At 46.7% G+C, this 57,671-nt stretch carries 49 protein-coding genes and 1 pseudogene (2 of these 50 cut by a window edge); 31 read left to right on the top strand and 19 right to left on the bottom strand.

Translation table 11 applies throughout. The features are described 5' to 3' along the window. The 5 genes from C1S74_RS23505 to C1S74_RS26560 all read right to left on the bottom strand — a co-directional run. A protein-coding gene (locus C1S74_RS23505) for a c-type cytochrome (protein WP_045402572.1) crosses the window boundary here: on the bottom strand, window positions 1-1,063 show its 5' portion. It extends 1,091 nt beyond the left edge of the window; 1,063 of the gene's 2,154 nt are visible here — the first part of the coding sequence; the start codon lies at window positions 1,061-1,063; the stop codon falls past the left edge of the window. Continuing rightward, window positions 1,060-1,671 (bottom strand): cbb3-type cytochrome c oxidase subunit II, encoded by a 612-nt coding sequence (locus C1S74_RS23500; RefSeq protein ID WP_045402569.1) that lies wholly within the window; start codon window positions 1,669-1,671, stop codon window positions 1,060-1,062. Before C1S74_RS23500 ends, C1S74_RS23505 begins: the two co-directional genes overlap by 4 nt. A 1-nt stretch (window position 1,672) precedes the next feature. Continuing rightward, window positions 1,673-3,082, bottom strand: a complete 1,410-nt coding sequence (ccoN, locus tag C1S74_RS23495; protein ID WP_045402566.1) for a cytochrome-c oxidase, cbb3-type subunit I — start codon at window positions 3,080-3,082, stop codon at window positions 1,673-1,675. A gap of 15 nt (window positions 3,083-3,097) precedes the next feature. Further along, window positions 3,098-3,460 (bottom strand): c-type cytochrome, encoded by a 363-nt coding sequence (locus tag C1S74_RS23490; protein ID WP_045402564.1) that lies wholly within the window; start codon window positions 3,458-3,460, stop codon window positions 3,098-3,100. Between the two features lie 386 nt (window positions 3,461-3,846). Continuing rightward, the gene (locus C1S74_RS26560; RefSeq protein ID WP_009704664.1) at window positions 3,847-4,017 is read right to left on the bottom strand and encodes a hypothetical protein; all 171 of its coding nucleotides are present in this window, start codon (window positions 4,015-4,017) and stop codon (window positions 3,847-3,849) included. A 345-nt stretch (window positions 4,018-4,362) separates the two neighbouring features. Between C1S74_RS26560 and C1S74_RS23485 the strand changes: the two genes are divergently transcribed. Both C1S74_RS23485 and C1S74_RS23480 read left to right on the top strand, forming a co-directional pair. Beyond that, the gene (locus C1S74_RS23485) at window positions 4,363-5,241 is read left to right on the top strand and encodes a DMT family transporter (protein WP_045402561.1); all 879 of its coding nucleotides are present in this window, start codon (window positions 4,363-4,365) and stop codon (window positions 5,239-5,241) included. A gap of 74 nt (window positions 5,242-5,315) precedes the next feature. Further along, window positions 5,316-5,867, top strand: a complete 552-nt coding sequence (locus C1S74_RS23480) for a DUF2301 domain-containing membrane protein (protein WP_045402558.1) — start codon at window positions 5,316-5,318, stop codon at window positions 5,865-5,867. Here C1S74_RS23480 and C1S74_RS23475 read toward each other — a convergent pair. The 5 genes from C1S74_RS23475 to C1S74_RS23455 all read right to left on the bottom strand — a co-directional run bounded on the left by C1S74_RS23475 (window position 5,864) and on the right by C1S74_RS23455 (window position 10,922). Then, on the bottom strand, window positions 5,864-6,760 hold the full coding sequence (locus C1S74_RS23475) for a hydroxymethylglutaryl-CoA lyase (RefSeq protein ID WP_045402556.1): 897 nt from the start codon (window positions 6,758-6,760) through the stop codon (window positions 5,864-5,866). The genes C1S74_RS23480 and C1S74_RS23475 overlap by 4 nt on opposite strands. After that, window positions 6,757-7,602 (bottom strand): enoyl-CoA hydratase-related protein, encoded by an 846-nt coding sequence (locus tag C1S74_RS23470; RefSeq protein WP_045402553.1) that lies wholly within the window; start codon window positions 7,600-7,602, stop codon window positions 6,757-6,759. The genes C1S74_RS23475 and C1S74_RS23470 overlap by 4 nt, the downstream gene beginning before the upstream one ends. Before the next feature lie 25 nt (window positions 7,603-7,627). Further along, the gene (locus C1S74_RS23465; RefSeq protein WP_045402551.1) at window positions 7,628-9,232 is read right to left on the bottom strand and encodes a carboxyl transferase domain-containing protein; all 1,605 of its coding nucleotides are present in this window, start codon (window positions 9,230-9,232) and stop codon (window positions 7,628-7,630) included. Window positions 9,233-9,253: 21 nt separating this feature from the next. Next, entirely contained in the window at window positions 9,254-10,423 is a 1,170-nt protein-coding gene (locus C1S74_RS23460) for an isovaleryl-CoA dehydrogenase (RefSeq protein ID WP_045402548.1), read from the bottom strand. Window positions 10,424-10,538: 115 nt separating this feature from the next. Beyond that, window positions 10,539-10,922, bottom strand: a complete 384-nt coding sequence (locus C1S74_RS23455) for a MerR family transcriptional regulator (protein ID WP_009704658.1) — start codon at window positions 10,920-10,922, stop codon at window positions 10,539-10,541. 290 nt (window positions 10,923-11,212) lie between these two features. On the opposite strand from C1S74_RS23455, the gene C1S74_RS23450 reads away from it, so the two are divergent. From C1S74_RS23450 to C1S74_RS23390, 13 genes are all read left to right on the top strand, one after another. Continuing rightward, the gene (locus C1S74_RS23450; RefSeq protein ID WP_045402545.1) at window positions 11,213-12,424 is read left to right on the top strand and encodes a thiolase family protein; all 1,212 of its coding nucleotides are present in this window, start codon (window positions 11,213-11,215) and stop codon (window positions 12,422-12,424) included. 36 nt (window positions 12,425-12,460) lie between these two features. Next, complete coding sequence (locus C1S74_RS23445; RefSeq protein WP_045402543.1) at window positions 12,461-13,954, top strand: CoA-acylating methylmalonate-semialdehyde dehydrogenase; 1,494 nt, start codon at window positions 12,461-12,463, stop codon at window positions 13,952-13,954. 17 nt (window positions 13,955-13,971) lie between these two features. Then, window positions 13,972-15,126 carry an acyl-CoA dehydrogenase family protein gene (locus C1S74_RS23440; protein WP_045402540.1) on the top strand — a complete coding sequence of 385 codons (1,155 nt, stop codon included), beginning with the start codon at window positions 13,972-13,974 and terminating at the stop codon, window positions 15,124-15,126. A gap of 69 nt (window positions 15,127-15,195) precedes the next feature. Then, on the top strand, window positions 15,196-15,984 hold the full coding sequence (locus tag C1S74_RS23435; RefSeq protein ID WP_045402537.1) for an enoyl-CoA hydratase: 789 nt from the start codon (window positions 15,196-15,198) through the stop codon (window positions 15,982-15,984). Window positions 15,985-15,992: 8 nt separating this feature from the next. Continuing rightward, on the top strand, window positions 15,993-17,117 hold the full coding sequence (locus C1S74_RS23430) for an enoyl-CoA hydratase/isomerase family protein (protein WP_045402534.1): 1,125 nt from the start codon (window positions 15,993-15,995) through the stop codon (window positions 17,115-17,117). 11 nt (window positions 17,118-17,128) lie between these two features. Then, on the top strand, window positions 17,129-18,034 hold the full coding sequence (gene mmsB / locus C1S74_RS23425) for a 3-hydroxyisobutyrate dehydrogenase (protein WP_045402533.1): 906 nt from the start codon (window positions 17,129-17,131) through the stop codon (window positions 18,032-18,034). Between the two features lie 59 nt (window positions 18,035-18,093). Further along, window positions 18,094-18,852 (top strand): SDR family oxidoreductase, encoded by a 759-nt coding sequence (locus C1S74_RS23420; RefSeq protein ID WP_045402530.1) that lies wholly within the window; start codon window positions 18,094-18,096, stop codon window positions 18,850-18,852. A gap of 629 nt (window positions 18,853-19,481) precedes the next feature. Further along, complete coding sequence (gene cyoA / locus C1S74_RS23415; protein ID WP_078609229.1) at window positions 19,482-20,363, top strand: ubiquinol oxidase subunit II; 882 nt, start codon at window positions 19,482-19,484, stop codon at window positions 20,361-20,363. 5 nt (window positions 20,364-20,368) lie between these two features. Continuing rightward, the gene (gene cyoB, locus C1S74_RS23410) at window positions 20,369-22,405 is read left to right on the top strand and encodes a cytochrome o ubiquinol oxidase subunit I (protein ID WP_045402527.1); all 2,037 of its coding nucleotides are present in this window, start codon (window positions 20,369-20,371) and stop codon (window positions 22,403-22,405) included. Next, the gene (gene cyoC, locus C1S74_RS23405) at window positions 22,395-22,994 is read left to right on the top strand and encodes a cytochrome o ubiquinol oxidase subunit III (RefSeq protein ID WP_042602952.1); all 600 of its coding nucleotides are present in this window, start codon (window positions 22,395-22,397) and stop codon (window positions 22,992-22,994) included. The genes cyoB and cyoC overlap by 11 nt, the downstream gene beginning before the upstream one ends. Then, a complete protein-coding gene (gene cyoD / locus C1S74_RS23400; RefSeq protein WP_005443825.1) occupies window positions 22,994-23,305 on the top strand; it encodes a cytochrome o ubiquinol oxidase subunit IV in 312 nt (103 codons plus the stop codon). Before cyoC ends, cyoD begins: the two co-directional genes overlap by 1 nt. Before the next feature lie 8 nt (window positions 23,306-23,313). Beyond that, window positions 23,314-24,186 carry a heme o synthase gene (gene cyoE, locus C1S74_RS23395; RefSeq protein WP_045402523.1) on the top strand — a complete coding sequence of 291 codons (873 nt, stop codon included), beginning with the start codon at window positions 23,314-23,316 and terminating at the stop codon, window positions 24,184-24,186. Window positions 24,187-24,719: 533 nt separating this feature from the next. After that, window positions 24,720-25,814 (top strand): NADH:flavin oxidoreductase, encoded by a 1,095-nt coding sequence (locus C1S74_RS23390; RefSeq protein WP_045402520.1) that lies wholly within the window; start codon window positions 24,720-24,722, stop codon window positions 25,812-25,814. A gap of 76 nt (window positions 25,815-25,890) precedes the next feature. Here C1S74_RS23390 and C1S74_RS23385 read toward each other — a convergent pair whose 3' ends face one another. Continuing rightward, window positions 25,891-26,787, bottom strand: a complete 897-nt coding sequence (locus tag C1S74_RS23385) for a LysR family transcriptional regulator (RefSeq protein ID WP_038877196.1) — start codon at window positions 26,785-26,787, stop codon at window positions 25,891-25,893. A 155-nt stretch (window positions 26,788-26,942) separates the two neighbouring features. Here C1S74_RS23385 and C1S74_RS23380 point away from each other — a divergent pair, with 155 nt between their 5' ends. From C1S74_RS23380 to C1S74_RS23340, 9 genes and pseudogenes are all read left to right on the top strand, one after another. Continuing rightward, window positions 26,943-27,341 (top strand): RidA family protein, encoded by a 399-nt coding sequence (locus C1S74_RS23380; RefSeq protein WP_009704646.1) that lies wholly within the window; start codon window positions 26,943-26,945, stop codon window positions 27,339-27,341. Window positions 27,342-27,439: 98 nt separating this feature from the next. Continuing rightward, window positions 27,440-28,900, top strand: coding sequence for an aldehyde dehydrogenase family protein (locus tag C1S74_RS23375; protein WP_045402516.1), 1,461 nt, complete (start codon window positions 27,440-27,442; stop codon window positions 28,898-28,900). Window positions 28,901-28,967: 67 nt separating this feature from the next. Further along, a complete protein-coding gene (locus C1S74_RS23370; RefSeq protein ID WP_045402513.1) occupies window positions 28,968-29,960 on the top strand; it encodes a membrane dipeptidase in 993 nt (330 codons plus the stop codon). Between the two features lie 143 nt (window positions 29,961-30,103). Further along, the gene (locus C1S74_RS23365; RefSeq protein WP_425275346.1) at window positions 30,104-31,672 is read left to right on the top strand and encodes a BCCT family transporter; all 1,569 of its coding nucleotides are present in this window, start codon (window positions 30,104-30,106) and stop codon (window positions 31,670-31,672) included. A 112-nt stretch (window positions 31,673-31,784) separates the two neighbouring features. Next, a complete protein-coding gene (locus tag C1S74_RS23360; protein WP_045402507.1) occupies window positions 31,785-33,524 on the top strand; it encodes a hypothetical protein in 1,740 nt (579 codons plus the stop codon). Beyond that, a pseudogene (locus C1S74_RS23355) lies at window positions 33,521-34,253 on the top strand (DUF3726 domain-containing protein). The gene C1S74_RS23360 and the pseudogene C1S74_RS23355 overlap by 4 nt, the downstream one beginning before the upstream one ends. A gap of 831 nt (window positions 34,254-35,084) precedes the next feature. Further along, window positions 35,085-37,427: a M4 family metallopeptidase gene (locus C1S74_RS23350; RefSeq protein ID WP_045402504.1), complete on the top strand. Its 2,343-nt coding sequence runs from the start codon at window positions 35,085-35,087 to the stop codon at window positions 37,425-37,427. Between the two features lie 72 nt (window positions 37,428-37,499). Further along, a complete protein-coding gene (locus C1S74_RS23345) occupies window positions 37,500-39,026 on the top strand; it encodes a M28 family metallopeptidase (protein ID WP_045402501.1) in 1,527 nt (508 codons plus the stop codon). 142 nt (window positions 39,027-39,168) lie between these two features. After that, window positions 39,169-39,561: a nuclear transport factor 2 family protein gene (locus tag C1S74_RS23340; RefSeq protein WP_005443841.1), complete on the top strand. Its 393-nt coding sequence runs from the start codon at window positions 39,169-39,171 to the stop codon at window positions 39,559-39,561. 77 nt (window positions 39,562-39,638) lie between these two features. Here C1S74_RS23340 and C1S74_RS23335 read toward each other — a convergent pair whose 3' ends face one another. Then, window positions 39,639-40,433 (bottom strand): glycine betaine ABC transporter substrate-binding protein, encoded by a 795-nt coding sequence (locus C1S74_RS23335; protein WP_045402498.1) that lies wholly within the window; start codon window positions 40,431-40,433, stop codon window positions 39,639-39,641. Window positions 40,434-40,602: 169 nt separating this feature from the next. Continuing rightward, entirely contained in the window at window positions 40,603-42,831 is a 2,229-nt protein-coding gene (locus tag C1S74_RS23330; protein WP_045402591.1) for a hypothetical protein, read from the bottom strand. A 530-nt stretch (window positions 42,832-43,361) separates the two neighbouring features. On the opposite strand from C1S74_RS23330, the gene artP reads away from it, so the two are divergent. From artP to artM, 4 genes are all read left to right on the top strand, one after another. Continuing rightward, entirely contained in the window at window positions 43,362-44,090 is a 729-nt protein-coding gene (gene artP / locus C1S74_RS23325; protein WP_103415413.1) for an arginine ABC transporter ATP-binding protein ArtP, read from the top strand. 89 nt (window positions 44,091-44,179) lie between these two features. Beyond that, window positions 44,180-44,911: an arginine ABC transporter substrate-binding protein gene (locus C1S74_RS23320; protein WP_045402494.1), complete on the top strand. Its 732-nt coding sequence runs from the start codon at window positions 44,180-44,182 to the stop codon at window positions 44,909-44,911. 1 nt (window position 44,912) lies between these two features. Continuing rightward, window positions 44,913-45,602 (top strand): arginine ABC transporter permease ArtQ, encoded by a 690-nt coding sequence (gene artQ / locus C1S74_RS23315; protein ID WP_038866518.1) that lies wholly within the window; start codon window positions 44,913-44,915, stop codon window positions 45,600-45,602. After that, window positions 45,599-46,267 (top strand): arginine ABC transporter permease ArtM, encoded by a 669-nt coding sequence (artM, locus tag C1S74_RS23310; protein WP_045402491.1) that lies wholly within the window; start codon window positions 45,599-45,601, stop codon window positions 46,265-46,267. Before artQ ends, artM begins: the two co-directional genes overlap by 4 nt. A 350-nt stretch (window positions 46,268-46,617) precedes the next feature. Here artM and C1S74_RS23305 read toward each other — a convergent pair whose 3' ends face one another. Beyond that, complete coding sequence (locus tag C1S74_RS23305; protein ID WP_045402488.1) at window positions 46,618-47,448, bottom strand: LysR family transcriptional regulator; 831 nt, start codon at window positions 47,446-47,448, stop codon at window positions 46,618-46,620. Window positions 47,449-47,566: 118 nt separating this feature from the next. On the opposite strand from C1S74_RS23305, the gene C1S74_RS23300 reads away from it, so the two are divergent. Then, entirely contained in the window at window positions 47,567-48,214 is a 648-nt protein-coding gene (locus C1S74_RS23300) for a glutathione S-transferase family protein (protein WP_045402485.1), read from the top strand. Window positions 48,215-48,259: 45 nt separating this feature from the next. On the opposite strand, the gene C1S74_RS23295 is transcribed toward C1S74_RS23300, so the two are convergent. The 3 genes from C1S74_RS23295 to C1S74_RS23285 all read right to left on the bottom strand — a co-directional run bounded on the left by C1S74_RS23295 (window position 48,260) and on the right by C1S74_RS23285 (window position 53,716). Then, entirely contained in the window at window positions 48,260-50,023 is a 1,764-nt protein-coding gene (locus tag C1S74_RS23295) for a DUF3859 domain-containing protein (RefSeq protein ID WP_045402483.1), read from the bottom strand. Window positions 50,024-50,345: 322 nt separating this feature from the next. Continuing rightward, entirely contained in the window at window positions 50,346-51,863 is a 1,518-nt protein-coding gene (locus C1S74_RS23290) for an arylsulfatase (protein ID WP_045402481.1), read from the bottom strand. A gap of 191 nt (window positions 51,864-52,054) precedes the next feature. Next, entirely contained in the window at window positions 52,055-53,716 is a 1,662-nt protein-coding gene (locus C1S74_RS23285; protein ID WP_082039097.1) for an electron transfer flavoprotein-ubiquinone oxidoreductase, read from the bottom strand. Between the two features lie 278 nt (window positions 53,717-53,994). Between C1S74_RS23285 and C1S74_RS23280 the strand changes: the two genes are divergently transcribed. Next, window positions 53,995-54,744: an electron transfer flavoprotein subunit beta/FixA family protein gene (locus C1S74_RS23280; RefSeq protein ID WP_045402477.1), complete on the top strand. Its 750-nt coding sequence runs from the start codon at window positions 53,995-53,997 to the stop codon at window positions 54,742-54,744. 11 nt (window positions 54,745-54,755) lie between these two features. Further along, complete coding sequence (locus C1S74_RS23275) at window positions 54,756-55,721, top strand: electron transfer flavoprotein subunit alpha/FixB family protein (RefSeq protein WP_045402476.1); 966 nt, start codon at window positions 54,756-54,758, stop codon at window positions 55,719-55,721. Between the two features lie 125 nt (window positions 55,722-55,846). Here the strand turns inward: C1S74_RS23275 and C1S74_RS23270 are convergent, their stop codons facing one another. Both C1S74_RS23270 and C1S74_RS23265 read right to left on the bottom strand, forming a co-directional pair. Continuing rightward, window positions 55,847-56,989 (bottom strand): dihydrolipoamide acetyltransferase family protein, encoded by a 1,143-nt coding sequence (locus tag C1S74_RS23270; RefSeq protein WP_045402474.1) that lies wholly within the window; start codon window positions 56,987-56,989, stop codon window positions 55,847-55,849. Continuing rightward, window positions 56,986-57,671, bottom strand: partial view of an alpha-ketoacid dehydrogenase subunit beta gene (locus C1S74_RS23265; protein WP_045402472.1) — the 3' portion only. 298 nt of this gene lie beyond the right edge of the window; 686 of the gene's 984 nt are visible here — the last part of the coding sequence; its start codon lies beyond the right edge, outside the window; it ends in the stop codon at window positions 56,986-56,988. The genes C1S74_RS23270 and C1S74_RS23265 overlap by 4 nt, the downstream gene beginning before the upstream one ends.

Raw genomic sequence — 57,671 nt, 5'->3', positions numbered from 1 at the left:
CAATCCCTTCACTGGCGTGAGGTGTAATATTGGTTGAATAGATGGTGCCAAATGGTGTGACAAACGGTAGGCCGCCGGCAAAAGGTTCGCCACCTTCTGCACTGTGACAAGCCACGCAATCCCCCGCGTGTGCCAGATATTCACCACGCTCGACAGATTGAGCGTTAAGCGCAGCAAGTTTCTGCTCTTCCTCTTCGCCAGCTTTGCGGATGTAGGCACCAATCGCGAGGATCTCGTGCTCTGAGAGTTGGTTTTCAAACGCAGGCATCAAGTTGTTCAAACCGTAATTGATGGTGTGTTGAATCTCTTCAATGCTACCGCCATGAAGCCATACACTGTCTGACAAATCTGGAACACCAGTTTGTTGATTGGCTGAGCCATCGCCGTGACAAGAAGAACAATATTGAGCGAACAGGTTTTTACCTAGTTCGATTTTCACCTCAGGTACATTGCTGTGGCGTTGATTGAGCGACGCAAGATAGTAAGAAATCTTGTCCACTTCGTCCTTTCTCATCACTTCAACCCAGCCGGGCATCGCACCGTTACGGCCTTTCGCGATGGAATGAATGATGGCCTCATCATCACCTCCGTATATCCATTCTTTGTCGATAAGGTTAGGGAAGTGTTTTTGACCTTGTGCATTATCTCTATGGCAGGCTGAACAATGGGTTTGAAACAACATACGACCGCTACGAACGATATCGGCATCTTGTGCTAGTGCAGCCAAAGAGGTGTCGGTTACTTGGCTAAATTGCTGGTCGAGTGTGGTTGATGGCGAGCTAAGTTTGTCGTCCGCTTGGTCATAATTCGCCAAGCCTTTCCATTCACCAAGCCCTGGATACAGAACCAAATAGCCTGCGGAGAGTAAAAACGCGACAGCGTAACTAACGAAGAGTAGCTTGGGTGGTGGCGCGTCCTTTTCATCAATCCCATCAAAAGAGGCGATAGTGTGGTCTTGGTCCGCTTTGTGGTTGCTACGCCAATACTTGACGATAACGCCCACCATCAGGACAAAGAAGATTATGGTACAGGCAACTGCCCACCAGTTCCAGAATGTGCTCATGGTGCCACCTCCTGTGCTGTATCTTGACCAAGGCTTTGAAGATAGTGGATCAGCGCTTCGCCTTTGGTTTTACCGCGAACTTGCAAGCGCGCGTCGGAAATTTCTTGGTCTGTGTATGGAACCCCTAATGTGCGTAGTGTTTCCATCTTGTCGCCAATTGCGTCGCCCGAGAGTGTTTGTTCGAACAACCAAGGGTAGGCCGGCATTATGGACGTTGGAATGACCTGACGAGGATCGATGAGATGCAATACATGCCATTGGTCAGAGTATTTTCGCCCAAGGTTGGTTAAGTCCGGACCTGTGCGTTTTGAACCCCATAGGTTAGGGAATTCATAAATGTCATCTGATTCCTTGTTTGCACGACCGTTGCGTTTGGTTTCAGGCTCTAGAGGACGAACCATCTGCGTATGACAGACATGACACCCTTCACTGATGTAGATATCGCGACCCGCAAGCTCAATGGCGGTCAAAGGCTTGGCTAAGCTGCCTTTGGCGATGTCGTCAGTGCGAAGAATATTCGGCACAACCCAAACCGCGAGTGAGAAGGAGGCCACAACCACCGTGGTTATGATCAAGATGACCACTGAGTGAGTAAAGTCTTTGCTCATCTTATGCCTCCTTTGCCACTAACACCGATGGAGAACGCACGGTTTTGTACAAGTTGAATGCCATCAGGAATAGGCCAAGTACAAAGAGTGCGCCCCCAAAGAACCGCAGGAACAACCATGGAGCTTTAAAGTTCATGGCTTCAATAAAGCTGTAAACCAGTTCTCCATTCTCATTCTGAGTTAGCCACATGTATCCTTCGCCAATGCCAGCAACCCAAAGAGCGATGGCGTAAATCGCAACACCAGAATGCGCGAGCCAGAAGTGCCACTTGATCAAGCGCTTTGACCACAACTCGGTTTTGTTCCATAAACGAGGGATGAAGTAGTAGAACACCGCAATGCCAGACATGCCTACCCAACCTAATGCGCCGGAATGAACGTGGCCGATGACCCATTCTGTGTTGTGCGCGAGCATATTGAACCAACGAATCGCCAGTAGAGGCCCTTCAAATGTCGCCAAGCAGTAGTAAAGAATGGCCGAGAAGAAGAATAGGCAAATGTAGTCAGACTTGAGCTTCTCTTTATTTTGTAGCAGCGTCATCGCACTGTTGAAAGCGCCTGCCCAAGATGGGAGCCAAAGAATGAGTGACATGATGATGCCGATGTTTTGCACCCAAATAGGTACCGATGAATAAACCAAGTGGTGGGTACCAGCCCAAGTGTAAAAACCAACCAAACCCCAGAAGTGGATGACAGATAAACGGTAAGAGTAAATAGGTCGGTCTGCGGCTTTTGGGATGAAGTAATAGTTCATACCAATCACACCAGCGGTCAGTAAGAAGCCCACCGCGTTGTGACCCCACCACCATTGCACAATGGCGTCTTGCGCTCCAGCGAAGACAGAATAGGACTTCATCAAAGAGACGGGCATGGCAAGGTTGTTCACGATGAAGATCATCGCAATGACTATGATAAAGGCGGCGAAGAACCAGTTAGCAACGAAGATATGGTCAACTTTCCGCTTTGCAATCGTGCCAAAGAACAACACGGCGTAAAGCACCCAGACTAAGACGATCAACAGGTCGATTGGCCATTCTAGCTCAGCGTACTCTTTTGATGTGGTGTAGCCAGCGGGCAAACTGATTAACGCTAAAAAGAGTACCAGTTGCCAACCCCAGAAAACCATCCAAGATAAGCTTTGGTTAAAGAGATTACAGCGTCCGGTGCGTTGAGCGATGTAGAGAGAGGTACCCATCAAAATGTTGACTACAAAGCCGTATATCACGCCGGAAGTGTGTAGTGGTCTGAGTCGACCGAATTGGAAGTATTGAGAATCGAAGTTAAGTACTGGCCAATACAACTGTGCCGCGAGGATCACACCAATGATCATCCCGACGATAGCCCAAACTAACGATGCCAACACAAAATACTTCACAACTTTGGTGTTGTATTGAGTTGCTGCTTGTTCCATAGGAACGCTCCTCGGTTAAGGTTGAGCTTCTTTGCCTAGCTGAGAGTAGTAGTGGGCAATGTCTTCAATGTCTTGATCAGAGAGGGCATCGGCCTGCTGTTGCATCAGCACCGCGAGACCACTGGTTCGCTCCCTTGCTTTGTAGTCCTTAAGGGAGGAAATCAGGTAGGTTTTGTTCTGTCCGCGTAAGTTTGGGTACGCATCAATGGTCGATATGCCATCTACACCATGACAAGTCATACAAACTTTCGCTTTTTCTTTGCCGACTTCGAATTGCTCATTACCTTCTGTAGCAAAGGTGAGGGGAGAGAAGCACACAGCGGCGACGAGAGCCGTCCTCAAAGCTGCGCTCATGTTTTGGGTGTTCTTTAATCTCATCACTGATTCCCTAGTAATTTGAATGCGTGTTTCACTAACTTGGGCGCTGATATTCCAGATTTTCACTGTTATTGGTGGCGTGAATGCACTGGCGTATTTTTTATAGTTGTAGGTTAAAGAGTAAGCAGGTACTGGCGATATCGCTACGTACGAGCCGATTTAGTTGTGAATTTAATTACTAATACGTGTGAGGCTTGTGGATTGGACAAAATCAATCTCAATAAAACTAAAGTGAAAAGAATCGTTTAGCGATACACATGTGAAAAGTGGTGAGTTTTATTGAATTAGAAGCGTTAAGCGGCGGTTTTGGAAAGAAGGCGTGAAATTGAAAACCGCTCATGATTTGAGGCAAGAGCGGTTGTGAAAGAGAGAGTTATAAAAACAAACTAACGTCCACGGTACATCATCATGTCGTAGATATGAGTGATGGAAATTGGGTCCGCCTCGATGCTGCCGATGCGTAATGAAGAGACAAGATTAAACAACGAACCAAGCACCATTGGTGCCAGAATAAGTAGGGCGATCAGAATGAAAAAGAGTACGGTTGAGTGTCTCATAAAGCACCTCCTGTCTTCTGTTCTACTGTGTTTCGATTTTAGCATTTTGAACACCAACAGGTGATGAGATTATTCCGTATATTATTTGAGCTAAAACCTGATTGTGAGCGTTTTCGTTAACCACATAAACCACAAAAATAATGAAGGGATTTCACAGCAATTTACTCGATGAGAAGCATGTCACAATGTATACTGTGAGCGTTTCGCAAACGTTAACATTCCCTCATTCTAATTACACATCCTGTCAGCATTTGCGATGCGAATATAACTAGCTACCACGCATTAAAATCAATGATAAATAAACCCCTGACGAATCCCTCGCAGGGTCTTTTTTTGTGAGTAATTATGCTTAACTCAGAACGCAAAGCTGCATTCGTGCTCGTCGCTACTACGATGATCGCGGCATTAGGGTGGATCTTCTCCAAAGAAACCATTCAAGGTCTTCCACCATTCGGATTTATCGGTCTGCGATTCACCATTGCTTCACTATGTTTGCTGCCTCTGTGTATCAAACCGCTTCGTGCTGCTAATAAGAAAGATATTGTTGCCGCGGCAGGCGTCGGTGTGCTTTTAGGTGGTGCACTGATGTGTTGGATCTACGCGATTTCAATTAGTGACACGTTAGGTGAGGGCGCATTCATCATGAGCCTGTCGATGCTGTTCGTACCCATTGTCGCTTGGATTATGTTTCGTCAAAGACCTCAACGAATTTTTTGGGTGTCACTACCGATCGCGATTCTTGGCCTAGGATGTTTGTCTTTGGCTGGTGGTTGGCAACAATCTAGCAGCCAGCTTTGGTTCTTGGGCGCGGCTTTGATGCTCGCTTTGCACTTCAACGTAAACAGCAAGTATTCGCAAAAATTGCCTGTGTTGTTGCTAACGTGTATTCAGCTGTTCGTCACGGGTTTGATTGGTTTGCTGATTTCATCGTTGGTGGAAAGGGTGCCAACAGAGGTAAGCACATCTATCTGGATTTGGTTTGCGTTGAGCACGCTTTTGGCAACCAGTCTACGTTACGTGATGCAAACCATGGGGCAAAAGTTTGTCCAAGCGGGTAACGCTGCACTGATTATGATCCTTGAACCCGTGTGGACTGTAATTCTGAGTGTGATTTGGTATGGCGAAGTGCTGACCTCTAATAAACTCGTCGGTTGTGCGCTTATCTTATTCTCTTTGGTGATCTACCGAACTGGCGGTAAACTCCGCTTTCCAAAACGGGCGTAATTCAGTTTATAGAGCCGGCGATTTCACCCTCGTTGGCTTTTTATTCCTTTTCATTTTTAGGCAGGATGCTTTCCATGGCAAACACAGAACATCAAGAGACGCTGGATTCACTCGATAAAATCAGCGTGTGCTTGTATCGCTTTGGTATTACCTTATTTGCAATGGCGCTGCTTGTTTTTTCGGTTCTTGTCTCTGGTGCAATTTCTAGTTCACCATTGGTTTACCAAACCTCAGTCATTGCGCTTTGTGTGGCCGGTGCGTTATCTGCCGCGAACGTACATGTTTACAGTAAACACGTACGAGCCGTGATCAGTTGGGCGTCTTGGATTGGCTTGGTATTGATGGTGAGTGACTTGGAGTTTCAGCGCACTTGGTTAGGGCTTGGCTTTATCTTTGTGACCTTTTCGGGCATTGCGCTTAAAGAGTCTTTTTGCTTTAAAGTGCCAGGCTTAAAGATGGTGCCCGCGTTTCTCGCTGTAGCAACGTTTGCATTATGGTTTAACCTTCCTATTCTTGCAGCCATCACTATGTTGTTGGCTGGATTAGTAATGGGCTTCCTGTCTTTTGCTAAATGGCGTATGCCGCTGCATTTCGATATCGGTATCAAAGCGAATTACGAGATCTAACGCTGCTTTAACGCCAGCGAGACTTTTGAGGTCGGCTGGCGGTTCAACTCTTCACTGATCATCCATCCGGCTTTTGCCAGCAACTCCAAATCTACTCCGGTCTCGATTCCTAAGCCTTGGCAAAGGTAGAGCACATCTTCGGTAGCAACATTACCTGAAGCGCCATGAGCATAAGGGCAGCCACCAAGCCCAGCCACACTACTATCGATGGTATTGATGCCCATCGTTAAGGCTTGGTAGATATTAGCCAACGCTTGTCCCCATGTGTCGTGAAAATGGACCGCGAGCTTGTGGGTTGGGACTTTTACTTGCACTGCTTCAAGCATTTTAGCGATACGTATAGGCGTGCCTGTACCTATGGTGTCTCCAAGTGAAACCTCATAGCACCCTAATTCCATCAGCAGGTTGGCAACCCTTGCGACTTGTTCGGGCTTGGTTGGTCCGTCGTAAGGGCAGTCTGCCACGCAAGATAAGTAACCCCGAACGGGAATGTTATGCTTTGCTGCCAATTCCATTACTGGTTCAAAGCGGGTAAGGCTATCTGCAATCGAGCAATTGATGTTGTGTTGGCAAAAGCCCTCCGATGAAGAGGTGAAGATCGCGACTTGTGTAGCGCCGGCTTCCAATGCTTTCTCAAAGCCTTGTACATTAGGCGTTAGTGCTGAGTAGATGACGTTGTGGCGGCGGGTGATTTTATTCATTACATCGAGTGAATCCGCCATTTGAGGTACCCATTTAGGCGACACAAAAGATCCTGCCTCAATATGGTTGAGCCCTGTATCTGAGAGCAGGTCGATTAAGCGGATCTTGGCTTGCGTGGACACCGGTGATTCGTTTTGCAGACCGTCTCTCGCACCCACTTCGACAATATTTACCTTGTTTGGCAAATTCATTTCTTGCCCTTAGCTGGCTTGTTTATCCAACCCGGTTCTCGTTTCTCCAGAAAGGCTTGCAATCCATCTTGTCCTTGCGGCGATACGCGAATGTCGGCGATAAGTTGGCTCGTGTATTGGATAAGCTGACCATCAATCGGATTTTGGTGGCATTGATGACACAAGGCTTTGGCTTTTCGCATCGCATCTGGGCTATTGATCAGCAACGAATCAATCAAGCTTTCTACCACGGCTTCGATTTTATCCAGCTTATGAACCTCATGCACAATGCCAAACTTTTCTGCTTTGTCAGCGTTAATCACTTCGGCACTGAGTGTGTAACGACGAGCTTGACGGTTGCCCATAGCTCGCATGACATAAGGAGAGATGGTTGCTGGAACCAGTCCCAGTTTGACTTCACTCAAGCAGAAGTTCGCATTCTCCGCCGCGATGGCGATATCACAGCAACAGATCAAGCCTAATGCGCCACCAAAAGCGGAACCTTGCACAACGGCAATAGTAGGTTGAGGGAAAGCGTCCAGTGTATGCATCAGGCGTGCAAGGTTCTGCGCGTCTTCTAGGTTTTGCTTTCTGGTGCTACTTGCCATGGATTTCATCCAATTCAAATCAGCCCCAGAGGAGAAATGTTTGCCGTTTCCTCGAAGCACTAAGCATCGAACATCGGTGCGCAGAGCAAGGTAGTCCAGCCTGTGGATCAGCAGATCAATCATGCAAGCATCAAACGCATTGTGCTTCTCTGTTCGATTGAGCGTAAGTGTTGCGACGCCGAATTCATCGACGTTCCAAAATACTTCATCTTGTCGTTGGGTATTGGGGATAATACTCGGTTGATGATCCTGCATGTGGCGTCCTTTCTTCTCTACATTGCTACATTCTGAATATGCCAAAGTTGCTGTCAGGAATTGGCGCATTGAGCGCGGCTTTTAAGGCTTGAGCCAATACTTGACGCGTCTCCTTCGGGTCGATGATGCCGTCATCCCATAAACGTGCGCTGGCGTAGTAGGGATGCCCCTGAGACTCATACAAGTCTACGATAGATTCCCGGAATGCACTTTCTTCGGGCTCTGGCCAGTCTTCACCTTGGCGTTTTTTCACTTCTCGACGCACTTGAGTGAGCACGCCTGCGGCTTGTTCTCCGCCCATTACTGAGATTCGTGCGTTTGGCCACATCCACATCATGGTTGGGTCATAAGCACGACCGCACATGCCGTAGTTGCCTGCACCGTAAGAGCCGCCAATAATCACGGTGAACTTAGGCACATCCGCACACGCGACCGCCATCACCAGTTTCGCACCGTGTTTGGCAATGCCTTCTTCTTCAAGCTTTTTGCCCACCATAAAACCGGTAATGTTTTGCAAAAACAGTAGGGGAATTTTGCGTTTGGCACACAACTCAATAAAGTGCGCGCCTTTCTGTGATGACTCGGAAAACAAGATGCCGTTATTCGCCACAATGCCAATTAGATTGCTGTGGATCCGGGCAAAGCCACATACTAAGGTCTTGCCATAAAGTGCTTTGAATTCATCGAAGTCTGAGTCATCAACCACACGAGCGATGATCTCTCTAACATCAAAAGACAAGCGCAGATTCGCATTGACGATGCCGTACATCTCTTCGGCGTCGTAACGTGGTGGTAAAACCGGTTTGTCGCTTTGAACGGGGAGTGATTGGTTGGTATTGGAGATAGCTTCGCGTGCGAGTTGCAATGCGTGTTGGTCGTTTTCCGCGTAGTAATCGGCAACGCCAGACTTACGACAATGCACGTCGGCACCACCCAATTCTTCATCGGTGACGATTTCTCCCGTTGCGGCTTTTACTAGCGGTGGACCTGCCAAGAAGATGGTGCCTTGCTCTTTGACCATAATGGAAACGTCCGCCATCGCAGGTACATAAGCGCCGCCTGCGGTACAAAGCCCCATGACTACCGCGACTTGAGGAATGCCTTGCGCCGACATCCTGGCTTGGTTGAAGAAGATACGCCCAAAGTGCTCTTTATCAGGAAAGACTTCTGCTTGATGAGGGAGGTTCGCACCACCAGAGTCCACCAAATAGACGCAGGGTAATTGGCAACGTTGGGCGATCTCTTGCGCGCGTAAATGCTTTTTCACTGTGAGCGGGTAGTAGGTACCGCCTTTGACGGAAGGATCGTTAGCGATAACCATGCATTGAATGCCTTCAATGGTGCCGATGCCCGCGACGACACCTGCGCATGGAATTGATTCTTCGTAGACGTTCCACGCGGCGAATTGTCCGACTTCAAGAAACTCGCTGCCTTCATCCAAAAGGTTTATGACGCGCTCGCGAACGGGCAGTTTTCCTTTTAGCCGTTGGCGGTCGATGGCTTTTTGTCCGCCACCTTGTTTGATGGCTTTGATATTGGCATTAAGGTTGTTCACCAACTCGGTCATGACCGCTTTGTTCGACAAGAACAGCTCGTCGGTTGGCTTGGTTTTACTTTTAATGATTGCCATAGTGACTTCCTTGTCGGTGGGTTAGCGAGACTCTTCGAACAGCTCTCGTCCAATCAGCATGCGGCGAATTTCGGAAGTGCCGGCACCAATCTCATACAGTTTGGCGTCGCGTAGCAAACGCCCGGTCGCGTATTCGTTGATGTAGCCATTGCCGCCCAGTAGTTGAATAGCATCGAGCGACATTTGTGTGGCAAGTTCTGCGCTGTAAAGGATCACGCCAGCGGCGTCTTTACGTGTGCATTCACCTCGATCACATGCGGCTGCGACAGCATAAACATAAGCTTTGGCTGCGTTCATGCGTGAATACATGTCAGCGAGCTTTCCTTGCACTAATTGGAACTCACCGATGGATTTGCCAAACTGTTTGCGGTCATGAACATACGGCACCACTTCGTCCATACAGGCTTGCATGATGCCAAGCGGTCCAGCAGCTAATACCACGCGCTCGTAATCCAAGCCGCTCATCAACACTTCGACACCACGGTTTAGTTCTCCCAATACATTCTCTTTTGGTACAACACAATCTTGGAACACTAATTCGCAGGTGTTGGAGCCGCGCATGCCAAGTTTGTCGAGCTTCTGCGCATGGCTAAAGCCTTTAAACTCTCGCTCAATAATGAAAGCGGTAATACCGCGAGAGCCGCCGTTGGGATCGGTTTTCGCGTAAACCACTAAGGTATCGGCATCAGGGCCGTTAGTGATCCACATTTTGTTGCCGTTCATCAGATAGTGGTCGCCTTTATCTTCGGCTCGTAGCTGCATACTAACCACATCAGAACCTGAGTTCGGCTCACTCATGGCTAATGCGCCAACGTGAGAACCATCGATGAGTTTAGGTAGGTACTTTTCTCGTTGAGCTGGGGAGCCATTGCGAAAGATTTGGTTAACACAAAGATTGGAATGTGCGCCGTAACTGAGTGCGACAGACGCCGAAGCTCGGCTGATCTCTTCCATCGCAACAACATGAGCAAGATAGCCCATGCCTGCACCGCCAAACTCTTCATCGACGGTTACGCCGAGCAAACCCATTTCACCAAACTTGGACCACAAATGATTGGGGAATTGGTTATCGCGGTCGATGTCTGCGGCGATGGGGGCGATATGCTCGGTGGCAAACGCGTTGACGTGGTCTCGGAGCATATCGATGGTTTCACCAAGCCCAAAGTTGAATGGGGTGTAGCTGCTTTTCATAACATTTCCCTGTTGAAAGTACTGCGGTTGTTAGTACGGATAAGGTTCGAGTTACACTGCTTGGGCTTGGAAATTATGGTTATTCTTGTTTGTTTTAGTCGTTCTAAGTTTGTAGTTATTGGCTGTTAGTTTTATTGTCGCTTAGTGCTTGTTTGCATCGCTCTTTGGCGGTTTCTAGCTCGTTCATTACAACGCTAATATCATCCAGTTGCTGCTGTAAGTGCGCTTGTTTTTCATCAATGATGGTCAGCATTTTAAGCAGCTGACCATCGCTTTGTTGGGTATCGTAAAGCTCGAACAACTCTCGAATTTCCGCAAGCGAAAAGCCCAATCGCTTACCACGTAAAATCAACTTGAGACGGATCTTATCTCTGCGTTGATATACGCGAATGTTGCCTTTTCGTTCCGGCTCTATCAGCCCGACATCCTCATAAAAACGAATGCTTCGGGTCGTGATGTCGAACTCCTTGGCGAGGTCACTTATCTTGAATTTATCCACTCGGTTTTTCCCTCTAATGAATAGTTTTGGCTTCTTAAAATCCCTTCAAGCCTTGAACTAAACGGGCTAGCTAAAAGCATGAGAGTAAATTTGTGTTGTTATTAATCTGTTTCTTTACGTTAACGTAAATGTTAGTGCTATGCTTACGTAAACGTCAAGAAATCACAGTGCGAAAATTCATCGTTTTATGAGAGGCTGGAGTGACACCACATTCTGTGTGAAAGCTCCGTGGTAGCAGGTGTGAGGGATGAGTTCGTGAACTGTGAATTATCGTCGGAAGGGACGAGAGCATGGGAAACGACATCTGGATTGTCAGTGCAAAGCGAACGCCAATCGGACGCTTTCAAGGTCAGTTACAAGGTTATTCAGCGCCTCAATTAGGGGCGTTTGCTATCAAAGCGGCAATGGATGCGAGCGGCGTTAGCGAAGTCGACGAAGTCTATATGGGTTGCGTATTACCTGCGGGATGCGGACAAGCACCAGCCAGACAAGCAGCGCTAGGCGCACAGCTTCCACAGACTACAGGGTGTACCACCATCAACAAAGTGTGTGGCTCTGGCATGAAAAGCGTCATGCTGGCTCACGACCTTATCAAAGCGGGCAGCATTCGCAGTGCCGTCGCTGGTGGTATGGAAAGCATGACAAATGCGCCGTATCTGCTTAAAGAAGCACGTAACGGCATGCGAATGGGTCACCAATCTACTCACGACCATATGTTTCTCGACGGTCTTCAAGATGCGTATGAAGGGCACTTGATGGGCGTCTATGCGCAGCAAACGGCTGACCGTTCTGAGTTTACCCGTGAGCAAATGGATGAATGGGCGATCCTATCCGCGACCAGAGCGCTGGACGCGCAAGAGCAGCGTCTGTTTGACGACGAAATCTCGCCGATAGAAATCACGACTCGTCATAGCACTTCAATTTTGGATTACGACGAGCATCCTCGCTCCATCAAGCTCGACAAGATCCCTCAACTTAAACCCGCGTTCGATAAAAACGGCTCGGTGACTGCTGCAAACTCAAGTGCGATATCAGATGGTGCTGCAGCCTTGGTGTTAATGGACTCGCAGGTGGCACAGCATGAAGGTTTAACGCCATTAGCAATCATCAAAGGGCACTCGACCCACGCCAGAAAGCCCGCCGAATTTACCCTCGCGCCCGTCTTTGCAATAGAGCAGTTGTTATCTCAACTCGATTGGTCAGTAGACGAGGTCGATCTTTGGGAGATCAATGAAGCGTTCGCCGTTGTCACGCAAATCGCGGTACGCCAATTAGGCATTGATAAAGATAAAGTAAACATCAAAGGCGGTGCGTGTGCTCTTGGGCATCCAATTGGTGCAAGTGGTGCTCGTATTTTAGTAACCCTCATTCATAGCTTACGCCAACTGCAATCGCTTGGTGTAGATGGTGACAACAACAATAAAAAAGTGATGCGAGGTGTTGCATCACTTTGTATCGGTGGTGGTGAAGCCACTGCTATTGGTATCGAGATACCGCTTTAATTCCAATTATCGAATAACGTAAAGAAGGACTAGATTATGACTCGCACGGTTCCCTTATTCATCGATGGTGAGTTTCGTGAATCTCAAGCAACGGATTGGGTAGAAGTGACAAACCCTGCCACCAATGACGTGATTGCACGCTTGCCATGCGCAACGGATGAAGAGATGCACGCGGCAATTGAGAGTGCAAAAGCCACCTTTACCTGTTGGAAAGATGTCACCGTGTCTGAGCGTGCGCGTTTAATGCTGCGCTACCAACATCTACTGAAAGAACGTCACGATGAGCTGGCGACGCTGCTTTCTCACGAGACGGGCAAGATCTTTGCGGATGCAAAAGGGGATGTGTGGCGTGGTATCGAAGTGGTCGAGCAAGCTGCCAATATTGCCAGCAACATGATGGGAGAAACCGTCGAGAACGTTGCTACAGATATCGACAGTTATTCGCTGATTCAACCGCTTGGAGTGTGCTGCGGTATTACGCCGTTTAACTTCCCTGCCATGATCCCTTTGTGGATGTTCCCAATCGCGATTGCGAGCGGCAATACTTTTGTTCTCAAACCCTCTGAGCAAGTGCCGCTAACGTCCATTCGCTTGGCTGAGTTGTTCGAAGAAGCGGGTGCACCAAAAGGTGTGCTGCAAATCGTGCACGGTCGTAAAGAGCAAGTCGACTTGTTGTTGAAACATCCCGATATCCAAGCCGTTTCTTTCGTTGGTTCTGTACCCGTAGCGCAATACATCTACACCACAGGCACGCAGAACTTCAAACGTGTTCAAGCCTTTGCTGGTGCGAAAAACCACATGGTAGTGATGCCAGATGCGAACAAAAACCAAGTGGTGAACAACTTAGTTGGCTCTTCGGTTGGTGCGGCAGGGCAACGTTGTATGGCGATATCTGTCGCTGTGTTTGTAGGCAGTTCGAAAGAGTGGATTGCCGATTTAAAACAAGAAATGGCGAAAGTGCATCCGGGCGCTTGGGATGACGAGGATGCCGCGTATGGTCCTTTGATCAGCGCACAAGCAAAACAGCGTGTGCTCGGTTTGATTGAAGAAGGCAAACAACAAGGGGCGGTGTGTGAACTTGATGGTAGCCAATGTGAAGTGGAAGGTTTCCCTGAAGGTAACTGGGTCGGTCCAACTTTATTCAGTGGCGTCACTACTGAAATGTCGATTTATACCCAAGAAATCTTCGGACCTGTTTTGGTGTGTATTGAGGTAGACACATTACGAGAAGCGATAGATCTGGTGAATCGCAACCCATACGGCAACGGCACTTCCATCTTTACTGCGAATGGTGCGGCGGCGAGAAAGTATCAACATGAGATTCAAGTCGGTCAGGTAGGTGTGAACGTGCCGATTCCAGTCCCTTTGCCATTCTTTTCGTTTACGGGGTGGCGCGGTAGCTTTTACGGTGATTTGCACGCCTACGGCAAACAAGCGGTGCGCTTCTACACCGAGACCAAAACCGTGACGGCTCGTTGGTTTGATGACGATATCCCAACCGGTCCAAACCTGACTATTAATTTGCGCTAACGAAGTAAGGAGCTCATATGGATTTTGAACTCAACGAAGATCAACGTATGTTTGCCGACACGGCTCAGCAGTTTGCGGCAGAGCGTTTAGCGCCAATGGCAGCAGAGTGGGATGAAAAACAAATCTTCCCGAAAGATATCCTTAGAGAGGCAGGAGAACTCGGTTTCTTGAGCCTCTACACCCCAGAAGAGCAAGGCGGTTTGGGCTTAAGCCGTTTGGACGCGTCTATCATTTTCGAGCAACTCTCCATGGGGTGCACATCGACCACCGCATTTATGACCATTCACAACATGGTCACTTGGATGGTCGCGAGCTTTGCAACCGAAGAAGTAAAAGACGCGTTTTGCCCAAAACTCATTACGGGTGAATTTCTCGGATCTTATTGTTTAACCGAGCCAAACGCAGGTTCGGACGCGGCATCTCTGACGACGTCTGCGACTAAGCAAGGCGATAACTACATACTCAACGGCGGCAAAACCTTTATTTCCGGTGCAGGCGATACCGACGTGTTAGTCGTGATGGCGAGAACCGGCAATGCAGGAGCGAAAGGTGTATCTGCGTTTGTTGTCCCCGCCGATGCAGACGGTATTAGCTACGGGCGTAAAGAGCCGAAAATGGGTTGGAACAGCCAGCCAACACGCGCGGTAACTTTCGATAGTGTTTCTATTCCTGCGTCACATCTGCTCGGTGAAGAAGGACAAGGGTTTGTGTTCGCTATGAAAGGCTTAGATGGTGGACGCATCAACATTGCTACCTGTTCGGTCGGTACGGCTCAACAAGCGTTGAATCAAGCGGCGCAGTACATGCAAGAGCGTAAACAGTTCGGCAAATCATTAGCTCAATTCCAAGCATTGCAATTCAAACTGGCAGACATGGCAACCGAGCTTGTCGCTGCCCGTCAACTGGTACGGTACGCCGCCAGCAAGTTAGACCGAGGTGACCCAGATGCCACGACTTATTGTGCCATGGCAAAACGCTTCGCAACCGATGTTGGTTTTCAAGTTTGTGACCAAGCACTGCAACTTTACGGTGGCTACGGTTACATCAAAGAATACCCAATGGAGCGCTATTTCCGTGATGTTCGAGTACACCAAATTTTGGAAGGTACTAACGAGATCATGCGGTTGATCATCGCGCGTCGATTGCTCGCAGAAGAGTCCGCATTGCTATAAGTGCAGCCGACAAGCTCTGCTTTTATTCATAACGCTCAGGTCATTTTCATCAAGAAAGGATTCAGAGATATGTCACTAACAGAACAACAAGCGATTCAACATACCATCAGCAATCATGTTGCGGTGGTGACCATGAACAACCCGCCCGCCAATACATGGACGTCACAAAGCTTAACCGCATTGAAAGAGCTAGTGCTGGCGCTAAACGACAACAAAGACGTTTACGCTCTAGTGCTCACGGGGAATGGAGAGAAGTTTTTCTCTGCTGGTGCAGACCTCAAGTTGTTTGCCGATGGCGATAAAGCAGTTGCGTTAGAGATGGCGCGCATCTTTGGTGAAGCCTTTGAAACGCTGTCTGCATTTCGAGGGGTTTCTATCGCTGCCATCAACGGTTACGCCATGGGAGGCGGATTAGAAGTCGCATTGGCGTGTGATATTCGCGTGGTGGAAGAGCAAGCCGTGCTGGCACTGCCAGAGGCGAAAGTGGGCTTACTGCCTTGTGCTGGTGGTACGCAAAACCTAACCGCATTGGTCGGTGAAGGTTGGGCGAAACGCATCATATTGTGCGGTGAACAAGTTGGTGCAGCACAAGCGCGAGAACTCGGGTTAGCAGAAGAAGTGGTGGCAAAAGGTAGAGCGCTTAATAAAGCCATTGAGCTTGCAGAGTCGGTTGCCAATCAATCGCCGTCCTCGGTAACCGCATGTAAAGCGCTTATCCAAAACATGCGTTCAGCGCCACTCAAACATGGTCTGATTAAAGAGCGAGAACTGTTTCTAAATTTATTCGATACCGAAGATCAAACCGAGGGGGTTCGTGCCTTCTTAGAAAAACGTAAACCCAACTGGAAGAATCAATAGGAGGTCGCATGACAGGGAAAGTAACCATTAGCGAAATAGATTGCTTAGACGGCGTGCACCGAATTGGTATCGCGACGTTAGACAACACGGCTTCTTTGAATGCGTTGACTTACGACATGTTGGCAGAGCTCAACGACCAACTTATCGAATGGCAAGATGACCCTGATTTGGTGTGTGTCATCCTCAATGGAGCGGGTGAAAAAGCGTTTTGTGCAGGGGGCGATGTACGAATCATGTACCACGTCATGCACGAGAAAAGCAAAGAAGAGACCGCAGAGTTCTGTTCTAACTACTTCTCGCTCGAATACGAATGCGACTATCTGATCCATACCTACCAAAAGCCAATCATTGGCTGGGGAGAGGGCATTGTGATGGGTGGTGGCATGGGCTTGTTTATGGGCACCAGCCATAGAGTCGTCACCCCTAAATCTCGTCTTGCGATGCCAGAGATCAATATCGGGCTTTATCCGGACGTGGGTGGAACTTGGTTCTTAAGCCAAATTGACCCAGAGGTAGGTTTGTTCCTTGGGTTAACCGGTGCAATGGCGAATTCAAGTGACGCTGTCACTATTGGTTTGGCAGAATGGTTGCTGTTGGAAGAGCAATATCCGGAACTGTTAGAAGAGCTGAAACAAGTCGACTGGGGCGCTGCCGATGCCAAATCGCTTGTCAGTGCGTTACTTCAATTGATGGAAGATCAAGTCATCGACAGTAAGCCGACAACACAGATTTGCCCTTATCTCGACCAAATTAAAGAAGCCTGCAAAGGCTATGATTTAAATCAGATTGCCCAACGTATTCAAGCAATGGAAGGCGAGACCCAATGGCTTGAAGTCGCTAAAAAATCGTTTGTTGCGGGCAGTCCGATCACCGCACATATCTGTTTTAGGCAAGTCAAAGAGTACCACCGTTTGTCGTTGGCGGATTGTTTCCGTCTAGAGCTAACCTTGTCAGTTCGCAGCGCATTACTCGGTGAATTTGAAGAGGGCGTGCGCTCTCGATTAGTTGATAAAGACGGCAATCCAAAATGGATGTTTAACAGCGTCAGTGAAGTCGATGAAAGCGTCATCGATACCTTGTTCACTTCTCTTTGGTCAGAAGAGGAACATCCACTTGCACAGCTAGGAAAATAAGGAGAAACAACATGAGTACCATTGCATTTATTGGCTTGGGCAACATGGGCAGTCCAATGGCACAAAACCTATTGGCGTCAGGGTTTCATGTTCAAGTGTTTGATGTGGATGTGAACGCGGCGAAGCAACTTGAACCGTTTGGCGCGGTGGTTGCTAGCACATTAGAAGAAGCCGTAGATGGTGCAGGAACGGTCATCACTATGCTACCAGCAGGTGCACACGTGCGCGCGGTGTATTTGGGGGATTTACACGGTGGTGTCGGTCTGCTCAACATTGTGCAGGACAACGCATTGCTGATTGACTGCTCGACCATCGATCCAGATTCTGCTCGCTTGGTGGCGAACGAAGCGCAGAACAAACGATTGTTGTTTGTCGATTCTCCCGTCTCCGGTGGTGTAGCAGGCGCAAAAGCAGCAACGCTGACCTTTATTGTTGGTGGCTCGGACGAAGCGTTCTCTAAAGCCAATGCGATCTTGCAATACATGGGTAAGAACGTGTTCCACGCTGGTAAAGCGGGCGACGGTCAGATGGCAAAAATCTGTAATAACCTGATGTTGGGTATTTTGATGTCGGGAACTTGCGAGGCGCTCAACCTTGGTATTGACCATGGTCTCGACCCGAAAGTCTTATCCAATATCATGCTGCAAAGTTCTGGTCGAAACTGGGCGTTGGAGCTCTATAACCCATGCCCCGGTGTGATGGATTCTGCGCCAGCGAGTAATCAATACAACCCAGGCTTTATGAGCAAGTTGATGCTAAAAGATCTTGGCTTAGGCTTGGATGCGGCGCTGCAAACCCACTCTTCTGTTCCGATGGGCTCTTTGGCTCGTAATCTTTATGCATTCCATAACGCAGCAGGTCATGCAGAACTCGATTTCTCTAGCTTGTTTGAATTTTATAAGAACCAGAAGGGCTAAAAGCAAGATTCCCTATCAGGCGTTTAAACATGGAAGCTATCCAGTAATGGAGTACAGATATGGATTTAAAAAACAGTGTCATTGCAATCACAGGTGCGGGGCAAGGGTTAGGGCAGATGATGGCAGTCAGCCTTGCTCAAGCGGGCGCAGATTTAGCATTGCTTGATGTTAGCGAAACGGGACTGCTGAATACCCAAGAACAATGCCGGATGCTCAGTGCCAAAGCATTGATCTATCGACTTGATGTGACCAATGAATCTGAAGTGGAGGATACCTTTAATGAGATTCTTCAAGACTTTGGTCAGATAAATGGCTTAGTTAATAACGCTGGCGTTTTGCGAGATGGGTTGTTAGTCAAAGCCAAAGATGGCGAGATCACCAAGATGTCGCTTGAGCAGTTCAACCTAGTGATGAACGTCAACGTCACGGGCACGTTCTTGTGTGGTCGAGAAGCGGCAGTCAAAATGATCGAGAGTGGCTCGAAAGGCGCCATCATTAACATCTCCAGCGTCGCAAGAGCGGGCAATATTGGACAAACCAATTACTCTGCCTCGAAAGCTGCCGTCGCAACCATGGCAACAACATGGGCAAGAGAACTCGCCAGATATGGCATTCGCTCTGCGGCTATTGCGCCCGGTGTCGTCAAAACTGCGATGGCAGATCAAATGAAACCAGAAGCCATAGACCGACTGCAAAAGATGATACCCGTCGGTAGGATGGGAGAGACGAGTGAGATTGCTCATGCCGTGAAATACATTCTTGAAAACGACTACTTCACAGGGCGAGTGCTCGAAGTGGATGGCGGAATGAGAATGTAGCATTGAGCCATTGGTTTCTGGCTGCGAGCGCTAGTTAAGTAGCGCTCGTTTCTTTTTAGTGAGTTCATTCGATTAACAATTGAACCAAATATCACTCCTAAAAAGCACTTGGTATTAATCTGGTAAATTGGATTACTTAAATAATCATTTGCTGCAGAAATGCCATGTAAATAGTATGTGAATTCATAACTATGATACTGGTCACGCTTTACTTAATTCGCACTTTCTAATGTAGCTCACACTCTCGCGCTGAGTACGCAACTGATTACTTTTCTTGTTTGCATTGCTTAAGTTGCTGTAAAGAAAAGAATATATGCTGTAGTACGTTAATCTCGTGTACCTGCTTTGCTATTCCTATATCAATATTATCTTTCATAAATGGAACGTTAGTTTCCATCTGTGGCTAATGAGCTTTCCTTTTCCCCTCCGCATAATGCGCTCGAATGTAACAATGTATTTCAAAGTGTAACAATAAACTCACGTTGTAAGTGTGGTTTTAACCATCAAGCAACTTGATACCTCCCACCAAGAAGTCCATTGCTGCACAAGCTCAACACAAAAATATTCTAATGACCAAGACAACCAATCGCAGGGCTTGCTCTGTTGTTGGCTAACCATCGAGAAAGTTAATGGAAGCTTCAAGATACAAACGCATCTTAGCGAGGATAAGTTTGGCAGGAACCATTCTTATGCTTTCAGGGTGTAACTCTGCTCTACTTGACCCGAAAGGTAGTATTGGCGTTCAGGAAAAAGAACTGATCATTACAGCGCTTTTACTGATGCTGATTGTCGTGATCCCCGTGATTTTAATGACAATCTATTTTGCTTACCGCTACCGAGAGTCGAACACTGGCGAGGAATACGCTCCAGAGTGGGCGCACTCGACCAAGATCGAAGTGGTGGTGTGGACGATTCCAATCATCATCATCGCGATTCTGGCAACCATCACTTGGCGTTCTACTCACGAGTTAGAACCATCCAAGCCCATCGCAAGTGACGTCAAACCCATCACCATTGAGGTGGTGTCACTCGACTGGAAATGGCTATTCATCTACCCAGAAGAGAACATTGCGACAGTGAACTATGTGGCGTTTCCGAAAGATGTTCCGGTTCAGTTCAAACTGACGTCAGACAACATCATGAACGCGTTCTTTATCCCGCGTCTCGGTACTCAGATTTACGCGATGCCAGGTATGGTGACCAAGTTAAATCTGATTGCGAACCACACTGGGGATTACAAAGGCTTTGCTTCTAACTACAGCGGTAAGGGTTTCTCGCAAATGAAATTTACCGCAGCGGCAATGGAAGATCGCACTGCATTCCTGAATTGGGTACAGCAAGTGAAAGCCAGCCCTGATCGAATCGAAGACTGGGAGCAATTCCGTGCGCTTGCATCACCAACGGTGGCGGAGCCTGTGAAGATGTTCTCTAGTATTCCACCATTTTTGTTCACCGACGTCGTGACCCAGCATCCGGGTTCAATGAACTGTTTGCCGGAAAATCTAGGATAATCGCAATGTTTGGAAGATTAACACTTAAATCAATCCCTTATCACGAGCCGATTATTGTCGTCACTCTAGCGGTGATCGCGATCGTTGGTTTGGCTGTCGTTGCGGCGATAACCAAAGCGGGTAAGTGGCAATACTTATGGAATGAATGGTTTACTTCGGTAGACCACAAAAAACTAGGCTTTATGTACATCGCTGTGGCAATGGTGATGTTGGTTCGTGGCTTTGCTGATGCGGTCATGATGCGTAGCCAACAGCTGCTTTCTGCAGCAGGCGAGAGCGGTTATCTACCACCACATCACTACGATCAAATCTTTACTGCCCACGGCGTAATCATGATTTTCTTCGTGGCAATGCCATTGGTGATTGGTTTGATGAACATCATCGTACCGCTGCAAATTGGTGCGCGTGATGTGGCATTCCCTTACTTAAACAACCTGAGTTTCTGGTTGTTTGTTGTGGGTGTGATCCTAACCAATATGTCACTTGGCTTGGGTGAGTTTGGCCGTACTGGTTGGTTGGCGTATCCGCCACTGTCTGGTATCGAAGCAAGCCCAGGAGTCGGGGTAGACTATTGGATATGGGCACTGCAAATATCTGGTGTCGGTACCACGCTGACGGGCGTGAACTTCTTCGCAACCATCTTGCGCATGCGTACACCGTCTATGCCAATGATGAAGATGCCAGTGTTCACGTGGGCGTCCCTGTGTGCCAACATCCTAATCATCATTTCATTCCCAATCCTAACTGTAACGATCGCGCTACTGACGTTGGATCGCTACATCGGTACGCACTTCTTCACCAATGATCTTGGCGGCAACGTAATGATGTACGTCAATCTGATTTGGGCATGGGGTCACCCAGAAGTGTACATCCTGATCTTGCCTATTTTTGGTGTGTTCTCTGAGGTAACGGCAACCTTCTCACGCAAGAAGCTGTTTGGTTACACCTCACTAGTATGGGCGACCATCGTAATTACGATTTTGGCGTTCGTCGTTTGGCTGCATCACTTCTTCACCATGGGCTCAGGTGCGAATGTGAATGCGTTCTTCGGCATCGCCACCATGATTATCTCTATCCCGACCGGGGTGAAGATCTTCAACTGGTTATTCACCATGTACAAAGGCCGAATCCGCTTTACCACTCCGATGATGTGGACGGTTGGCTTCCTAATTACCTTCTCTGTAGGTGGTATGACGGGCGTACTAATGGCAGTACCGGGCGCGGACTTTGTTCTGCACAACTCAGTGTTCCTGATTGCGCACTTCCATAACGTAATCATCGGTGGTGTGGTATTCGGTTGTTTCGCTGCAATCACATACTGGTTCCCGAAAGCAACTGGCTTCACCATGAACGAAACATGGGGCAAACGTGCATTCATTTGCTGGATCGTTGGTTTCCTAATGGCGTTCCTACCGCTTTATGCACTGGGCTTTATGGGCATGACGCGTCGTCTAAGCCAAGACCTTAACCCAGAGTACTTCCCATTGTTGGCAGTTGCAGCAGCAGGTACGGCAGTGATTGCGCTTGGCGTAGCTTGTCAGTTCATTCAAATCTACGTGAGTGTTCGTGACCGCGAACAAAACCGTGACCTAACGGGTGACCCATGGGGCGGTCGTACCTTTGAGTGGGCGACGTCTTCACCACCGCCGTTCTACAATTTTGCGCACCTACCAAAAGGCGACGTTCTAGATGGGTTCTGGTACCAAAAACAGAGTGGCGAATTCGATCCAACCAAAGAAGTGGAATACGAACGCATTCACATGCCGAAGAACACTCCAACAGGTATCTATGTGTCTGCATGGGCATTGGTGTTTGGCTTCGCGATGATTTGGTACATCTGGTGGCTGGCAGCAGCAAGCTTTGTTGGCATCATCGTGACGTGTATCCAACACAGCTACAACGACGACGTGGATTACTACGTTGAAGTAGAAGAAATCAAAGCGATTGAAGCGGAGCGTCGAGCTCAACTTGAAGAAGCGAAGAAAAACGAAGTGAAAGACAACGATAAGAAAGACGATCTGGAGGTGACCTATGCAAGCTAATGTTGCGGTTCACGACCACGATCATCACCATGATTCTGCTGGCATTAAGCTGTTTGGTTTCTGGATTTACCTAATGAGTGACTGTGTATTGTTTGCGACCTTGTTCGCGACTTACGCAGTACTAGAAAGCGGCTCTATTGCGGGTCCAACCGGTAAAGACATTTTCGAACTGCCGTTCGTGTTTGTAGAAACCATGTTGCTGCTATTCAGCAGTATCACGTTTGGCTTCGGCATGATTGCGATGAAGCGCAAAGACGTTACAGGGTTAAAACGTTGGTTAAAAGTGACCTTCTTACTTGGCGCTGGCTTTATCGGAATGGAAGTGTACGAGTTCCATCACCTGATTGTTGAAGGCTATGGTCCACAAGAAAGTGCATTTCTATCTGCGTTCTTCACTTTGGTCGGAACACACGGTTTGCACGTAACCTTTGGTTTGATCTGGCTAGCCGTGTGCTACCACCAACTTTCAACCAAAGGCTTGAACGATAATATGTCGATGCGATTCCAGTGCTTGAGCTTGTTCTGGCACTTCCTAGACATCGTTTGGATTTGTGTATTCACCATCGTTTACTTATTGGGGGTTATGTAATGGAACAACATCTAGATACAGGTGCCTCTGATTACGTAAAAGGCTTTATTGCGTCTCTGATCCTGACCGTGATTCCTTTCTACTGTGTGTGGGCGCAAGTGCTGCCAGATACCGCAACTTATGCTGTGTTATTTGGTTGTGCGATTGTGCAGATCTTCGTGCACTTTAAGTACTTCCTGCACATGGAAGTGAAAACGTCAGAAGGTCAGTGGAACGTGGTGTCACTGATGTTTACCGCCATCGTTGTGTTGATTCTGATCGCTGGTTCGATCTGGATCATCTACAACATGAACGTCAACATGAAGTTGTAGGCTAGGGTATGCTGAAAAGTTATTTGTCTATTACTAAACCGGGCATCATTTTCGGCAACCTGATTTCTGTTGCGGCGGGGTTCTTCCTCGCCGCAAAATCAGAACCCGCTAACTTTCTGTTGTTGCTGACAACGTTAGTTGGTGTCGGGCTTGTGATTGCATCAGGATGCGTGGTGAACAACATCTTCGACCGCGATATCGACCAAAAAATGAAGCGCACACAAAACCGTGAATTGGTGATGGGAAACATCAACATCGACGCGGCGTTTGTTTACGCTTTGGTATTGCTGTTGAATGGCACAGCGTTACTGTTTCAACTAGTGAATCCGCTCTCGGCTGTGGTTGTACTCTTGGGTTACGTGTTTTACGTCTTCTTCTACACCATGTGGTACAAGCGAAATTCAGTCTACGGCACCTTAGTCGGCAGCATTTCTGGCGCGGTTCCTCCGCTGGTGGGCTACCTTGCGGTGACGAACTACATCAGCTTAGAAGCGATCTTACTCTTCATCATGTTTTGTCTCTGGCAGATGCCGCACTCCTACGCGATTGCCATGTTCCGCATGCAAGATTACCGTGACGCAGGCATTCCAGTACTTCCTGTTAAAGAGGGGATCGCTAAAGCGCATCAGCATATGAAAGCGTACGTGGTTGCTTTTGGTGTAGTTGCTATCGGATTGTTTATGTTGGGTGAAGCTGGGTACGAGTATTTAGCGGTCTCGGCAGCGGTGTGCTTTATGTGGACACGAGTGACATTCCAAAAAGTGAATTACAACAACTACATCCAATGGTCCAAAGCGGTGTTTAAGGTGTCGTTATTGGTCGTAATGAGCATCAGCGGCATGCTTGGCTTAGAGTTGATTCCACTGCCGTTTATTCATTAGAGGAAAGTAAATCTGAGTTAACGATTGATGACATCAGTAGTTGTGATGAGAACAAAACCAATGAATGCGGAATCGGTGATCTATCTCACCAAACCTTAATCCAGATTAAAGTTTTGCCGCAGTTTCGGCGGTAAGGTTCGCGTCGCTCATCGCACTGAACAGAAATTCAGAGAAGGAACAGCCATGCTTTGTGTATCGCTGTTCCTTTTTCGTTCCTGCTCGGTAGTGATCTATACCCAAGTAACCTCGAGATGCTTGCTTCAGCGAGAATGACTTGGTTCGTAGACGCGGCGGCGATTTGAAGATCTAGTTACTCTAAATCAATAATCGACAACAAAGTATACGAGCCAAGACAACTCGCCCTTCGGGAGCGTGTCATTAATTCGATCTCTGCTTCAAACAACTTGGAAAGAGCTGGCTATTCCGCTGCGTTGTTTTCCTTGACCTCGAATCAATGACAACGCTCTGAATCCTGCATCTTGAAGTCACTTGGGTATGTAGAACTAAAAAGACAGATTTTAAGAGGACTGGACTTGAGCATTTTGTTTTCAGAAGCCCGCATTGGCAACATGACACTAAAGAACCGCTTTGTACGCAGTGCAACGTGGGAAAATATGGCAACAGAAGACGGTCACATGACCGAGAAGTTGTACGACATTTATGAAGAACTTGCCAAAGGTGAAGTGGGCCTGATCGTTACTGGCTACGCAAACATCGTAGAAGAAGAGAAGCCGAACGCAGGCATGATGGGGATCTACAACGATTCTTTCATCGATGAATACAAAAAGCTGACTGACCTTGTCCATGAGCATGACTCTAAGATCGTCATGCAGGTCGCTTACGGTGGCACAAAAACGACCTTCAACGTTGGAGAGCGTGTGATTTTTGCTCCAAGTGAAGTGCCAGAGCGCGGCACCAAAACTGAAGGCAAAGCGATGACTCAAGATGAGGTCGACTACATCGTTAAAGCATTTGCGCTAGCGAGCAAGCGTGCACAAGATTCTGGCTTTGATGGTGTAGAAATCCACGCGGCGCACACGTACTTGATCAACCAGTTCTTGAGCCCATATTACAATCGTCGCGAAGACCAATACGGCGGCAGCCTTGAGAACCGCATGCGTTTCCTTATGGAGATTTATGCCGAAACGCGCAAGCTAGTTGGTGACGATTTCCCGATTCTGGTGAAACTGACAGCAACAGAGTTCTTCGATGGCGGTTTGACGTTCGATGAAACGCGCATTGTTTGTAAGAAGCTAGAAGAAGTGGGCGTGGATGCGATTATCGTATCGGGTAACATTCATGGCAACGCAAGCACCATGGTAGGTGAATCGTTCGACGGTTACACGCTACAAGAAGAAGGCTACTTCCACGAGTACGGTCAAGTGATCAGCCAAGACGTGAACGTACCTGTGATTACCGTAGGTGGCTTAAACGACTTCTGTGCGATTGAAGACTTGGCTGAAAACACTAAGATTCAATTCTTCGCGCTTTCTCGTCCGTTATTGGCAGAGCCACAATTGATCAAGCGCTGGAAAGACGGTAACCGCGCCGAAGTGGACTGCGAACGTTGCTCTAAGTGTCGCACCAAGCGCGGCAACTTCTGCGTGGTTTACAAGCGCAGAAAGTAACGTGTTTTGACGCATGAAATTTTAAAAAGCCCCTGATGATTAACGTGTCAGGGGCTTTTTTAGTTGTGAGTTATGCTTATGAAGTTTCGACTTCTTCTTGGTAGTTCAAGTAATGAATGCACAAATCATGAAACGCTTTTGCCTGAGGGGAGATGGTTCTATCCGTCAGAGTAAAGATGCCAACTTGTCTTTCTAAAGGTGGATCGATCAGTGGAATCCAAACCAGTCGAGTTTCGTTGGTCGGGAACGCTAATTTGGGCAAGGTGGTGACACCAATACCAAGCTCAAGAACTGAGAATAAAGACGTGATGTTTTCAACAGAATACAAAGCTTGTTCACTTAGCGCGCGTGCAGGAGTGGGATCGAGTAGGGTACAAGTCCCGTTTCGAATAAAAGGTTGTTCTAACAGTGTTTGCCATTCGATTCCTTCTGGATGCTGAGCGATAGGGTTATCCTTCAAACACACCACGCCAATGGGGTCAGAGATTAGCGGGGTAAACTCGATGCCGCCTTCGTCTAAATGTGATGGGTTACCCAATGCTAAATCGACTTCCCCTGATAACAAACGCGCTTCGACGCCAGCTGCGTTATCATCAATCAAGCTGACTTCAACGTTTGGGTACTGTTCGCAAAACGCACCTAAAACACTTGGAATCAATTTAGCCGCAACGGAGGGAACGCTAGCGATGCGTACCCGACCTTGTTGGCCCGCGGCGGCGGCTTTCAAGTCATTATCCAATGCACTGTAGATGTTGAGAAATTGAATAATTTTAGGTAAACAGATTTCACCGAAGGGAGTGAGCTTGGATTTGTTGCCCGTTTCAAACAGCGTTTGCCCTAGGTTTTTTTCCAGTTCTTTGATCGACGTTGACAGCGCCGCTTGCGAGCGGTTCGCTCTATGTGATGCCGCTCGAAAACCACCTTCCTCGACCACCATCACAAAATGCTTTAATTGTTGAAGCTTGATACTCATGGCGAAACCTCTGCAATCCCTTTATTTACCTTAGTCTTAATAAGGTGATAGATTTTTCTTATCAAATGTAAAAAATTTACCGTTCGATTTATCGCCTGTCAATGTGCAGTATTTAACTATCTTGAAACAAGGTTGTTACAAAGGTTGAAAGGCACGTGAATACTTCTACGAAAAAATACCCAGTCAAAACCGCATTGTTTGCTTCTAAAGCACCACTCGAGTGGGCCATCGTTAACAATGGCACTTTATACACGGCACAAATTCCGATTGATGATACAGGTGCTGTTGTAGAGGGTGGTATCGAAGCGCAAACACGCCAAACCTTCAATAACCTCGTCCATACTTTAGAGTGCGCGGGTGAATCGTTAGACTCCGTTTTACAAGTACTGATTTACGTGACTGATCGTGAATATCTCAAAACGGTTAACCAAGTGTACGCGGAGTATTTTGAGGCGCCTTATCCAAACCGTGCCGCGATGGTGGTAGCAGGATTAGCTCGCGAAGAAATGCTGGTGGAATTTGTGGTGTACGCATCGGCGAGCCAGCCCGAGTAAATTATAAAAGCACAGAGCCAATACTTAGTTGGTTTTGTAAGTCAGATTAATGAACTGGTGGAAGACCACTGGACGTCAGGAAGAACAAGGACAGAGCAATGACTTTTATCAATAATGTTCAAGCAGAAAAATCCCTCTATATTGCAGGCGAATGGCAATCGGGCGTTGATACGATTGCCAACATTAACCCTTCAGACATCAGTGAAAATTTAGGTCACTTTGCACAGGCGAGTGGAGCGCAAGTAGAGCAAGCGATTCAAGCTGCTAAAGTTGCACAGCCCGAATGGGAAAAAACGCCAATTGAGCGTAAACAAGCGGTATTGCAAGCAATTGGTGATGAGTTGATTGCCCGTTGTGATGAACTTGGTACGTTGCTTTCTCGTGAAGAAGGTAAGCCTTTTGCAGAAGGTCGCGGTGAGATCTACCGTGCTGGTCAATTCTTCCAATATTTTGCGGCTGAAGTGCTGCGTCAAATTGGCGATAACGCGGCTTCCGTCCGTCCAGGCGTTTCCGTTGAGGTAACTCGCGAAGCTGTTGGCGTTATCGCCATTATCTCTCCTTGGAATTTCCCAACCGCTACAGCTGCATGGAAAATCGCGCCAGCGCTTGCTTTCGGCAACAGCGTCATTTGGAAGCCTGCGAACTTAACGCCAGCAAGTGCGGTTGCACTGACTGAGATTATCCATCGTCAAGGCTTACCTGCAGGCACATTCAACCTTGTGTTGGGCAGTGGATCGCAAGTAGGTAACACGCTTATCAACTCGAAAGACGTAAATGGTGTGAGCTTTACTGGCTCTGTTGATACCGGACGTAAAGTAGCGGCAGCAACGGCACCGAATTTTGTCCGTTGCCAGTTAGAAATGGGCAGTAAGAATGCACTTGTGGTTGCCGATGATGCAGACATTCAAATTGCAGTTGAAGCAACCATTGCAGGCTCTTTCTCTGGTGCAGGTCAGAAGTGTACCGCGTCATCTCGTCTCGTCGTCATGGATGGTATTCACGATGCTTACGTTGAAGCACTGATCAAACGAATGAGTGAGCTTAAAGTTGGCCACGCATTAGAAGAAGGCATCTTCATGGGGCCAGTGGTGGATGGAAACCAATTGAATGCGAACTTCGAATGGATTGAGAAAGCACGCCAAAGTGGTGCGGAGTTAGCGTTCGGTGGCGAGCGCTTGAACTTAGCACATGATGGTTTCTACATGTCGCCAACCCTTTTCCTCAATACGCAAAACAGTTGGGAAGTGAACCAAGAAGAAGTGTTCGCGCCAATGGCAAGTGTGATTCGAGTCTCTGATTTGGATGAAGCCATTGCAGTAGCGAACGATACTCGCTTTGGTTTGACGGGCGGCATCATCACACAAAGCCTTCGTAACAGCGCCATCTTCAAACAGCAGGTACAAACTGGCTGTGTGATGGTCAACCTACCAACCGCAGGAACGGATTACCACGTGCCGTTTGGTGGTCGTAAAGAGTCGAGCTTTGGTCCACGCGAGCAAGGTCAATACGCAAAAGAGTTCTACACCGTGGTGAAAACCGCTTATCAACGTCCTTACTAAGTGAAATAGGGCAGCCGAGCATTCCGCTGCCCAACCTTAAAGGCTCATTAACGTTTAAGGAGTGGTTATGTACCAACAACGGATTGTGATTGACGGATTGCAGTACTGCAATTGGGATCGAGAATACTTCCAAACGCTGAAGGCGAGCGGCATTACGGCTGTACATGCAACGATCGTTTATCACGAAAACGCACGAGAAACCTTAACTCGCTTTGCCGAATGGAACCTGAGATTCGAACAAAATGCAGACTTGATTATGCCTATTTACTCGATGGCTGACGTCGAGAAAGCAAAGGCAGAGGGTAAGGTTGGCGTCTTTTTTGGTGCGCAGAATTGCTCCCCAATTGACGATGAAATCGGCTTAATAGAAGTCATGCGTCGCCAAGGTTTGCTGATTATGCAGCTGACGTACAACAACCAAAGCTTATTGGCGACGGGGTGCTATGAGCAGAATGACTCGGGTGTCACACGTTTCGGTAAACAAGCCATCGAAGAGATGAATCGTGTCGGTATGATCATCGACATGTCCCACAGTGCAGAGCGCTCAACGTTGGAAGCGATAGACCTTTCTTCTCGCCCAATTTGTATCAGCCACGCGAATCCAACCTTTGCTCACGATGCGCTGCGCAACAAATCGAATACCGTCATCAAAGCACTCACCGAACGAGGTGGTTTGATTGGCTTTAGTTTGTACCCATTCCACTTACCAAATGGTAGCCAGTGCACACTTGAAGATTTCTGCCAAATGGTCGCGAAAACTGCTGACCTGTTCGGTGTGGATCATTTAGGTATCGGCAGTGATCTTTGTTTAAACCAACCACAGCAAGTGCTTGAGTGGATGCGCAACGGTCGTTGGTCGAAAGCTATGGATTATGGCGAAGGCTCAGCAAACAACTCTGGTTGGCCAGATGCGTTGCCATGGTTCAGCGGCAGCAAAGGCATGGAAAACATTTACAACGGCTTAATGCGCCACGGATTTACTGAATCCGAGGCAGGAAAAATTCTGGGTGAAAACTGGTTCAACTTCCTCACAGAAGGTCTGGAGGCAAGAGAGAGCTAACCCAACTAAACAAGGAATAGCCCGTTAAAAAACAATAATAGGCGGGTGTTAAAGTCACTGTTTGTAGCCGTTCAATGGCAGCTGCAATGAACCTCTGGAGTCAGAGTATGTCTGATTTAACCAATAGCGTGAAAGCTTCAACGATGAGCGTGCCATCAAAGAAGTCACAAGCAAATCACAACGACACAACAGCAAAAGAAAACTCACCTGATAAGTTGGGGCTTAGTAATCCCGCACTTTGGTATAGCGGCGGCTTTATTGCCCTGTTCGTTGCCATCGCACTGTATGATGGAGAACTCCTTTCAACACTGGTTAATACTGGATTCGCGTGGTCGGTAAAAGTCTTCGGTCCATATTGGCAATTACTGCTTCTTCTCACTTTTCTTATTGGTCTTGGTTTGGCAGCAGGGCGAACAGGCAAGGTGATGTTAGGTGGAACGACCAAGCCTGAAATGGACGGCTTCCGCTGGATGGCAATCATCTTTTGTACCTTACTAGCGGGTGGTGGTGTCTTTTGGGCAGCTGCAGAGCCAATTGCGCATTACGTGAGTCCGCCGCCATTGTATGGCCCACAAGAAAATCCACAGCAAGGTGCGGTGAATGCCTTATCACAGTCTTTCATGCACTGGGGATTCTTAGCGTGGGCAATTGTTGGCAGCTTGACGTCTATCGTGGTGATGCACCTTCACTACGATAAAGGCTTGCCGCTTAAACCTCGTATCTTACTTTACCCAATATTGGGTGAACGCGCACTGAAAGGCCAAACAGGTGCTTTGATTGATGCGTGCTGCATCATTGCTGTAGCGGCAGGGACGATTGGTCCAATCGGCTTCTTAGGTTTGCAGGTTAGCTACGCGTTAAATGTGCTATTTGATATCCCAGATGGCTTTACCACGCAATTGATCATCATTTTGTTTGCCATCGTACTTTACACCGTTTCAGCATTAAGTGGTCTGAATCGTGGTATGCAAATGCTTAGCCGATACAACGTAATATTGGCAATGGCGTTGATGGTTTACATCCTGATATTCGGTCCGACAGATTTCATCTTTAATGCTTATATTCAAGGTGTAGGTAGTATGTTGGACAACTTTATCCCAATGGCGACCTACCGTGGTGATGAAGGTTGGTTGAGCTGGTGGACAGTGTTCTTCTGGGGATGGTTCTTAGGCTATGGGCCAATGATGGCGATCTTTATCGCACGCATTTCCCGCGGTCGAAGTATTCGTCAATTGATTACGACCATCAGTATCATCGCGCCGCTTACGACGTGTTTCTGGTTCACCATTGTCGGTGGCTCTGGTCTAGCGTTTGAGATCGCAAACCCTGGCAGTGTCAGTGCCGCGTTTGAAGGCTTTAACTTACCTGGGGCATTGCTTGCGGTAACACAACAACTGCCAATGCCGATGCTGATTTCTATCTTGTTCTTGATTTTGACCACCATCTTCATCGTTACTACCGGTGACTCAATGACGTACACCATCAGCGTTGTGATCAGTGGTGAGACAGAACCAAATGCGATTATTCGTACTTTCTGGGGAGTGGCTATGGGTATCACGGCGTTGATTCTCATCTCACTTGGCTCTGGTGGTATATCAGCCCTGCAATCCTTCATCGTGATTACAGCCGTTCCAGTGTCATTAATTCTGTTACCGTCACTTTGGAATGCACCGCAGATCGCTATGAAGATGGCGAAAGAGCAAGGGCTATAACAACGGTTATAACAAAAAGATCAAACCCAATAACGTGGCGCTTGTGTGGGTGAATCCTCCCCACACCCGCACAAGCCCTTATTCTTACAATAAAAAATAGGTGGTGAGCAAAATGGATGCACATCGTTCTACTTACACTGAAACAACACTTCGCAACGCTGCAATTGTGATGGCGCCAGACAGGCTAGGGGCTATGCACCAAAATCGAATCAGCTTTGTGCGAAGTTTGATCCGAAAAATGGCGAGTCAGGAATGGCGAGTGAGCAAGCATGAGTGGCAATTGTGTCCACGCGGTTTTGGTCATGTAATTTACAAATTAGCGACGCCGGAACACATTTATCACTTGGTTGTTTTTTGCGATGAAATTGCTGATGAAGAGCGTAACGACCGAGTCATTGCTGAAAAATGGGACGTAACCTTTGCGCTGGTCAAAGGTGAAGTTAATGTTGAGTTGTTAGAGCAACTTCGAGCCAATGTGCCTTTGCAAGAAGCGGGGCGCAATCCAAACAATGTGCTTGTTCTTGCTCGTGCGAATAAGAGTGTTCGTGTGTTTGAACACATTGTGAATGCGCTTTCTAAAGGTGAGCAGCCAGAGCCTTCGGAACTGGCAGAAGTGGGTTACATCCTAAGAACCACCGCCGTTTATGGTAACGGTAAATTTGGTATTGCCGATTTTAAACTGCTGGAGAACAACCCTGATTTCAACCAATCGTTCAGTGCACAAATGTGTGCCGTTTATATGCTGCGTGAATTCAGTTTAGATTGGGTTCATTACCTTGCTGCGAAAAAAGGCGGAGATAATGCTGTTGCACTTCACAAAGGTCTGCAGCGCTATCTCGGTGTAGGGAACGCAACTGGCTTGGGTATGGCGCCATATTTAATCAACCATCCATGTATTGTTGACCAGTGGATGACATCACGTGAGCGTGCTATTGCCAATGTACTTGCCATGCCATGTGAACCTACCGAGTTAGAGCTGCCGTTAAAAGCTCTGCTTAAAAAAGCACAGCGACACTTAGAGCAAGTGATAACAATCAATGAACATCAAGATCAGCTTAATCATCAAGCGATTGCGGATCTCCAAGCGCTACAAATTAACTTAAATGCTTTGATGGCAGAGCACTCGAATTGGGCAAGCTTGATCAAACAAACCACAACCATGAGTTTGGAAGCCCAAGAAATCCTAACTTCATGTTTGATCGAGCTTTACCCGCCTTTGGTTGATGAATTTGAAAACCAAATGAACACCGATGAGTCACTCTCTATTCCTGGTGGAAAAAGCGTTCAAGATGTTTTGCAAATACTAGAGAGCAAATACCGTTGGTCAATCGATGCCGACTACACGTTACCAGAGAACAACTATTGGTTCTGGTATCGCTCACAAGACAAAGAAGAACCGAGACTAGGCATTCGTGGGGAAGAAATCGGTGAAGAACGTGAGTTGCCACTCGATATAGGTCGACAAGTTAATCGCTACTACCATGCATTGTTGAAATGTCTGCCTGAAACATCACTTGCGGAATTCTTATTGCAAAATCCGCAATACCGAGCGATTACACGACGAGTATGGACCCTTGGTAACCGTGAAATGGGCGACATTCAAATGAATGTGCTGCGAGAAGATGCGCTGCCAATGCATTTGCTACGCTGCAAGCTAGCTGTGTTTGGCGCGACCAAGTTTGACCCGCGTTCAGACCGATGGGTGCGCGTAACCTTCTTCCAAGGCGCGCCGCTCTTGGATGAGGTTCGTGACCCAGCTTATAACGATACATGGATCTTTCCCATCATGCCCGAGCGTGAAGAAATCGCGCAAAGTGACAATCAAAAAATCAGTAGAGGTTTTGCATTATGATCGTCTCGCATAACGAGCTGGTAGCAGCAGTAAACAAAGCCTTTCTTGGTATGCGTCGCCATTGTGGTGAAGCCGATGTGATTGCCAATATGGTTGCCGATTTACAGATGGTTGGGTTGAATGGTGTTCGTCACTTTAACAACGCGAGTTTATTCCTTAATTTGGACTCCGATTGTGCAGTGACTATTACAGGAAATACGGATTCAAGCATCGAAATCGAATTGCATAATGGTAGCGTCGCATGTCATCTGCCTGCAGTGTTGGACTTTGCACTTGAGAAAATGATTAACACGAAATCGGTCACCATTACACTCAAACAATGTCACAATCGATGGTTAGCATACAGTGAGCTCGCAAGGCTTTCAGCAAAGGGGATTGCCTGTCGTGCTCAATGGGTAAACGGGACTAGCCCAAAACGCACCTTGTATGTACTTAACCGAGGGCATATTGCACCAGAGGTTTTTTTTCTCTGACCAAGTGGAAGATCACAGTACGGATTACCACAGCATGACAATTGAGCTCTCCGTCAATGATTTTGATATCGAAGCAAGCTCACAAGGGTACTCCATCCACATAGAAGGGGAAGAACTGAGCCGTGCACAAAAGCAATCTTGGGACGAGGGTATTGCTGTCGAAGATGCCGAGTGGGAGACGTTAAAGCAAACTGCTACGGTTTTCCTTGTCGAGAACAGTGAACGTTCTATTCAAGGTGCAGGCGAATTAGTTTGATATTGATGCATTAACGAATAAAAGTGTGAGGTTACCCAAGGGTAGCCTTTTTTATTTTCTTAACGTTGCTCTCTTCCTTAGGTAACTCCACCGTTGTTAATATTATTAAATATAACGAACTTTGGTGGTTATATTTATATCCACTTTGTTTGATTTTGTCCTATCAATAAACATAGTCTTTGTTTTTAATGGTTTTAATAAATCTATCCTTTTACCTCTTGTTTAAAACCTGTTTGTTATTATCTTATTTGTAATTTATCTATTCAGAGTTATTGTTTTTATATTCTCTATGTTGACTACTTTCTTCTAATGACCTTTATTTTAATGTGGCTTATAGTGGTTGGTATCTACTTTAGTATTACTTAGTCATTTAAATTAAACAGTCTTTAGTGCGATTATAATCATAATCTCAGTGGTGGTTTTTAATTGGGATGGCATTCATTCTGAATTTAAGAGTGATATTTGATTATTGGTTTTTGTATTTGAAATTATAAAGTCAATTATGCTAACTTCACCGCTTGGTTCAGTATTGCCCCTCCTTATGTATTTCTAATCATTTAGTGTTAGTAGTATGCCTTATTCATAATTGGATAAAACAAACAATATTTTTAAACAAAAATATCTAGTGATAAAAATAATATTTCCACATTTTATAAATGAGATCTTTTTTCCTAAAAAAAGACCTTGTCATAAAATTGTAATTTTTATTTTTACCAGTTGCATGAATTTATTTAATTGATGTATCACAACTATTTTATTGATTTTAATTATCGACTTCGGTGTGTTTTTTTTCTGATAGATTCGACTCGAATACATCAAGGAGATAGATAAATGAAAATCAAGAAACGTCTGATAGCTATCGCTGTTGCAGGTGTAATGACGATGTCAGTACATGCAGGTGAATCAGTCACACTAAATAAGCCAGTGAACTTTACCAACTTCTCTGGGCTTAATTCGCAATTAGGTGTTAATAATGCATCTAGCTTTAAACAAGTTAAGAGCATCTACCTAAAGAAGCGTGGTATTTACAAGGTAAAGATTCAACAAAATGTTTGGGGCATTCCCGTATGGGGGCATTCGCTTAATGCGACTCAAAGTTTTAAAGGCGGTGCTTTAAAGGCCGTACAAGGCGATTATTTACGTGTGAACGATTTAGACCGAAGCTTTGTAAAGCCTAAATTGAACCGAGCAGAAGCGTTAAAAGTTGCGTCAAAGAACCTTGAGAATAAAGGTATCGCAGGCAAATTTCTAAGAAACGTCGAAGATGAGTTATTCATTTATCAAGATGGCAAACAAACGCGATTGGTTTACGTAGTTTCCTATCTGCTAGCAAACAGCCTTCAACCTTCTCGCCCATTTACCATGTTAGATGCGCACAGCGGCGAAGTTATCGATCGTTGGGAAGGGATTGCACATGCGCAAATTGGTACCGGCCCAGGTGGTAATGAAAAAACAGGCATGTATGAGTATGGTACGGATTATCATTTTCTTGATGTCCAAGAAGATGGCACCAACTGTGTGATGGAGTCGGAGAACGTTGTCACGGTTAACCTAAATGGTGCAACTGAAGGTTCTACACCATACAGTTATGAGTGCCCGCGCAATGAATTCCAAGAAATAAACGGTGCTTACTCTCCACTGAATGATGCCCATTACTTTGGCAATATCGTGTTCGATATGTACAAAAACTGGTTCGATACTGCGCCACTTACTTTTAAACTGATGATGCGTGTCCACTATGGAACGGGTTACGAAAACGCGTTCTGGGACGGCCAAGCGATGACGTTTGGTGACGGTGAGAGTTACTTCTACCCATTGGTCAGCCTTGATGTCTCAGCTCATGAAGTGAGCCACGGCTTTACCGAGCAAAACTCGGGGCTGGTTTATGCCAATCAATCTGGCGGTATGAATGAAGCCTTTTCAGATATGGCTGGCGAAGCTGCCGAGTTTTACATGAAGGGCGAGAATGACTGGATGGTCGGCAAAGACATCTTTAAAGAGGATGGGGCATTGCGTTACATGGATGATCCTTCACGAGATGGCTCTTCCATCAACCATGCACAAGACTACTATGATGGTTTGAATGTGCATTACAGCTCGGGTGTTTTCAACAAAGCCTTCTACCACTTAGCAACGACATCGGGTTGGGATACCAAAAAGGCGTTTGAATTGTTTGTGCTCGCGAACCAAATCTACTGGTCACAAGATAGTGACTTTTGGCAAGGCGCATGTGGCGTCAAGAACGCAGCAAACGACCTAGGGTATGACGCGTCTGCGGTTATGGATGCATTCGGCATTGTCGGTGTTGAGCCATGTGCTGAGCCGCCACTGCCGCCAGAGCCAGAATATCAGCGTCTTGAAAACGGTCAATCAGTGACCGTAGATGGCGCAACTGGGTCGAAAACCTATTTTGATATCGAAGTGCCGGAAGGCAAACCTCAACTTACGATCAATCTAACGGTGCCAAACGGTGACCCAGACATTTACGTTGGTTTAGATTACGCACCAAGCTCGAATGAAAACATTTGTTCTAGCTTGTCTGTTAGTGATGAAGTTTGTGTGATTGAGAACCCAGAGCAAGGTCGCTATACCGTGAACGTATTTGGTTACGCTGAGTATGACGGTGCAGAGCTAACGGCAACGTACGACGATAGCAGTGCAAACCTTCCTCCAGTAGCCTCGTTTGATCAGTCTGTCTCTGGCAAAGCGGTGACACTTCATAGCACCAGTAGCGATAGCGACGGCAGCATCGTTTCTTACCAATGGAACCTAGGTGACGGTAGCGCGCAAACCGGCGAAGTGGTGACGCACACTTATGCGGCAGCTGGTGATTATGCGGTGACGTTAACCGTCACTGACGATGCAGGCAGTGCGACATCAACCACACAAACGGTGACGATTGAAGAAGGCCAAACAGATGCGTTCCCGCTCAAACTCAACTTCGGTAACAAGTTCCCGAATGGTAAAGCTCGCGTGAAGCTGTCTTGGAAGTATGACACTAACGATTACTTCATTGTTAAACGTAATGGCAAGAACGTAGGTGCAACAGACTTTAAGTCTTACGTCGACCAGTTTGAACACAATGGCACTATCGACGTGGAATACCAAGTATGTACATCGGGCAACGTATGTTCTGAAACCAAGCGTTACCGATTCATCAAACCAAACAAATAACAACACAATAGCAAAAGGGCTCCAGACGGAGCCCTTTTTTCGTCAGTAAGGTTAGTAAAGGAAAATACCAACATGAAAAAGAGTCTTTTAGCATTGGCATTGTTGAGCAGTACGTTGAGCAGCAGTGTTGTAGCCAATGAATTGACCCAGCAAGAACAAGTTTGGATCACCACCGATGCGGATGCGTTGGATCTGATTACCAAACACGGAGCCACGGTTTATTCTGATTTCTTTGGTGCTCGTCCCGCTGTGGTCGCGAAAATATCGCCAGATCAGTTAGCGACGCTATCCAGTCACATGCATCATGAAAAACATCGCTGTGGTGGGTATATGGTGCACCCAGACAAAGCCAGTGCATTGAAAGCCGCAACCATGCCAACCACATTGAAGACGTTTAACAAACCGATGATCAGCCATCATGACACGGTTGAGGCTCTCATCAATCAAGTAGAGCCGACGAACTTGGTGAAGACCATAGAAGGCATGACGTCATTTACCAATCGTTTTTATACCACCGCTACGGGTGTTGAAGCCTCTGATTGGTTGCTGGCGCGTTGGAGCCAAGAAATTGAAGGTGTCTCTTATGCTTCTGCGGAGCAAATTTCCCATCGCGGCTACCCACAAAAATCTGTCGAAGTGACGTTGCTGGGTGCGAAATATCCCGAAGAAATTGTTGTCGTGGGTGGGCATCTCGACTCAACAGCTGGCGCATGGACAGAAGAGGGAACCATTTCTCCGGGCGCTGATGACGATGCTTCTGGTATTGCAACGGTGACTGAGTCACTTCGCTTAATGATTGCCAGCGGTATCCAGCCAGACAGAACCATCAAATTCTATGGCTATGCCGCGGAAGAAGTTGGGCTGAGAGGTTCGCAAGACATTGTTGAAATGCTGAAAGACGAAAAAGCCAACGTGCTATCCGTGTTGCAATTAGACATGACCAATTACAGCGGTTCTGCGCATGATATTACATTCATCACCGATTACACCGATAGTAACTTGACGGCATTTCTGTCTGAGTTGATTGATGTGTACACGCCTGAAATCACCTACCAGTTTGATCGCTGTGGCTATGCATGTTCTGACCATGCCTCCTGGCACAATGCTGGTTATCCGGCGGCCATGCCATTCGAAAGTTTGTTTGAAGACTACAACCCAAATATTCACACCCAATTTGATACGTTGGAAAATTCAGACCCGACCGCCTCGCATGTCAGCAACTTTGCAAAGCTTGCTATCGCTTATTTGATTGAATCAAGCATGGACAGCACGACTGGCGTGACCCCCTTACAAGATGGTGAACCTGTTGAGAATTTACGAGCAGGCTATGGAGAGGAACAGTTCTTTAGTTTTGAAACTCAAGAGGAGGGTAAGGTGACCATTTCCTTGTCTGGGCCAAGAAGTGGCGATGCGGATCTCTTTGTGAAATACAACGATCAAGTGTCAGTCAGTAACTTTGATTGTCGTCCATTTCAAAATGGGAGCAATGAACAATGTGTTCTAAATAAACCGGCAGGGACGTTCAGCATTATGGTGCGAGGTTATCGTAATTTCGACCAAACCAGCCTTGTCGCGAGATTTGAGAAAACAACCAACTGATCGTAAAGAGCACTTCTCATCAAACTCTAAATGCCGCATGACACAGTGCGGCATTTTTGTTTATTCGTTACGAGGGAAATGCTTCGCGCTTTAATTCTTGACTACGCTTTGTAGACGATCGTGAGTTGAATAGGAGAACCCCATGAGCACCTTGCAAATCGATATTGAAGAGAACAAACGCAATGCCATTGCTTTCTATGAGATGGCATATCGAGGAAACCCAAGAAAAGCGGTCGAGCTTTACGTAGGGGACGAGTATATTCAGCACAACCCATTAGTGGGTAATGGCCCTGATCCTTTTATCGCTTATTTCGAGAGAATGCAGGAAGAGTACCCAGAGAAAGACATTACGTTTGTTCGAGCCGTCGCAGAGGGCAATTTAGTGGCGCTGCATACGCACCAAACTTGGCCTGATGACGTGGAATACGTGACGATGGATTTCTTCCGCTTTGATTTAAATGGCAAGATTGTCGAGCATTGGGATGCCTTGCAAGAAATCCCGAAAGAGTCAGCAAACGGGAACACCATGTACTAACTCAACGTGCTTTGCCATGCAATTTAGCAATTTAGCAATGGAAGCAAGGCAAAGCACTATAAACTGAGTAAAACCTGTTAGATCTGGTTGTCTAACCACTCACGTGTCACCGCGTCTAACTCTCGTCCTTCACGACTGATTTTGTAATCCAATTCCGCAATGATGTCGTTTGAGAAACGTAGCGCGTCCAGTCTGCTCAACTCATCTTGAGTAAATTTATCTGATTTGTCTTGGCGCAATAGCAAAACGGCTTTATCGACAATACCCAGCAAACCTTTTGGTTCTGCGATTTCTCGAATTGCGTACTTATAGTGAAGAAATTGAGGCTTCCAAAGTGGCACGACAACCCATTGTTTGTTCTCTACCGCCTTCTCAAATGCAGTAAAGCAATCTTCTTCCGTCCCTGTGTGGAAACGGTAACCTGCTTCGGTCAGCGAGTATTCGTCCATCATCTTAATCGAAAAGCGTGTAATGCCCGCTCCAGGGTTGATGCCTTGAATATCCGAATTCATCTGCGCTACGACTTCTGGTTTCGTCAGGTCGCTTACTTCTGATACCAGTTCTTCAGGCACGTAATCTGGCACACCCCAAAGCGCGTAAGGTTCGTAGTGTAAGCCCAGTTCTAGCAAGGGTTGTACTTCCTCTACCGATGCTTTGTAAATGCCGTGACTTGATGGTAACCAAGCCGAAGAAAGCATATCTATTTCACCGGATTTGAGTTTTGAAAAGTTCTCTTCATGAGGTGAATAAACTCGCTCAACCTCAAAGCCCATATCATTGAGCACGTGACTAACAAGAGAAGCGGTAACGCGGTGGAAAGAAAGGTTAGTGACACCAAGTTTTATCGTTTTTGACGCGTGAGTACCAGTCATACTTAAATCCTTATTATGGAGCAGTGCGAAGGGGAGTCATGCACTGCTTTGTGACGGAAATAGTAGGCTTGCGGTGTAGAGGGATAAATAGCGCTGTCTTTGAATCACTGTCAAAAATGATTTGAGAATGACTGTTGGTAGGACAGGAAGAAGGATTAAAAAACTATTATCAATACAGCAAAAACAGCCCTTCATAACCTCCAATCTCTATTTGCGATACATACTCACCAATGTCGCCGTTTCTATCTACTGGTCTAATTGGCTTATCTAAATGGATGGTGATTTTCGGCGCTGAGAAATAGTCTGCACTTTTACCGAAAAAGTCAGTGCGATATAACACACGGCCTTTGCTGAACTCACGAGCTAACACCATTTCTGTTGGGCCTTGAGGGACTACATTGGTTTCTGACTGATAAGCAAAGTATGTATAGGTAGGCAATACGTAAGCTAACCCATCAGGAAGATCGGCATGAACGACTTCATTCATAGTTGAATCACCAATGACGGTGTAATCCGAAGGAGTAGGCGTGCTGGTGGACATCATTAACGGGGTCGCCATCATATTCTCTGGGACTTGATTCGCTGGGGCTCCTAAATCGATAGCAAGCAATGCACTAGGTTGATAAGCAATATTCTTTGGTACACCAGCCTTCCAAAAGTTATCGGCTGTGGTGTTATTACTTCCGTACTGATAACTGCTGTTCCATTGGTTAAAGTAGCTACGGTCAGGATGATGGTTTAAATAGAACGCGGCCAGTGCAGAATATTGGTCCTGTTTCCAATTCTCTTCCGTGTTACCAAAGTATTGAACGCGACCATGACGAGTTGTCGCTTGAAAAATCACCTTTTGATCGGCTTTGGCTAGAGCTGAATTATCCCAAAATTTGGCTAAACCGGCATAGCCGCTAAAGCCCGTAGAAGGAAATAGATAGTGCTCACGTAGATACAATGAACCGGCGTTGATTAAGTGTGACTGACCATTTCTTCCGTACAGATTTGCTGTCCCAATGTTTAGGCCAATCAACGAATCTACGTGCAGTGTCGCGAGTTTGTTTAAAAATGCCGAGAACTGTGCTTTATAGAGCTCATCGGCATCTTCACTACCGGCCACAAAGCCTAGTTCCTCAACAGTACCACCAGAGTAAACATAAAACTGATTGGGACCGATGAGTTTGTTCGTATCGTCATTGTAAGCACCATTCAAACCTTGTTGTGCCCACTCTGTTTGATAATAGTTATGCATTGCTTGAGCAAATTGTGGATTGGCAAGATTGGTCAGTGTCCATGATGAGCTTTGGTTCCACATACGACCAAATGGGATCACGCGAGATTCCCATCGGAAGCGGGCAGTGGCTTGCTTGTTCGTGCGATTTTTGTACTCACTCCAAGAGAGATAGTTGTCTTGATTTAAGTCTGCTGATTTGTCAAAACCACGGATTTTCCGCCACCCTTCAATAGATTGACCGTCGTACGTTGTTGTTGGTGCATCGGACAGGTTAACGATCTTGAAAGTGTTTTTTAACTTCACTTCTTTTAAGCGAGGGCGATGATCGACGTTGTCACCTTGCCAAGTAATTTTAATTGCGTATAAACGCCCTCCATCGCGCAAAAACGTCGAGCCAAAATACTGACCACCGCCATAGCTCAATCCGCTACCATCATGGGTGGTAGCTCGAATCCAATCTGAAGGAACCGACCAAATGACGGTTTGGTTCTTGGTCATGTTTTCGGTTTTGTCTTTCTTAATATTGACGCTTTTCCATTGCGATACTTGACCAAATGCATTGGCGGCAGAAGGGTACTCAATCTTGAAAGTGCCGCCTTGAGCAAACTGAGAGAATTTAAATACTAAGCGGTCGAACTGCTCGGAATGGTAGACATACAATGCGCCACCATTATTGGTTTGTTCAAACACATCTGCATCCCAAGGCGGTTGCTGGTAGAGCGAAAAACCGGCATGGTCGGCACTTGCTGTATAACCGACAATCATTGGTTTTCGATTGAGCAATGTGTTTTCACCATGGGTTTTATCGACTTCTGCAATGATGGTGTCTTCAGAAAAATGCAGAAAGTAATCTTCGTAATCGATGCCATTTAAGTCTGCTTGATTACGAATTGTGTTTTCCAGCCAACTCGAATTGAGCTCTAGCTTTTGGTTGTACATGTAACCAATGGCGTTGACGTGTTCGTTATCACTTTTGTTTTGATAAGCACCAAATACAACATCGGCATTATCCAATTCCCATTCAAGTGCCGCGGCAGCGGAAACAGGAGTATCTCGCAAATCGATACCTTGCTCATGTAATCCAGGTAATACGAGCGCAGTGCTGGCCCAAATAGTAGGCGAAAGAAGGCTCAAAGAACCAAGCGCAAGCAGCGCAGAACGATATGGCTTCATCATTGACTTGTCCCTATCAAAAACGTCGATAACTCAAATTGCGAGTCAAAATACGAGAAAAGTATTAGCGATAGGTATGACCAATTCAAGAAATGGCCGGAATGTAACTGCTTTATAAATTCTTTATGGTTCGAATAATCTTTGTGGATCAGCTTCTTCTAAAGTAAGTATGGACATTCTCAATTTTGAATCTTGAAGGATAGGGGATTTGCTACGCGAGATCTTTCTCAGAATGAGAGGGAAAGGTGCTTATGCAACCAGTCACTTTCTTTCGGAATGATGCTCTCAATCAATAGCGCTGCAGAGCTTCAGTTTAAGTCTCCAATGGAATTCTAAGCTATCGAAATTATGGGCTTTTTTGATCAACAAATCCGGTTAAAACCCCACTCATTGCACCAGTCATATACTCTGCTGAGTTGGTTGTTTCTTATACAAAAAATTAACAATCTAAATTTTTATACATTTTTATTGCATAAAATCTCTTTCTTGCTAGTATAACTCCTAGATGACAATTAATGCAGTATGGCAGCATGAGTATTCAAGTTAAAAGTATCAATAAGTCTTACGGCGATACCCAAGTTCTACACGATGTCAGTTTTAATTGTGAAAGCGGAGAAACGTTGGTGTTACTTGGTCCAAGTGGTGCAGGGAAGAGCTCTCTACTACGTGTTCTTAACCTTCTTGAAGGGGCGGATAACGGCCAATTAAACATCGCCGATGACACATTCGACTTTTCAACTGAAATCAAAGAGAAACAAGGTTTAGCGCTTCGTCGTAAAGTGGGCATGGTGTTCCAACAGTACAACCTATGGCCACACATGACAGTGATGGAGAATCTAATTGAGGCTCCGGTAAAAGTCTCTGGCATGAACAAAGAAGAAGCGAAGAAGCAGGCAATGCAAATTCTGGCGACGCTGCATTTGGCAGACAAAGCGGATGCATGGCCGATGCAGCTTTCTGGTGGTCAACAGCAACGTGTGGCGATTGCTCGCGCACTGATGATGAAACCAGACGTGTTGCTCTTTGATGAGCCTACCGCAGCACTTGACCCAGAAATCACGAATCAAGTGGTCAAAATTATTAATGATTTAAGCGAAACCGGAATTACACAAGTAGTTGTGACGCACGAGGTGGATTTCGCCAAGAAAATCGCTAGCCATGTCCTATACCTAGAACAAGGACACATCGTAGAACACGGCACGCACGACGCATTTGTTAATCCGCAAACCACTCAGTTTGCCGATTATCTAAATCACTAAATTACGTTTTTTAAAGTTCAGTCTATTTAACAGATAAGCTCGGCTGTCATTGCGAGTGTCAGCCCACTAAGTACACACGGAGTATTGCAATGAAAAAGATTCTACTAGCTTCACTAATCGGCCTCGTCTCAGCGAACGCAGCAGCACAAGAAGAGATCAAATTCGCGATGGAAGCGACTTACGCACCGTTCGAATACATGGATGAAAACAACCAAATCCAAGGTTTCGATGTGGATCTGGCGAACGCACTATGTAAAGAAATGGAAGCAAAATGTACCTTCCACAACCAATCTTTTGACAGCCTGATCCCTGCATTAAAATTCAAGCGTTACGATGCGGCTATCTCTGCAATGGACATTACTGACGCGCGTTTGGAGCAAGTGAACTTTTCTGACCCTTACTACGACAATTCAGCCGCGTTTGTTTCTATCAAAGAAAAAGTGGCTGATCAAAAAGCACTAGAAAGTAAGCGTGTTGGTGTACAAAACGGTTCGACGCACCAAAGCTACTTGATTGAGCAAATGCCGGGTGTAACAGCGGTTCCTTACTCAAGCTACCAAGACGCATTCATCGATATGAAGAATGGCCGTATTGATTCTGTATTCGGTGACACAGCAGTCGTAGCAGAATGGTTTAAGAAAGAAGACAACCTAGCGTACGTGGGCGAGCACGTCACTAACCCTAAATACTTCGGTAACGGTTTCGGTATCGCAGTAAACAAAGGTAACGACGAGCTAGTGAACAAGCTGAATACGGCACTGAAAACAGTGAAAGCGAACGGCGAATACGACGTAATCTACAACAAGTACTTCGGTAAGTAATATGGCACTAACGGGTTACTCTTTATCGCTTGTTCAAGCTAGTTGGATGACTGTCCAGCTAGCCTTCACAAGCCTTTTAGTCGGTTTGATTCTGGCAGTGGTATTCGCCAGTGGTGAAATGTCTCGCCGCGTTTTCGTTAAATGGCCAATGACGGCGTTTGTGACGATTGTACGTGGCTTGCCAGAAATCCTTGTCGTGTTGTTTATCTATTTTGGTTCGACGCAGGTTCTGTTTTTAATCACCGGCGACTTTATTGAAGTTAGCCCGTTCTTGTCTGGTGTGGTGGCGTTGTCATTGATCTTCGCTTCTTATGCTTCTCAAACTCTACGTGGCGCATTGAAAGCGGTTGGAAGAGGGCAGAGAGAAGCAGCAAGTGCGCTCGGCATCAGTCAAGCACATGCTTTTGTTCGCATTGTTTTGCCACAAGCAGTAAGGCACGCGCTACCAGGTTTAACTAACCAATGGTTGGTTTTGCTGAAAGACACCGCACTTGTATCACTGATTGGTGTAACGGACTTGTTGAAGCAAGCGCAGTTAACATCAGCCGCCACGCACGAAGCCTTTACATGGTATGCAACGGCCGCTGCAATTTACTTAGTGATTACGCTTGTTACGCAACGTGCAGTGAAAGTGATTGATAAGAAGTTCTCAATTCAAGGCATGAGCATGGGACAGGAGGCGACCGCATGAACGAACAACACGTTTGGCAAATGCTGGATGGCTTAGGCACTAGCCTTCAATTGACCGCCGCTTCTTTGGTGGTGGGCTGTTTCTTAGCTTTGATGATGACGCTGACTCTGATCCTACGTACTCCGGGTTTGCATTGGGTAAGCCGTGGCATCATCACCTTGTTCACAGGTACGCCTTTATTGGTACAGATCTTCTTGGTGTACTACGGTCCGGGTCAGTTTGATGCAGTAAGAGAAAGCGTATTCTGGACATGGCTAAGCCAACCTTGGTTCTGTGCGATGTTGGCGTTAGCGCTCAATACCGCGGCGTACAGTACTCAGCTGTTCAAAGGAGCGTTTAACGCGATTCCTTCCGGCCAATGGCAAGCGTGTCGTGCTCTGGGTATGAACAAAACGGCAACGCTAAAAGTGCTGCTGCCATACGCAATTCGTCGCGCTGTACCGGCTTACTCGAACGAAGTGATTTTGGTCTTCAAAGGCACGTCACTAGCAAGCACGATTACGATTATGGATCTGATGGGTTATGCGCAGCGCATTAACGCACAAACTTACGATACGTTGACGGTATTTGGTATTGCTGGTGCATTTTATTTAACTGTAAATGGTGTGCTAACTCTCATTTTCCGTCAGGTAGAGAAGAAAGCATTGGCGTTCGAAGCTTCGTAATTCCTAACGTCACATTCAATTTCACGATGCCTCTGCTTACTGACTCTCAAGCAGGGGCATTTTTTATTTGTGTAGTATTATACCCAAGTGACTTCAAGATGCAGGATTCAGAGTGTTGTCACTGGTTCGAGTTCAAGGAAAACAATGCAGTGTAATAGCAGGCTCTTTCCAAGTTGTTTGACGATGAAGTCGGCTCAGTGACATGCTCCCAAAGGGCGAGTTGTCTTGGCTTGCATACTTTGTTAACGATTTTTAATTTAGAGCGACTAGATCTTCAAATCGTTGCCGCGTCTGCCAGCCAAGTCATTCTCGCTGAACCAAGCATCTCGAGGTTACTTGGGTATAAAAGCTTAAGCCATTAACTCAACCAATTGCGTTAAGCATTCTTTATCCAGTATTGGATGAGGCTCGACACCTGTGACCAAAACGATATCCACGGAAGGCAGTGATGGCATATCGTCTAAGATCTTAAGATCCTCGCTAACGCTAATACTGCCCATCGCACCGATAGCCATGCCTGAACGTACAATTGCTCGTTGTGCAGAGGCCGTATTGCAACACGCCAGTAGTTGATAAGGAATACCACGTTTGGTTAATCCGTCTACTGCTGCCGCATGGTATTTACAGTCGGTTTGGAATAGGGCGAGAGGGAGAGGTTGAGCGTGCGCGATGTCAAAGTCAGAGTGAGCAATCCACACGCCTTTGTCGCTTGCTAGCCAGTATCCTTCTTCACTGTCCGGTGCTCTAGTCACAATAGCGGCGTCGAGCTTTCCTTCATCGAGTTTTTCTCTCAAGGAGATGCTTGGCTCACTGAAGACTTGAATCGAACATGTGGGCTCAGATTGTTGTAATACGCGGATGACTTTAGGTAGGATATTGTCATTGTAATCCTCGGGGCAACCTAAGCGAAGAGGGCGCTTGTTTTCATAACGTTTCACTTGTTTCAGTGCTTGATTGTGCAAGCTGACCAATTGCTCGGCGTGAGAGCGTAGTGCTAATCCTGCTTCACTCAATACTAGGTTGCGACCTTCTTTTTCAAACAAACTGACGCTGAGTTCGTCTTCCAGCTTACGCATTTGTGCACTGAACGCTGATTGGGTGCGATTGATCTGCTTGGCTGCACGAGTGAAACTGCCCGTTTCGACAAAAGCCAGAAAGCTGCGTAACGCATCGATATCCATATCTAAAACTCATCCATCGTTTTTGTTGAAGTGTTCCATCAAAACTATCCGTTAGTCCCCTTAAATACAATCAGATATTGTGAATGGGTACTCAAAACACGAACCGCATGGAGGCGTCATGAAACTGTTTATTGCTAACCAAAACTACTCAAGCTGGTCACTGCGCGCATGGCTGATCTTTTCTCAATTCAAATTGGATGTGGAAGTCACCAAGCTCAAGTTATTCACGGAAGATTTTTACAAAACCTTGGAAGGTATTACACCAACCGCGAAAGTACCTACCTTGGTGGATGGTGGCGCAACCGTGTGGGATTCATTAGCGATTTTGGAATACGTTAACGAGCAATACTTACAAGGCAAAGCATGGCCAAGCAACTCCCTAGAACGAGCTAAAGCACGCGCCATTGCCTCAGAAATGCACTCGGGTTTCTTTGATTTAAGAAATGAACTCCCAATGAATATCCGCGCACGCAGAAAAGTCGATCTAACGGATGGTGCGCGTAAGGATATTGCACGCATTGACGCTATTTGGGCAGAGCAAGCTAAGCTGTATCCGAACGGCTGGTTATTTGGAGAATGGTCGATAGCTGATGCTATGTATGCACCTGTGGCATTGCGTTTCCAAACTTACAGTATCGAGTTATCGGAAGGTGCCAAAGCTTACCAACAGAAGGTGCTAGCAAGTGAATCTCTAAAGCAATGGTTGGAAGAGGCGAGCCAAGAAACGGATATCGTCGAAGAAGATGAAGCAGGGGTAGAAGTTTAACGGTACTAGAGCCTCACTTGATTGGAGGCTCTATTCAAAAATACCTTATTTACTTTTCATACATTGAAGTACTTCTGTTCGCTCGAAATGATTTTCTTCTGCGTAGCTCCCCATTAAACACCCTGTATAAAAGAGAAAAGCATTTTTCAGAGCGTCTTTACTGTCAAACTTGCCCTTTTGTTTTTTGATTTCTCGTGCCATTAATGACTGGCAGCTCTTGGTATAAGGCTCAAGAGCTTGTTCACATTTACTGGTACTATCGAACCCAAAACAGCGCTGAAAGGCGGTTTCTTTACAAACATAACTAGAACCTTTGCCGAACAAGTTTTGCATGACCAGTGCTTCCTTGATTGAAGTGAGTTCTTTCGGATCATCCATATTGACTAGCTGGAAGGTTTTTTTTGCTACCACGCTATCGCGGTAAAGTATCTCGAGTTTCCAACGGCCGGACACCAGCTCGCTTTTATCGCCGAAATACCACATTGCGAGGTTACGATCATGCTTAAACATGGTGTCAGGCCAAGTGGATTCGGTGAACCCTTTGCCCGTTTTAGGATCGACAATCTTTGGATGTGTCATCCGGACGGTAATTGGAAATTTGTTGGTTTTTGCAAGGCTAGGTTCTACTTCACCCTGTGCATTCTTGGGCAACGTAACCGAGTATCGAAAGCCAATGTACTGGCCGAGTTTTGGCATCACCATTTGTGTTGGAGTCACGGTGTACTCTTTTCCCTCTTGCGTTATTACACCACCTTCAATAATGCTGACACGAGGAGATAGTTGGTTTGAGATGTTTTTCTCTTCGCTTGCTTGAGAGGTCGTTGTTAGAGCAGCCGCATAAGGTGAACCCTCGACTGAAAACAGATCAAACTCATGACCTCTAGGCAATGTAATATCATAAAGCGGGTTGTTGAATGCTGTGAACTTCTTCAAGGCCAGTTGTTGAGTCAGGTCCAGTTTGGTCAATTTATTATTGTTTAGCTCTAGTGACGTTAAGTCTGGGTTTTTACCCAATAAGAATTCGGCTAACTGGTTATAGTCTGCTTTAACTTCTTGCAGCTGTGTCTGCTGGCTTAAGTCCAAACTGGTGAGCTTATTATTGCGCACGTTAAGGTGCTTAAGATTCGCGTTTTTCAACAAATCAATCTCTTGCAATTGGTTTGATTGAAGAGATACGTGCGAAAGCTTTGGGTTATGGCTTAAGTCGATCGTAGTTAGGCTGCCACTTCCAAGAAAGAGCGTCTTGAGTTCGGAGTTTTGGCTAACGTCAAGCTCTGTCAGTTTATGGGCACTGAATCCAAGGTCACGCAACCGTGATAGGTGGCGAACGTCTATTTCTGCAATAGGCATTTTGTAGGCGTAGAGACTTTTCAGCTTCGAGTTCTTGTTGATGTTGAGCTGTGTCAGGTTGTTTTCTGAAACAGTCAGAGTTTCAAGCTCTGGGTTATGAGAGAGGTCGATATCTGTCAATTGGTTGTTCGCCAAGATCAGGCGTTTGAGCTTTGGATTATTTGTAGTATCGACGCTTTTAATATTGTTATTTAGGAGAATCAAGTCTTCTAGTGCAGGGAAAAATTTAATTTCTTCCACAGAGCTAATGTTATTGTTGGAGCAGTCGAGTTCGGTCAAAATATTTGGTGAAGACGCTTCATAGCCAGAAAAGCAATCAGCAAAGTTTGGGTCGACGAACTGAATGTCTCCAATAGTTTCTGGAGTGGAACAATAAGCAAAACCGGATAACGCCAAACCACTTGTTACCATCACCATTTTACCGGATAACCAGACTCGGTTTACCACTGACGCCTTCATATATGAATCCTTTTCGAAGTATTTTCTTTTTAGTTTTAGGTGCTCAATTGCCTTGCCGTTAGTGAATGCGGTCTCGACAATGAATAGAGCAACAATGAATAGATCTGCAGTAGTTTACGCAATTTCTCAAAATAAAACTGTAGGTAAACTACCGGAACTATTAGCTTTTTCATCTAAAGTTTTCTAATGGTGATGAACGTCGGTTATGTGATTTTCAGAGATGAGTCATAAAGACTTGAGACATAAAAATACGGAGTACAGATACCTGCGATAATATCCGTACTCCGTAGGCTTAGTACTTTTTTAAACTAAGTGTTAAGTATTAATTCCGTTGTGGTTGCGTCATGGCATCCACGACTTGCTCGATACTCAAAGAGCTGCCTTTGGTTGCTGGGAACTCTTTAAAGGTTTCTAGGAATTTTCGAACAATAGCTTGCGCAGGGACAAACATCCACATTTGGTCTGCGTAGAAGTGTCGGACATAAAGTGCAGAGTCTGGTCCTACTTCAAACGGGTCCATACGTAGGTTAACGATCAACGGCCAGCTTGGCGTTTTACGATAAGCCTCGTTGATGGCCCCCTCCATGATGGTGAAGTGAATCTTCCAATCTTTATAACGCAGAGCGTTTAAGTGGCCGCCGGCATCAAAGTAGAAGATTTCATTACGAGCACCTGTATCTGTTTTACCGGTAAGTAGGTCTAACTGGTTGTAGCCATCGAGGTGCGCCTTAAAGGTTTTGTTATTGGCTTCATGACCTTTAAGTAGCTTCTCTTTTACGTCTGGCTCACCGACGGCGGCCAATAGTGTTGGCATCCAGTCTTCTTGAGAGAAAATGTCGTTGATGACCGTACCCGGTTTGATTTGACCCGGCCAGCGAACCATCATAGGTACGCGGAAGCCACCTTCCCAAGTTGTACCTTTCTCACCTTTAAATGGTGTTGTACCACCATCTGGCCATGTGAATTTCTCTGCACCGTTATCGGTACTGAAAATTACGATGGTATTGTCGGCTACGCCCAGTTCATCAAGCTTCTTAAGCATCACTCCAACTTGATCGTCCAGATCCATCATGCCGTCGGCATAAAGGCCATAACCAGACTTCCCTTTGTATTCTTCACTTAGGTGTGTCCAAACGTGCATTCGCGTCGAGTTGTGCCAAATGAAGAAAGGTTTGTCGTCTTTCACGGCCTTTTCCATGAAGGCAAGGCTGGCTTCCATAAACTCTTGGTCAACGTTTTCCATACGCTTACGGGTGAGTGGGCCTGTGTCTTCAATTTTTCCGTCAGCGGTGGATTTAAGAACACCACGAGGGCCGAATTTTTTACGGAACTCAGGATCTTTAGGGTAGAACTCTGATTCTGGTTCTTCTTCAGCATTTAAGTGGTAGAGGTTACCGAAGAATTCATCAAAACCGTGGTTAGTAGGTAAGTGCTCGTCTTGGTCTCCTAGGTGGTTCTTACCAAACTGACCCGCAACGTAGCCGTGGTTTTTCAGTAGTTCAGCAATGGTTGGATCTTTTGCTTGAATCCCTTCTTTTGCTCCAGGCATACCAATGGTAAGTAAGCCTGTACGGAATGGGTGCTGACCGAGAATGAACGATGCGCGACCCGCAGTACAACTTTGTTGCGCGTAAGCATCCGTAAAAATGGCACCTTCCTTGGCAATGGTGTCGATGTTTGGTGTACTACCTCCCATCATGCCATTGTGATAAGCGCTAATGTTGTAAACACCAACATCGTCGCCCCAAAATACTAAAATGTTGGGTTTATCTGCTGCCAACAGACTGACAGGCGCGACCGCGCTCATCAATACGAGAAACTTCCTCAATATCCTCTTCATCGAGTCCTCCTGGACAATAAGTAGAATTCATTTCTTTTGGTGTGATTGATGCTAATTGACCGTGAACTGCTTAGTGAATTGCAAACTAAGCATAGTACACATGATTGATTTGTTAGATTTTTGATGGATTTAAATTATCAATTGTTCAGATAAAAGAGGCGTGATAGCGAATCACCATCACGTTATAAGTGCTACATGTTTTGATAGCTTGGTCCGCCGCCGCCCTCTGGTGCTTTCCATGTGATGTTTTGCGATGGATCTTTGATGTCACAGGTTTTGCAATGCACACAATTTGCGGCATTGATTTGGAATGTTCGCTCGTCTTCGACTTCTACAATTTCATACACGCCAGCAGGGCAGTAGCGCTGGCTTGGCTCATCAAACTTCTTCAAATGTACTTGAATCGGAATATGAGGATAGGCGAGTTGCAAGTGGCAAGGCTGATTTTCTTCGTGTTGTGTTCCTGACAAAAATACCGATGAAGGTTTATCGAAGCTGATTACGCCGTCTGGCTTCGAATAGTGAATAGGTTGGCACTCGTCGATTGGCTTCAGTTGTTCATGATCAAGCGAAGGATCAGTGATCGTCCACGGTATTGGTTTCTTAACCAGAGGCTGCCATAGATTGTGTTCGAAGGTGGAAAGTGCGCCGCCGAGCACACTGCCGAACTTATGAATGTTCGCACCAAAGTTGCGCGTATCACTAAGTTCTTCATACAGCCATGAATCTTCAAACTTGGTTTGGTAATCCGCTTCCGAATTTGATTGTGCGAATGCTTCAGCAATGGCTTCTGCGGCTAACAAACCGGATTTCATCGCAGTATGGCTGCCTTTGATCTTGGCGACATTTAAGGTACCTGCATCACAGCCAATCAATAGACCGCCGGGGAATTGCTGTTTCGGCAGAGAAGACAGTCCACCTTTCGCAATGGCTCTTGCGCCATAAGCGATGCGTTGAGAGCCTTTCAAATGTTGTTCGATTGCTGGGTGGTGCTTAAAGCGTTGAAATTCGTCAAACGGACTCAAGTAAGGATTGCTGTAATTCAAGTCGACAATAAGCCCAACGGCGATTTGGTTGTTCTCCATGTGATAGAGAAAACCGCCGCCTGTGGTGTTGGATTCACTCAGTGGATACCCTACAGAATGAATCACGCTGCCTGATTGATCTTTGGCATCGGCAGGCAACTCCCAAATCTCTTTGAGCCCGAGCGCATAATGTTGCGGCTGTTTATCATCGTCTAAACCAAATCGTTGGGTGAGCTCTTTACCGAGATGACCTCGGCAACCTTCGGCGAATACGGTGTATTTGGCTTTTAGCTCAATACCGGCTTCAAAGTTGGGTTTGGCTTCTCCTTTCTTGTCCAAGCCCATGTCGCTGGTGTTTACCCCTGTAACAGCGCCAAATGCATCGTAGTTAATCGTGGATGCGGCGAAACCGGGATAGACCTCAACACCAAGCGATTCCGCTTGTTCTGCTAACCAACGACACAAGTTTGCCAAGCTGATGACGTAGTTGTTTTCATCATTGTGCATTGGGTTGGGTGTAAGGAAGTGGGGAACACGAACGTGATTAAGTTCTGTCGTTAGGTACAAGAAGGCATCGTTTTTTACAGCGGCGGAGAGAGGCGCGCCCATACTTTGCCAATCAGGAAAGAGTTCGTCTAATGCACGCGTTTCGAATACCGCGCCAGATAAGATATGTGCACTAACTTCTGAACCTTTCTCTACCACACAAATAGACAGCGGTTCACCTTCACGCTCTTGGTTGAGCTGCGCTAAGCGGCATGCAGCACTCAAACCTGCAGGTCCGGCGCCAACCACCACCACATCAAATTCCATGCATTCTCTTTCCATCTTCTTGCTTCCTTTATGCGAAATCTTTCTCTGTGTTTCAGGTGCTTCTTCTATTACGCAGTGCTCGTATAAAGAACTATAGTCCAGTTGACGTAAACGTAAACTAAACTAAGCTCAAATGGTAACGTCATAGGGCGGGATAAAGACTTTGAGTGACAATGTCACAATATGTTTTTTGTTAGCAAGATAATGAATAAACTGAGCTTTAATACAAATCTTTGTCGCGCATGACCCAATTGCTAGGACGCGTATCGCTTTGCGATCTGCTAGGAGGGAATGTGAAAGTACTGGTTGCGATTAAACGTGTAATTGACCCTTACGTTAAAGTAAGAGTGAAATCTGATGGTTCCGGCGTGGAAACCAACAACGTGAAAATAACGATGAACCCATTCTGTGAAATTGCGGTGGAAGAGGCGGTACGCCTCAAAGAAGCTGGGGTAGCAGAGGAGGTGTTAGTGGTGTCGATTGGTGACACCAGTTGTCAGGAACAATTGCGCTCAGCGCTCGCATTAGGTGCGGATCGTGCGATTCATATTGATGCTGAACAGTCACCAGAACCGCTTGCGGTCGCGAAGTTACTCAAAGCCGTGATGGAGCAAGAACAGGCTCAATTGGTGCTTCTGGGCAAACAGTCAATCGATACGGATAACAACCAAGTCGCACAAATGTTGGCAGCACTGACGAATCGTCCGCAGGGGACATTTGCATCGGAAGTGAAAGTAGAAGGGGAAACGGTTTTGGTTACGCGAGAAATCGACGGTGGCTTAGAGACGCTCAAACTGGATTTGCCTGCGATCATCAGTACGGATTTACGATTGAATGAACCGCGTTACGCCTCTCTACCGAATATCATGAAAGCGAAGAAGAAGCCGCTCTCGGTAATGACGCCAGACTTCTTTGGTGTGAGTGTTGAGCGCTCTCAGCAAGTGCTGGAAGTCATGACGCCGCCTGCCCGTAAAGCAGGTGAGATGGTTGGCAGTGTGAGCGAGTTAGTCGACAAGCTCAAAAATGAAGCGAAAGTGATTTAGGAGGCATAACCATGGAAAACAAACCGTTAGCAACCTTGGTCATCGTAGAACACGACAACCAATCACTTTCAGTCGATACATTACGTGCGTTGAGCGCGGCTTCCCAGATTCAACAAGACGGTGCCTCTTTGCCTGTCACCGCCTTGTTAGTCGGACATCAATGCAGCTCGGTATTGAATGAGTTGAAGTGCGTGCAAGGTATCTCGCAGATCGTTGCGATTGATGCTGCCGAATATCAGTATGCATTAGCAGAAAATCTGTCTACCTTGATTGCTGAAGTTGGTCGGGATTATTCGCATATCCTTGCCCCTGCTAGTACCTTTGGTAAGAACTTGATGCCCCGTGTCGCTGCCTTACTGGACGTTGGGCAGCTGTCAGATGTGATTGCAATTGAATCGCTCGATACGGTTATTCGCCCCATTTATGCCGGTAATGCGTTAGCCAGAGTCCGCTCTGACGACACAACCAAAGTGATGACGATTCGAAGCTCTGCGTTTGACGCAGTTACTGTGTCTGACTCACCAGTAGCCGAGAATGTCGTGACGTTAGAAACGGTCATTAATGCAGAGCACAGTGAGTTTGTTTCACAGCAAAAAGCGGAAAGTGAAAGACCAGAGCTACCCGCGGCAAATGTGGTGGTCTCCGGTGGGCGTGGGTTAGGCAGCAAAGAGAATTTCGCGCTGGTGGAACAACTTGCCGACAAGCTTGGTGGTGCAATTGGTGCATCACGCGCTGCGGTGGATGCAGGCTTTGTCTCTAACGATTTGCAAGTAGGACAAACGGGTAAGATTGTCGCGCCGCAGCTGTACATTGCCGTGGGTATCTCCGGAGCCATTCAGCATTTGGCAGGGATGAAAGATTCTAAGGTGATTGTAGCGATTAACAGTGATCCTGAAGCGCCAATCTTCCAAGTCGCAGACTATGGTTTGGTAGGTGACCTGTTTGAGATTATGCCGGAGTTGCTGGAGAAGGTTTAAGTTCGATATTTTTCGGGCTTCGTTCACTAAAGCGAAGAATGAGGGAGTAGGGAATCTCTTCAAATTCAGGCTCAAAGCAAAGGGCTTCCAATTGGAAGCCCTTTGCTAATTATGGCAAACGTTGCTTAAACACTCGGTTTTCTCAAGTGCTCGGCTAGTACTTTTGTGAACCTTGCCGCTTCACCACCAGTACATGCGCGGTGGTCAAAAGTAATCGACAGTGGCATGGCTTTCACTGCCACAGCTTGTCCGTCTCGAATTACAACTTTCTCAATGATTCGACCTGCACCGACAATGGCTACTTGTGGCGGCGTGACTACTGGCGTTGCGTAAATACCTGAAATTGCGCCAAAGTTTGAAAGCGTAATGGTGGCGTGTTGTAACTGCTCACGACCAATCTTACGTTCACGTATGCCTTGCACAGTTTGGTCCAACCAACGACGTACCTCTTGTGGCTCGTATTCGTCAGCATGTCGAAGAACAGGTACGTACAAACCGTGTCGGCTGTCTACGGCAATACCAATATTCACCGCGCTGTGGACACAACGCGTCATGGTCTCAGCATCAAACCATGCATTCATGGCAGGCTCTTCCTGACACGCATGCACGATCGCTTGGACCAGACGAATACTGATGTCTTCACCTTGCTTCCAGCCTTCCAACACTGCTTCTTCAGTAATGGTGACCGCTGCGACATTGTGATGGGATTCCGCCATGGTCGACACCATGGTTCGGCGTGCGCCTTTAAGTACTTCTGTACCTGGACGCTGTTTGCCTGCTTCGTTATAGATATCGGTATCAACGATCAAACCATCCGGACCACTGCCTTTGACCAAATCTAAATCCACACCCAGTTTCTTCGCTAATAGGCGAGCAGAAGGAAGCGCAGTGATGAGGTTATCAGGCGATGGATTGTGTTCGCCACCAATCCAGAAATCGTCGACATTCACGCTGTGCGCATGTTGCGAGACATTACCGACCACCGTTGCTGCATCGGCAGTTTGTTTCTGCTCTGAGACGGTTTGCTCTGCTCCGGTTTCATCGATTTCCAGAAGTAGAGCACCAATGTTGATTACGTCGCCTTCTTCACCATGACGACTCACGATACGACCGCTATAAGGAGCAGGGACGTCTACGGTCGCCTTTGCGGTTTCGACGGTAAGCACCACTTGATCGAGCTTGACCATATCGCCGACACTAATATGCCATTTCACAATTTCTGACTCAGCGAGACCTTCGCCGAGATCGGGTAAGTTAAACGTCTTCATTTCCAATCCTCCACGAGTTCGCGCGCGGCGAGCACAATGTCTTCTTCCTGAATCATGTAATAATCTTCGTTGCGGTAGTACGGCATGATGGTATCCATGCCTGTGACACGTTTTGGTGGGGCTTTGAGTAGGCACATGGCATGTTCTGCGGTTCTGGCTAGCAGTTCTGAGCCGACACCACAGGTTTTGCTCGCTTCATGGACCACCAAGAGGCGTCCGGTTTTCTCAAGTGAACGGAAGATGGTCGCGGTATCAATGGGTTTGATGCTGGCTAAATCAATCACCTCAACTTCGATACCTTGATTGGACAGCGTTTGAGCCGCTTGCAGTGATTCGACAACACACGCTCCCCAAGTCACTAACGTAATGTCGCGGCCTTTGCGAAGGGTAAAGCAAGTGTCGAGAGGTAGCGCTTCGCCGTTATCCACGATTTCGGATTTCACTGTGCGATAGATACGTTTTGGCTCAAAGAACATCACCGGATCGTTGCTGCGAATGGCTGCTAGGAGCAAACCATAAGCGCGTTGCGGTGAGGAAGGAATCACAACCTTAAAACCTGCGGTGTGAGCAAATAACGCTTCGACGCTTTCGGAGTGATGCTCTGGTGCATGAATACCGCCACCAAAGGGCGCGCGGAATACCGCAGGGCAGGTGAGTCGACCACGAGTACGGTTACGCATTC

It is taken from the genome of Vibrio hyugaensis (assembly GCF_002906655.1).
Taxonomy (GTDB): Bacteria; Pseudomonadota; Gammaproteobacteria; order Enterobacterales; family Vibrionaceae; genus Vibrio; species Vibrio hyugaensis.
This window is presented reverse-complemented; position numbering and strand designations above follow the sequence as displayed.

What these genes read in the sequence shown, in the direction of transcription:
- C1S74_RS23500 (WP_045402569.1), bottom strand. Translation starts at nt 1,671, where the DNA reads ATGAGCAAAGACTTTACTCACTCAGTGGTCATCTTGATCATAACCACG.
- ccoN (WP_045402566.1), bottom strand. Translation starts at nt 3,082, where the DNA reads ATGGAACAAGCAGCAACTCAATACAACACCAAAGTTGTGAAGTATTTT.
- C1S74_RS23490 (WP_045402564.1), bottom strand. Translation starts at nt 3,460, where the DNA reads ATGAGATTAAAGAACACCCAAAACATGAGCGCAGCTTTGAGGACGGCT.
- C1S74_RS26560 (WP_009704664.1), bottom strand. Translation starts at nt 4,017, where the DNA reads ATGAGACACTCAACCGTACTCTTTTTCATTCTGATCGCCCTACTTATT.
- C1S74_RS23485 (WP_045402561.1), top strand. Translation starts at nt 4,363, where the DNA reads ATGCTTAACTCAGAACGCAAAGCTGCATTCGTGCTCGTCGCTACTACG.
- C1S74_RS23480 (WP_045402558.1), top strand. Translation starts at nt 5,316, where the DNA reads ATGGCAAACACAGAACATCAAGAGACGCTGGATTCACTCGATAAAATC.
- C1S74_RS23475 (WP_045402556.1), bottom strand. Translation starts at nt 6,760, where the DNA reads ATGAATTTGCCAAACAAGGTAAATATTGTCGAAGTGGGTGCGAGAGAC.
- C1S74_RS23470 (WP_045402553.1), bottom strand. Translation starts at nt 7,602, where the DNA reads ATGCAGGATCATCAACCGAGTATTATCCCCAATACCCAACGACAAGAT.
- C1S74_RS23465 (WP_045402551.1), bottom strand. Translation starts at nt 9,232, where the DNA reads ATGGCAATCATTAAAAGTAAAACCAAGCCAACCGACGAGCTGTTCTTG.
- C1S74_RS23460 (WP_045402548.1), bottom strand. Translation starts at nt 10,423, where the DNA reads ATGAAAAGCAGCTACACCCCATTCAACTTTGGGCTTGGTGAAACCATC.
- C1S74_RS23450 (WP_045402545.1), top strand. Translation starts at nt 11,213, where the DNA reads ATGGGAAACGACATCTGGATTGTCAGTGCAAAGCGAACGCCAATCGGA.
- C1S74_RS23445 (WP_045402543.1), top strand. Translation starts at nt 12,461, where the DNA reads ATGACTCGCACGGTTCCCTTATTCATCGATGGTGAGTTTCGTGAATCT.
- C1S74_RS23440 (WP_045402540.1), top strand. Translation starts at nt 13,972, where the DNA reads ATGGATTTTGAACTCAACGAAGATCAACGTATGTTTGCCGACACGGCT.
- C1S74_RS23435 (WP_045402537.1), top strand. Translation starts at nt 15,196, where the DNA reads ATGTCACTAACAGAACAACAAGCGATTCAACATACCATCAGCAATCAT.
- C1S74_RS23430 (WP_045402534.1), top strand. Translation starts at nt 15,993, where the DNA reads ATGACAGGGAAAGTAACCATTAGCGAAATAGATTGCTTAGACGGCGTG.
- mmsB (WP_045402533.1), top strand. Translation starts at nt 17,129, where the DNA reads ATGAGTACCATTGCATTTATTGGCTTGGGCAACATGGGCAGTCCAATG.
- C1S74_RS23420 (WP_045402530.1), top strand. Translation starts at nt 18,094, where the DNA reads ATGGATTTAAAAAACAGTGTCATTGCAATCACAGGTGCGGGGCAAGGG.
- cyoA (WP_078609229.1), top strand. Translation starts at nt 19,482, where the DNA reads ATGGAAGCTTCAAGATACAAACGCATCTTAGCGAGGATAAGTTTGGCA.
- cyoB (WP_045402527.1), top strand. Translation starts at nt 20,369, where the DNA reads ATGTTTGGAAGATTAACACTTAAATCAATCCCTTATCACGAGCCGATT.
- cyoC (WP_042602952.1), top strand. Translation starts at nt 22,395, where the DNA reads ATGCAAGCTAATGTTGCGGTTCACGACCACGATCATCACCATGATTCT.
- cyoD (WP_005443825.1), top strand. Translation starts at nt 22,994, where the DNA reads ATGGAACAACATCTAGATACAGGTGCCTCTGATTACGTAAAAGGCTTT.
- cyoE (WP_045402523.1), top strand. Translation starts at nt 23,314, where the DNA reads ATGCTGAAAAGTTATTTGTCTATTACTAAACCGGGCATCATTTTCGGC.
- C1S74_RS23385 (WP_038877196.1), bottom strand. Translation starts at nt 26,787, where the DNA reads ATGAGTATCAAGCTTCAACAATTAAAGCATTTTGTGATGGTGGTCGAG.
- C1S74_RS23375 (WP_045402516.1), top strand. Translation starts at nt 27,440, where the DNA reads ATGACTTTTATCAATAATGTTCAAGCAGAAAAATCCCTCTATATTGCA.
- C1S74_RS23370 (WP_045402513.1), top strand. Translation starts at nt 28,968, where the DNA reads ATGTACCAACAACGGATTGTGATTGACGGATTGCAGTACTGCAATTGG.
- C1S74_RS23365 (WP_425275346.1), top strand. Translation starts at nt 30,104, where the DNA reads ATGAGCGTGCCATCAAAGAAGTCACAAGCAAATCACAACGACACAACA.
- C1S74_RS23360 (WP_045402507.1), top strand. Translation starts at nt 31,785, where the DNA reads ATGGATGCACATCGTTCTACTTACACTGAAACAACACTTCGCAACGCT.
- C1S74_RS23350 (WP_045402504.1), top strand. Translation starts at nt 35,085, where the DNA reads ATGAAAATCAAGAAACGTCTGATAGCTATCGCTGTTGCAGGTGTAATG.
- C1S74_RS23345 (WP_045402501.1), top strand. Translation starts at nt 37,500, where the DNA reads ATGAAAAAGAGTCTTTTAGCATTGGCATTGTTGAGCAGTACGTTGAGC.
- C1S74_RS23340 (WP_005443841.1), top strand. Translation starts at nt 39,169, where the DNA reads ATGAGCACCTTGCAAATCGATATTGAAGAGAACAAACGCAATGCCATT.
- C1S74_RS23335 (WP_045402498.1), bottom strand. Translation starts at nt 40,433, where the DNA reads ATGACTGGTACTCACGCGTCAAAAACGATAAAACTTGGTGTCACTAAC.
- C1S74_RS23330 (WP_045402591.1), bottom strand. Translation starts at nt 42,831, where the DNA reads ATGAAGCCATATCGTTCTGCGCTGCTTGCGCTTGGTTCTTTGAGCCTT.
- artP (WP_103415413.1), top strand. Translation starts at nt 43,362, where the DNA reads ATGAGTATTCAAGTTAAAAGTATCAATAAGTCTTACGGCGATACCCAA.
- C1S74_RS23320 (WP_045402494.1), top strand. Translation starts at nt 44,180, where the DNA reads ATGAAAAAGATTCTACTAGCTTCACTAATCGGCCTCGTCTCAGCGAAC.
- artQ (WP_038866518.1), top strand. Translation starts at nt 44,913, where the DNA reads ATGGCACTAACGGGTTACTCTTTATCGCTTGTTCAAGCTAGTTGGATG.
- artM (WP_045402491.1), top strand. Translation starts at nt 45,599, where the DNA reads ATGAACGAACAACACGTTTGGCAAATGCTGGATGGCTTAGGCACTAGC.
- C1S74_RS23305 (WP_045402488.1), bottom strand. Translation starts at nt 47,448, where the DNA reads ATGGATATCGATGCGTTACGCAGCTTTCTGGCTTTTGTCGAAACGGGC.
- C1S74_RS23300 (WP_045402485.1), top strand. Translation starts at nt 47,567, where the DNA reads ATGAAACTGTTTATTGCTAACCAAAACTACTCAAGCTGGTCACTGCGC.
- C1S74_RS23295 (WP_045402483.1), bottom strand. Translation starts at nt 50,023, where the DNA reads ATGAAGGCGTCAGTGGTAAACCGAGTCTGGTTATCCGGTAAAATGGTG.
- C1S74_RS23290 (WP_045402481.1), bottom strand. Translation starts at nt 51,863, where the DNA reads ATGAAGAGGATATTGAGGAAGTTTCTCGTATTGATGAGCGCGGTCGCG.
- C1S74_RS23285 (WP_082039097.1), bottom strand. Translation starts at nt 53,716, where the DNA reads ATGGAAAGAGAATGCATGGAATTTGATGTGGTGGTGGTTGGCGCCGGA.
- C1S74_RS23275 (WP_045402476.1), top strand. Translation starts at nt 54,756, where the DNA reads ATGGAAAACAAACCGTTAGCAACCTTGGTCATCGTAGAACACGACAAC.
- C1S74_RS23270 (WP_045402474.1), bottom strand. Translation starts at nt 56,989, where the DNA reads ATGAAGACGTTTAACTTACCCGATCTCGGCGAAGGTCTCGCTGAGTCA.